This is a genomic window from Acinetobacter sp. CY79 (assembly GCF_059515845.1).
The window spans coordinates 1-57671 of record NZ_JCAKMY010000014.1 but is presented as its reverse complement, the minus strand read 5'-3'; the positions used below and the strand labels follow the sequence as shown (position 1 = coordinate 57671).

Sequence of the window (57671 nt, the reverse complement as noted above, 5' to 3'; positions counted from 1 at the left end):
TCTGACTCGATTTTTCATTTTCAAATTGTAATCTAGAAGCGAGACGTCGAGTGTTTGGTATTACTGATATTGTTACATTTATCATTGGCACAGTATTGATCATCGTACTACCAGGACCAAACTCGCTATATGTGATGTCTATAGCAACCCGTTATGGCATTCGAACAGGGTATATCGGAGCGCTTGGGGTCTTTTTTGGCGACTGCATTCTGATTTTGGCTACGGTTTTAGGTGCAGCAACCTTGCTTCATACTTTTCCTTGGCTGTTTATTTTACTGAAAGCCATTGGGGCAATTTATTTATCTTACTTAGGCATAAGGCTCTTTATCGCTGCTTTTCATACATGGACTCGAAAAGCTCAATCTCTTGATTTTAGCTCAAACTCAAAACCAGAAAAATTTCACCCTTTTCGAACTGCACTCACCATTAGCGTGCTGAATCCAAAAGCGATTATGTTTTATTTATCGTTTTTTATTCAGTTTGTCGATCCAAGCTATGCTTACCCAGCATTAAGTTTTACGGTGCTCGCAACTATTCTACAAATCATGAGTATGGCGTATTTGAGCCTATTAATTTTCTCAGGAGTCAGGATCGCTTCTTACTTCAATAGTCGCTATAAACTCTCTGCTCTAGCGGTGGCATCTATTGGACTACTGTTCTGTGGATTCGGAATTAAACTTGCATTCTCAACCCTCTAAAATCCTAATGTTTCTATTCATCTTGAGTAGATTGAATAGGACTAAATCAGATTAGCTTTGATGGATCATTAGCTTTGTAAGGATTCACCTTCACGTCACCATCGAATAACCGTATGATGATGCACATCAGATCGAATTAAAAATACGCTGAATTATTATGCCAAGCTCTTTATCACAATCTTTATTGCAATCTTTATCCAAACTAATTCAAGACTTTTCTATTACCGCTGTCTTTGCGGGATTTATTACTTTTCTCATTGGCATCAGTGTTTCTTCTGTATTGGTCATTCAAGCCGCTCAAATGTTGGGAGCAAACACAGCCCAAATCAGCTCATGGTTTTGGGCATTGGGTTTAAGTATCGGCTTGTCGGGATTAATTCTCTCTTGGAAATTTAAGTATCCAGTTGCAACTTCTTGGTCAACTGCTGGACTGGCACTCATTATTGCAACAGGAAGTGGTTATTCGCTGAATGAGGCAATCGCTGCATTTATCATTAGCGGCATCATCACTGCTATTCTTGGATTCCTTGGCGCGTTTGAGCGCATTCTCAACGTCATACCAAAGAGCTTAACCAGTGTAATGCTAGCAGGGGTTTTACTCAAATTTGGAATCGAAGTATTCGGAACATTACAAACCCATTGGGGATTTATTTTAATTTTATTAGCATCCTATGTTGTATTGAAAAAAGCATTACCACGTTATTGCATTGTCATTACAGTAATCATCGGTTTCGTAATTTGTCCTTGGTTTATGCAATTTCAAATTCCAGATTTAGATTTCTCACTCACTCAACCTGTTTGGATCAACCCAAACTTTACCCTACAAAGCTTGCTTGGATTAGCTATTCCCTTGTTTATTATTAACATGGCTTCGCAATACTTGCCTGGTATCGCAATGATCAAAAGTTATGGTTACCAACCCCATGTTCGCCAGCTTGTAGGATGGACAGGCCTTGCTCAAACTCTATTTGCTCCTTTTGGAGCATTTTCATCGAATATTGCAGCCATCAGTGCCGCGGCAAGCCTCGATGAACAAGCCCATCCTGACCCTCAAAAAAGATATATTGCGGGAATCAGCTGCGGATTCTTCTACATTATGATGGGGTTATTCGCGTCTACTTTGACGACTTTATTGATTTCATTTCCATCTGTCTTCATTGTCGCTTTAGCAGGCATAGCGCTTTTTGCAACGATCGGACATAACATCAGCATTGCTTTTCAGCAAATTGATGAACGTGAAGCAGCATTGATGACCTTCTTATTTTCAGCATCAGGCGTACAGTTTTTTGGAATTGGATCTGCTTTTTGGGGCTTAGTCTTTGGTTATGTGGTTTATCGAATCTTTAAACTCAAGATTTAGACCATTCATTATTAGTGCTGATTTAGAGTCACTATTCCCATAATCCTATGAAACAAATCCTAAGAAACATAAGTTCTAGCGTTAAAAAAAGCTTATTAGTTTTAATAAGCTTTTTGGTCAGTCACAGCATTTTCAAAAATCAGAAATGTCTAGATAGCAGGATATGATCCTGTACCTTCTGGCCAAGGTGTCAGCAATTCAAAACCGTCATCGGTAACAGCAACCATATGTTCCCACTGCGCCGAAAGCGACTTGTCAGCAGTCACGACTGTCCAACCATCTTTCAGCTCTTTGACCTTGGCCTTACCTGCATTGATCATTGGCTCGATGGTGAATACCATGCCCGTTTTCAGCACGATACCCTGACCCGCCTGACCATAGTGCATCACATTGGGTTGTTCGTGATAAACCTTACCAATCCCATGTCCACAATATTCACGGACAATGCTATAGCCCTCACGCTGAGCTACAGATTGAATAGCGAAACCAATATCCCCTAGAGTCGCCCCTAGTTTAACCGCATGGATACCCGCAACCATCGCCTCATACGTTGTATCCACTAATTTTTTTGCTTCAGGCTTGATACCACCGACATAGTACATACGACTGGTATCACCGTAGTAACCATCTTTGATAATTGCCACATCAATATTAATAATGTCACCATCTTCTAATATCGTTTTAGCGGATGGAATACCATGACACACCACTTCATTGGGTGAAATACACGTCGTTTTGGTATAACCGTAATAACCGATATTTGCAGGAATGACCTTTAAGGTTTTAACGATGTATTCATTACAAATATCATCGAGATATTCAGTCGTTACACCAGGCTTCACATACTCACCAATCATCGCCAAAACTTCTGCAGCCAAACGCCCTGAAATACGCAGTTTGGCAATATCTTCTTGAGTTTTGATTGTGATTTTTGATGCTTTCATGTGAGTCACCTCTAAGAACGTTGGACATAGTATATGCCTTTTACTTAAATTTCACAGATTGTTATATTTCTAAAAAAAACCAATCAAGCCTCTCATTGAACAAACTTTAACCAAACAAAAAATATTCACAAATATTCTAAAATCCATAATTCAATATTGTTTCTATTTTTTATTTAACTCATTAATAAATAATTTGTATATTATCAATCAATTAATTTTATTAATTATTAAGTTTAGACCTAAGCCCTTACATGACATACCATTTAACGAACTGAAGCTTCTAAAATACACCCTACAAAAAAAATTCTTTTGCTCTAAAATCGCTTCCTTTTGTTCAAACCACCTCCCATTATGACGAATTTAAGTACTCGGGATATTATTGCTTTAGGTTTTATGACCTTTGCACTTTTTATTGGTGCGGGCAATATTATTTTCCCTCCTATTGTGGCTCAACAAGCAGGTGAACATGTTTGGCTTGCAGCATTTGGTTTCTTAATCACTGCTGTGGGCTTACCTGTGATGACCATTATTGCTTTGTCACGTGTTGAAGGCTCGATTCAAGCGTTGAGTTCTCCGCTTGGAAAAGTTGCAAGTTTAATCTTAACCATTTCATGCTACCTTGCTGTCGGTCCATTATTTGCGACTCCACGTACTGCAACAGTTTCTTATGAAATTGGGTTCTCTTCATATTTTGGAACGTCCGCTTCAAGTTTATTGATCTATAGTGCGATTTATTTTGCATTCGTTACGCTTGTATCGCTCTATCCAAATAAGATTTTAGACACTGTCGGTTATGTCCTGTCACCTTTAAAAATCTTAGCCTTAATTATTCTTGGTGGTTCTGCATTTTTAATTCCTACAGGAATGATTCCAGCCCCTATCGATAACTATGTAGCCAGTCCAATCTCTGAAGGTTTCGTAAATGGTTATTTAACCATGGACACGTTAGGAGCATTGGTATTTGGTATTGTGATTATTAATGCCATTCGTTCACGCGGGGTGACCGATAAAGCACTGATTACCAAATATGCAGTGTACGCAGGTTTGATTTCAGGGATCGGTTTAACCCTTGTCTATCTCAGCTTATTCAAATTAGGCTTAGGAAGTCATGATATAGCGCCGAATGCTGCAAATGGTGCAATCATTCTGCATGCTTATGTGCAACATGCCTTTGGTGATTACGGTTCATTATTCCTCGGTGCAATGATTTTTATTGCGTGTATGGTAACTGCAATTGGACTGACCTGTGCATGTGCTGAGTATTTCTCGCAAATCACAAAACTCAGTTATCAAAAATGGGTTTTAATTCTCGTTGGTTTTGCATTTGTTATTTCAAACTTAGGTTTGACTAAATTAATTGCATTCTCAGTTCCGGTATTAAGTGCAATTTACCCACCTGCAATTACTGTGATTTTACTTGGTTTCTGCTGGAACTTTTTCAATCAACCTTCTCGAGTGATTGCACCCGTGACGGCGGTCGCTTTTGCGTTCGGAATCATTGATGGTTTAAAAGTGGCAGGATTTGAAAATGTTCTACCTCAATGGATTACGCATCTACCACTCAGTGCACAAAACCTCGCATGGCTTATTCCATCATTGATCGTTTTAGTTCTTTGCATTGCTATCGACAAGTTGAAGAAATAACAGATTAAATTGAATGGCGCTTCATAGTTTTACCCAAACCTTGAGCTGCTGGTGAGCAATAATCGTCTCGTTTATCCCACGGACTTTTATTGATTACACTTTAGATTTAATTTTTCCAGATGAACGATTAACAATAAAAATTAAATTTTCTTAAAAATATGATGACAAATTTTTTTTCATCCTTGTAAGTCTTTTGTTACAAGTACTCACTAAAGATGACCCATAACTATTTACGATTCTTCATAAACTCATTCACAAAGTACTCTTCATAAACATTGTATTTTCCTATTTAATTCTGATAGTTAATCCTTATCATGTGATTTAATCCACAATAAATTAAATTTAATCCGAAATTTTTGGTCTTTGTATTTTTATAAAATAAATAAGAATTTTATCAATGGTGTCATATTACTGTCACATTTATATTTCATAATAATGAGTTAAATCTTGCTTTATCTAAAAATATAAGTTAAAACTATAAATACAAATCCGACTAATTTCATTTGAATTGGTCTTCATTTCAACAGGAGGGATGGAGATGTTATCATTACATTTCAATAAGCAAGTCTTCATTAACACCCTGAAGGCAAATAATAATGCTGTAGTTTTTCTAAGTACGACAATAGCTTTAATGCTGACTTTATTGCTTCAAGGTACGATCCAAGGCAACTTAAAACCTGAATTTTTCGCTTATGCATTGGTTGTATCCCTTGCATTCTATACTTGGGCTTTTATTGATTTAAAATTCCGTACTGTCTCAGTAAACGAACAAAATAATACAACTGATTGACAGGTGGATGACCTCGTCATCCATCTTCAATCAGACATTGAATGATCTCAATATAATAAAAACCATAGCAAAAATATCCTTAGTGAACTCTTCATTCTAATCTTTTTACACTCATCCCGAATTACACTCATCCCGAATTAAGTATGATGGATTTCTCACAATTTTTAGATGCTTCTAAGCTACAAATCAAAAAAACTTCTTAAACAAAATTTCGTATGACATCAATAATCAGAATAGTCGTCGTTACCACCTCCCCCAATATTAAAGCAATCATTGCACTGCGCATTTACCATGCTTGAAGCGTAAATTTTCCGAGTTGATGTGGTTGTTTGAATTGATTCGTTGTGTCCTTAAGTAACCCATGCATGGCATAGCTGATAATCGCAAAACTAAAAAACAATAAATTGGTCAATACACAGATCAAATTTACACATTCACTCCAGCTCGAGTAATAAGCCATGACTCCAATAATCAAAGTCGCTGGCGCATATAACAGGCTACGTCTATGCGCAATATCTACATAATAATGCGCTCTAGCAACATCTGAATTTAAGATTTTTACATATTTCCATACACCTGTTACCATGCCTACCCAAAGAAAAACACCACTGAATATAATCGAAATTTTGACTGACCATTCCAATGGTTCTGGATTGAACATACTTCATTCCTCGGTTTATTTTTATTTCCTAAACCTTAAAACAGGATTAAAACGAAGATCTGATGACTTTTAAGTCAATCATTCACCTCTTTAAACGCAGTAAAACGGTATAAATTAAATTTAATTATCACCATTTATACTAGCGCATGACCACACCCTATGAAAAATTAAATATACCCTGTGCAGATCATTATCTCCTGGCTGCACGGTTCTACCCTGTTCAAGCAGATATAAAATTAAAACCGATCCTCATCAGCCCTGCCACTGGCATTACTATGAATTTTTACAATGCCTTTGCAATCTGGTTAGCTGAACAAGGTCACCCTGTCATGAGTTTTGACTTTAGAGGGATTGGTGAGTCCTTATATGGAAAATTAAAAGACTCAAAAGCCAGTATTCAAGATTGGGGACAACTTGATCTACCCGCCATGATCGATGCGTTATGTGAAAAAACAGGTGTAAACCATATTCTAATGATTGGACATAGTGCAGGTGGTCAACTTTTAGGTATCGCTCCAAATCATTGTAAAGTTGAAAAATTAGTTGCGATTGCAGGCTCTACAGGTCATGTTAAAAACTTAACAGGTCGCACCAAACTACTTGCCCCTTTAATGTTTAAGGTGGTTTTCCCAATCGCGCGAATAACCATCGGCTACGGTCCAACTCAAAAGATTGGTATGGGTGAAAACCTACCTAAAGATGTTGCTAAACAGTGGGCAGAATTTTGCAGTCAGCCCGGCTATGTGATCAATGCAATTGGTAAAACCATTTTTGAAGATTACCATGATCAAGTACGGACGCCGATTACAGCTTTATGGGCAACCGATGATGAAATTGCCACGAAAGCAAATGTAAAAGATTTATTAAGACTTTACCCCAATGTAGAGACTCAAATGATTGAAATTGAACCAAAATCATTTAATCAGCATTCAATTGGGCATATGCAGATGTTTAAAAGATCTCATCAGAATATTTGGCCAACAATTTTAGAAAATATTCGAGTTGCATGAATTCTTTAAATATAACTCATCTGAAAAAGTCAACTTAAACAATTTGACCAATAAAAGAAGCCTCACATGTGTGAGGCTTCTTTTATTGCGAAATCTTCATAATCAAAGGACTATTAAGCCAGAGTTGTAATTTTCACTGTCTTAATTCGTGTTTCATCCATTTCAAGAATTTCAAATTTCACTGATTCATGATCAATGATCGTACCCACTTTTACATCACCATTGGTTTTATCTAAGATAAGGCCAGCAACGCTGAAATAACCAGAATCTTCTTGAACCAGATCTAAGTCTAGAATATCAAGCGCCAATTCTAATTGATACAAGTCCAACATACCTGAAGCTTTCCAAGTCGTCTCATCCAACTTCACCAAATCAAGTTGTTCATCCGCATCTGGGAATTCACCCGCGATTGCTTCGAAAACATCTAGCGGAGAAATTAAACCTTGTATGTTGCCATACTCATTGGTCGCGAGAACCAAAGAACCCTTAGAGGTACGTAATGTATTAATGGCATCAATCACCTTCATTTTTTCATAAATGAAGATAGGACGAACTCGTTTAAGTAATTGTTTTAACTGCTCTGGATCATCTAAAGCATCAATCAATTCTTTCGCACGTACAATCGTAATCACTTTATCCAGTTGACCACGACATACTGGAAACAAGCTGTGCGGTACCGAAAGTACTTGCTCACGAATGGCTTCAACATCATCTTCAATATTGACCCAAGAAATTTGATTTCGAGGTGTCATAATCGAAGCAACTGGACGCTCAGCAAGTGAGAGTACCCCACCCACCATATATCGTTCTTCATCACCAAACGCTGCATTTGAATCATCAGCATTGTCATCACCTACGCTTGCATCAAGCTTGCTGCCCATCAACTTTAAAATTGAATCCGCAGTGCGATGACGAAGTGGGATTTTTGCTTCGTTCTTCTCTTGATTACGACTAGAGAATTGGTTAAATGCTTCAATAACAATCGCAACACCAATACCTGAATAGATATACGCTTTAGGGATATGAAAACCAAATCCTTCTGCGATTAAACTTACACCAATTAATAATAAGAAACTTAGGCACAAAATCACAACCGTTGGATGACGATTTACAAATTTGGTCAACGGCTTAGATGCGATTAACATCACGACCATTGCAACCACCATCGCAACCATCATCACGTAGATGTTATCTACCATACCAATTGCAGTGATCACAGAATCTAGTGAAAATACAGCATCAAGAATCACGATTTGCGCGACAACAACTGTAAATCCAGCATATACGACATTTGAAGTTGCTTTGATCTCAGGCTTACCTTCCATGATTTCATGTAGCTCAGTAACGGCTTTATATACAAGAAATAAACCACCAAACAACAGAATCAAATCTCGCCCTGAAAATGTTAAATCAAATACGGTAATCAATGGTTCGGTCAACGTGACCAACCATGAGATTGCAAACAGCAAACCCAGACGCATGAATAATGCGAGTGATAAACCAATGACACGTGCTTTATCACGTTGTTCAGGAGGGAGTTTTTCAGAAAGAATTGCGATAAATACGAGGTTATCAATACCTAGAACAATCTCTAGGATAATTAAAGTAATTAATCCAACCCAAATACCCGGATCTAATAGAAACTCCATATCAGATCTCCGTCTTCTTATTATTTAAATATGATGCAAAAAAATTTAACCAACACGGCGATGGATCCACAACAGATACCTTTTCAACTATAGATCTTGCTATTATGCATAAGAATTGTGATTTGTAATCAACAGATCATAAAAAAAATTATTTTTTTACATTTGATTGATCTAAGTCGAAAATTTAGATCTACCTTCAAACTTAAATTTGCATCTATAAAAGAATGATTATAATAAAAATTTCTTAATTGTTTAGAACCTAGATTAGCATTGGATTTGCCATAAAATCAGAGTTAATCTCAAGTTCAGACGGCTCCTTTCTATGCTAGCTAGCTTAATCATCAGCAAAATATAGATATCACATACCTTCCTTAGTCGCGTAAAATGCCATTTACAAAAAATATTTTTAATCTCAATTGCATATATGATTATCTTTACAATTTTATGAATACTTGATAATTACTATCCATAGTTAGCGACTTTTTATATATATTTTATCTATTTTACCCATAAGCTATTGAAGATATATTGATTTGTGTAAGAATTATCTATTAATATAGCTACACGCAAATAAAACGATTTATCAATAAAAACAATATTAAGGACACAACAATGTCAAAAAAATATGCTAAGTTTTTACCGACTTACGATTCATTTAATTTGGAGAATTTTCCATTTTATTGGGTATCTCAGGTTCATTCACAGTACGTCCTTAACGTCGATCACGTTCTTAAAAAGTATGGTGTTGATAATTCTCGACGCAGATTACTGCTCGCTCTTTCGACTAAACCGAATGCAAGTGTGTCAGAGCTGTCAGAAATGATCGTTTCTAAAATGTCGACCACCACTAAAATTGTGTATCGCTTAAAAGACGAAGGCTTTGTAGACACTTATTCTTGTCAAAATGATGCACGGATTACACGTGTCATACTCACCGAAAAAGGTACTGAAATGACGATCAAAATATCTGATCTGATGAGTGTGGTACTCGAACAATCTTTTGATGGCTTAACACCATTACAAATAGAAAAAATGATCGATAGTTTGAAGCATATATTTAAAAATTTATCTCATTAATGACAATACAATAAGTGGCGCATAAATTTAAAAGTTCGAAGCATATATAGCAACTGGCATAGATTAAAAGAAACCTAATTGATTAGGGCTTACGGTTTTTGAAGGCTTAGGACAGTAAAAACATTCAAACTCATCCACTGGAAATCCTTGGATGAATGTTTGAATATCTGTCGTTTTAAGACTTAACCACTCTTCCAATCTGTCGTGTGGAATAATCACAACTGAACGCTTCACATCTCCCGGCTCATGAAATTCTTTCATCATCGCATGATCAATCGCATCCATCGTAATCATGGTTGCTGAACGTATGATCTGATCTCCAATGCTGACAATCTCATATAACGCAGCAATAAAAAAAGCTTTTCCATCTTTACGACGTACACCCCACCGTTGTGCACGCCCATTGACGTATTTCATTTCATAGAATTCTGTAATGGGTATCACCCCGAAATTATGCTTGAGAAATGACCCTTGAAAACTACTTTTCTCTGCTAAGGTTTCATTTCTGGCATTGTAAGTAAACTTGATATCAGTTTTTTCATTTGCCCATTTAGGAATTAATCCAAAATTAACCAACCGCCATTCCAAGCCTTGTTCGGATTTAAACAGTAATGGAGTCTCGTAATTTGGATATATTTCAAGTTCATAATTAAAATTTATTTCAGGTAATTGTAGTTCTGGTATTTGTTGGAGTGTGATCGGCTTGAAGTTTGCGCACATGTAAAGGATCAACTCTTAATTCATTTAGCTTAAGTGAATGTTAACTCAAATTTAAAGCCAAACAATCTATCAAAAATGAAACAATTTTAATCTTTAGAAACTTTCAATAAAAAAGCCTCCGAAGAGGCTTTTTTACTAGACAGGATTAATCACCTGTATAACCTTTTAGCTTTAAACGTGCAGCATGTAGCAATGGCTCTGTATAACCTGCAGGTTGCTCTCCACCTTTAAAGATTAAATCAGATGCCGCTTGGAATGCATAACCATCAAAGTTAGGTGCCATTGGCGTATAAAGCGGATCATTGGCATTTTGCTGATCTACAATGACAGCCATACGTTTAAGTACTTCTTCAACTTGCGCTTTAGTCACAACACCATGACGCAACCAGTTTGCAACGTGTTGAGACGAAATACGTAAAGTCGCACGATCCTCCATTAATCCAACATCATTGATGTCTGGCACTTTAGAACAACCTACACCTAAATCGACCCAACGAACCACATAACCCAAGATCCCTTGGCAGTTATTTTCAAGTTCTTTGATTTTTTCTTCTTCAGTCCAGTTGGTGTCTGTCGCTAAAGGAGGCGTTAAAAGATCATCTAAAGACAATGCTTCAGTTTCTTTTAACTCTTTTTGACGTTGCGCTACACTGATTTGGTGGTAATGCATTGCGTGGATGGTTGCACCTGTTGGTGATGGAACCCATGCACAGCTTGCACCTGCTTCAGGATGCTCAGTTTTAGATTTGTACATGTCAAGCAACATATCTGGTTTTGGCCACATGCCTTTACCAATTTGCGCTTTACCACATAAACCCGTTTGTAAACCGATCATCACGTTACGGTTCTCATACGCTGGGAACCATGTTTGCGCTTTCACTTCGCCTTTACGAACGAATGGACCTGCTTCCATAAATGTATGGATTTCATCACCTGTACGGTCCATGAAACCTGTATTAATAAAGATGGTACGGTCTTTCGCTTGTGCGATACAGTTCTTCAGGTTTACAGATGTACGACGCTCTTCATCCATAATACCAATTTTCAGCGTCTTCGCAGGTAAACCTAGTGCTTGCTCAGCACGTTCAAATAGTTCAACTGCAAATGCAACTTCTTCAGGGCCATGCATTTTTGGTTTAACGATGTACATAGAACCTTTACGCGAGTTCTTGATTTCGTTTTCACCTTTGATATCTGCAAAAGACAATAATGGCGTGATTAACGCATCCATAATACCTTCGTAGATCTCAGCGCCATCTACAAGAATCGCTGGGTTTGTCATTAAGTGACCTACGTTACGCAGTAACATCAATGAACGACCGTGCAGTTTAGTTTCACCACCGATTAAGTTCTTGCATGTACGGTCTGGGTTTAATGCACGAGTAACCGTTTTACCGTTTTTCTCGATAGATTCTGTTAAATCGCCACGCATTAAGCCTAACCAGTTACGGTAGCCTTCAACTTTTTCTTCAGCATCAACAGCCGCAACAGAATCTTCCAAATCCTGAATGGTGGTGACAGCAGATTCTAAGATTAGATCTTTAACGCCAGCCGCATCAGTTTGACCAATTGGGCTTGTTGCATCAACAGCAATAATGACGTGCAAACCGTTGTTTAAAAGAACGATTTCGTTGGGCGCAGCTTCTTCGCCGTTATAACCAACAAATTGTGCTTCATGCGCAAGTGTAGTTTGTGAACCATCTTTCAAGGTTACAACCAATTGGTTGTTTTGGACTGCATACTTCGTTGCATCTGCATGCGAACCATTTGCAAGCGCAAAGTTTTCATTTAAGAAGTTTTTAGCAAACTCGATAACTTTAGCACCACGTATAGGGTTATAACCTTTACCTTTTTCTGCGCCACCCTCTTCTGGGATCACATCAAAGCCGTAAAGCGCGTCATATAAAGAACCCCAACGTGCGTTAGCTGCGTTTAAGCAGTAACGTGCGTTACGTACAGGTACCACCAATTGTGGACCTGCCAATAATGCAATTTCTTCATCTACATTTTCAGTGGTAATTTGAAAATCTTCTACTTCTGGTAGCAAGTAGCCAATTTCAGTTAGGAACGCTTTGTAAGCACCTAATTCAAATTTATTATTGCGATGCCATTCATCAATTTTGGCTTGAAGGTCATCACGCTTAGCAAGTAATGCTTTATTTTTTGGACTAAGATCAACAACAACTTGTTCAAAGTTTTTCCAGAATGTTTCACTGTTTAAACCTGAACCTGGTAAAGCTTCATTTTCGATAAAATCGTAGAGTTCTTTAGCAATCGCTAACTTGCCTTTTTGAATACGTGCAGTCATTGTCTTTCCTGATATTGCTACTTTTTATACAAGAGATTCTTAGTATACCCATTTATACTGAGCTGAATAGTAATATCACATTCCTAAATAGCGAGCATTTTAAAATCAACACATGATATGTTTGAGCGACTAAAAAGCTCTGGAAATATGATTTAAATCAACAATTCGAATCTTTATTTACACTATATAGTTTTTCTTAAAATCAACATTAGACTAAAGTGCCGATTTCAATCGATATCTAGCGTACATCAGCTTCTTTGTTGAATTTGCGACCAATCTGATTAAGCCATGAATCTTTGAATTTGTCGATAACTGCTCAGTAACTCATCCATAGATCTAAGCGATCATACGCTGATATGCCGATAAAAAAAGCAACAATGTATCAGCTCATGATTTTGTTAAAAATTAAATAGAAGCTCTTAGACACTATTAAAACTTTAAAGAATCAGGTGCATTATTTCTATCTGGTTCTTCAAGCTGAGATTTGGAAGAAAGGATTAAAATTCGCAACCAAATAAAATCGACTAAATTATTCCCACTATATAGATTCAAATTTAGTTAATATCCATTAAAAAGGAGACATAAAGTCTCCTTTTTTTAAACAAAACTTAAGCTTAAAACTGCTCTACTGCACTTTTTTCAGTCGATGTGATTTGCTTATGTTCAGATTGTAGGTATTCGTCTGATTGCATTTCTAACAAGCGTGAACGTGTACGCTCAATCTCAAAAGCTAAACGCTCACCACTATAAATATCAATAATATTGGCATGGGAAGTCAAAATCAGCTTCACGCCACGGTCATAAAACTCATCAACCAAGTAAATAAAACGGCGTGTTCCTTCAGATAATACATCATTCAAATCAGGAACATTACTCACCAAAATTGTATTATAAATATTGGCAATTTCAATGAAGTCCGCAGGACTACGCGGCTTCATACAGAGTTCTCTAAACTCACACCAAAGTACATCTTCAGTATGCCCAATCGTTTCAATTAAACGATTATTAATGGTGATCGGCTCACGACTCACCGTTTGAGTCTGAGTCAAAGCCGCGAATCGCTCTGAAATCCAAACTTGATGTTCTTCGGTCAGCGGTGACTTAAACAATTGTGCTTGTTTTAGAACTCGTAGACGATAATCCACACCCGCATCAACATTCAAAATTTTACAATTCTTCTTCACCATTTCAATGGTAGGAATAAAACGGTCACGGTGAATGCCATTTTTATATAAACCGTCTGGTGCAATATTTGATGTTGCCACTAAGGTAATGCCGCGATTAAATAATTTTTGGAACAAATCACTAATGATCATCGCATCGGTCACGTTAGAGACAAAAAACTCATCAAAACAAATGACAACAGCTTCTTTATAGATTTGATCGGCGACGATATCGAGGGGATTCTGCTTGCCCGAATTTTTATTCAACTCTTTGTGTACATGTTGCATAAAGTGATGAAAATGCATACGCATCTTACGGCGGAATGGAATGGAATCATAAAACTGATCCATTAGCCATGTTTTACCACGTCCTACACCACCCCACATGTACACACCTTTAGGTGGGGTTTGACGACGAAAACGGCGAAATGCCTTTTTAGAGGCTTTGTAGCGGTTGATCAACTCTTCCCATACACGATTCAACTCATGTACTGCTTCCGCTTGAGCATCATCAGGCATAAATTGCCCTGAAGATATCGCTTGCGCATATCGTTCAGACGGTGAATAAATGGTGCTATTACTCGTGTTTGGTACTGAATTTTGATCTAACATAACATTTATATACTATTTTTTGGGCTAGTGAAATTATATAGAAATAATTAAAAAGTTAAATAAAACTTTGGGCTTAGCAAAAAAGCCAATAATATTTTAAATGATCTATATTGCGCTATTTTCTATATTGGCGTGGACTGTGACCAAACCAACGTTTAAATGCATGATTAAAAGCCGAAGGCTCCGAATAGCCAAGCATTTCCGCTATACGCTCAATCGACACACTATGATCATCAATCAACTTAAGCGCTTTATGTCGAATCAATTGTTCACGTATATCTTTATAACTGGTGTTATGTTGCTTTAATTGATGACGTAAAGTGCGCTCTGGAATATTCAAGGCTTGAGCTGTCTCAGCCATACTCGGGATATATCCACGTTGAATATCTAAAAAATCACGCACACTTTCAATCAAATGAGTTTGCAGTATGTCATCAGTTTGAAATCGAATGATTTCATTCTGACACTTATCTTCGTACAATCGAAAAGTGATTGCATCTGAAGATGGTATCCCAACCTCCAAAATGGATGGTTGAAAAACAAACCGCGCATAATCACAGTCGAAATATAACTCTTTTCCATAGTATTGCTGGAACTTAGACAGCATATCTGCATCTTGAGGCGGGGAAAATGGCAATTCCACTCTAATTTCAGGAAAACCTAAACCCGCCATCATGTGAATTTCTTGTAGAAACTTAAGCGTTCCTGAAATTTCGCAATGTGCTCTAAATAATCCAAGTGACTGATCTAAAAGCTGAGATTGATATTCTAAAGCAACATAGTCAGATTTTTTTTTCAATAATAAATGCCCTGACAAATGTGTCAAAGACTGATATTGAATGGCATTTTTTAATGCTGTCTCTACAGTTGAGCTGGTCAGTAATAGCATTAACAGTGACCCATATCCTGCTAGCGCATAATGTTGACCAATGTCTAATCCTAATTCAGGTGCAATATCTTTCGCGATAGCACGCAATATATCCCATTCTAAATCTGGATGAATCACAGCAGCGGGATCGAATGAATCTGCTTTTAAACCAATTTGCTTTAATCGTTGATCCACAGGTATTCCTGCTTGACGCATTCCCTGTATCAAATACATTAAACCTAAAATTGATCGTTTCATGTTGCATGAATTAAATAGGACATGACTCGTTTTAACTTAAATCGAGACCAAACGATATTGCCGAAAATATCAATTTTAACTGTCTTGAATATCATGTTGTTTTGAGCTGAGTTTGTTTAAGATACTTTAAAAGAAAAATATGGAATAAGTTTAATGCAAGCAAGCCATGACCAAAATCAATCCGTTCAAGCTCTACAAAGTACATTAACTTCACCAGAAAAATTTAAGGTGGCCATTATAGGCTCTGGTTTTGGTGGGCTGGCAGCCGCTATCAGACTTCTACAAAGTGGTATAAATGATTTTATCATTTTAGAAAAAGCGGATGATGTCGGTGGAACTTGGCGTGAAAACCAATATCCTGGTGCTGCTTGTGATGTTCAGTCGCATATGTATTCCCTGTCCTATGCACCCAAAACGGATTGGTCGAAGCGCTATGCGGAAGCCCCTGAAATTTTCCAATACATTCAGAGTTTGATCAAAGACTTTCAACTCAAACAATATATTCGCTTCAATCACGAGGTGACATCAACACGTTATGATGAAAATCTATGCCAGTGGAGTATTGAGACGAAACAAGGTTCAAACATTCAAGCTCAATTTTTAATTTTTGCTTCTGGCCCTTTGCATGTTGCACAAATTCCTAAAATTAAAGGCATTGAAAAATTTAAGGGCAAGGTTTTCCATTCTTCACATTGGCAACATGATTATGATTTAACAGGTAAAAATGTTGCTTCGATTGGTACAGGTGGAAGTGCGATTCAATATATCCCTGAAATCGCCCCACAAACCAATCAACTCTATGTATTCCAACGCACAGCAGCATGGGTGATCCCCCGTGATGAACGTGCTTACAATCCTCTCGATAAAAAATTATTTGCAAAATTTGATTGGTTCCGTAAATTACATCGTGCTCGCCTTTATTGGTCAAATGAATCCCGCGTTGTTCCGATTGTAAAACCAAAAATGATGAAGGCAGGACAAAAGCTTGCTGAACTCTTTATCAAATACCAAGTGAAAGATGAAGCCATCGCGGCAAAACTTACCCCTGACTACACCATGGGCTGTAAACGAATTTTAGTTTCTAATAAGTATTTTCCTACCTTTAATCGCCCAAATGTTGAACTCATCACAGACGCCATTCAAGAGCTGACCGAAGACAGCATCATTACCAAAGATGGTCAAGAACGAAAGATTGATTGTCTCATTTATGGAACTGGCTTTATTACCGATCCTAGAATTTACCTAAAATCTTTTGAATGCATCGGCGAAAATGGACTTGAACTCAAAGATGCATGGAAAGAAGGTGCGGAAAGCTTTTATGGCATAGCAACCAAAGGTTTCCCGAATTTATTTCAATTGTTAGGGCCCAATACCGTTCTAGGTCATAATTCTGTAATTTTCATGATTGAATCCCAAGTCAATTATATTGTTCAACTGATTCAATCTGTTGAAAAATATCGTACGCAAGCTGTTGTGGTGAAAGACAAAGTTCAAGATGATTTTAATGCACATATTCAGAAACAATTTACTGGCACCGTATGGCAGTCAGGTTGCGTGAGCTGGTATCAACAAGAGGGTGGTAAAAACTTCTCATTATGGCCCTCTTATACTTGGAAATATTGGTTAAACACTAAGAAACCTAATTTAGCGGATTATCGTTATTTGAATCCTAAAGCCTAAATTTTTAAGCCATACCAAAGCTCAATATATGCATATAAATCGCATTATTATGAATAAAAAGTCATTTTAACTTAAGCATTAGTGGTCATAATAAACAGGAATAAACTTCCTGCTTAATGATATGCAATCTCTGTGGCTTATTTTCCAACTTTTATTTTGTTTATTTTTAGGGTTCGTTTTCGCAAGACGCTTGCCGAAATGGTTTGAAGCCCTGTGCTTTAAAGTTCTACCTTATTTTACATACTTATTATTGATCGCTATTGCGATCGAGTTTTCGCACACATTAAATAATATTGCGAGCCCTGGATTGATCTTAACTAATGCCATAACCATTGCATTATTGACATCGATCGGCGCGTTTGGTTGTTGTTATCTGCTTTACAAAATGATTGGCGTACAACCCACTCAAGGCAAGGTTTCAACGGATTTACTTTTTAAGTCTTTAATTAACATCAGTTATGCATTTATTGCATTGGGCATTGGTTATGGCATTGCAGAGATTGGCTTAAGATTTGATTATCAAATCCTATTCAGCTCGTGGAACTTACTACTCGTTTTCATGTTCTTAATTGGTCTAGACCTCGCCTACTCTCCACTGGATCGTTCATGGCTCAATTGGAAAATTTTACTGGTGCCATTCGGCTGTATCTTGGGATCACTGCTTGGCGCATTTGCATCCATGTTACTTATTCAAAATATTAGCCTCAAAGATTTGATCATGCTGTCACAAGGTTATGGCTTTTACTCTATGACAGGCATCGTCGTCACTGAATTAAGAAATGCTGAACTAGGCAGTATCGCGTTGATGAATGATCTGTTTAGAGAAATATTTGCCATTTTATTTATGTATTTGATTGGCTGGCGCTATCCACGCTCGGCAATTTCTTCAGCAGGTGCAACTGCGATGGACGTGACTTTACCCATGGTGAAACAGTCATGTGGAAATGAGTTTATACCACATGCGATGGTCAGTGGGTTTATCCTTTCAGTACTCGCACCGATTATTGTGAGTTTATTGGCTGCATTTTAAAATCAATATGTCTTGCAAAATATCATTCAACAAAAAATCAGCTCATTGAGCTGATTTTTTAAATTTAAATTAATGCTTATTACTTCGACAAAGCTTTTTCTATATCTTCTTCTAAAGCTTCAGGCTTGGTGGTCGGTGCGTATCGATTGAGCACTTTACCATCTTTGCCAATGAGAAATTTAGTGAAGTTCCATTTGATCCCGCTCCCCAAAACCCCTTTACTGTTATTGGTCAGGTAACGAAAAATCACATGCGCATTGGCACCCTTCACATCTACTTTGGCGAACATCGGGAAAGAAACACCATAATTTTTCTGACAAAAACTGCCGATTTGGTCATTCGATCCTGGATCTTGCCCCCCAAACTGATTACATGGGAAGCCCAAAACTTCAAACCCTTGGTCTTTATACTTCTGATACAGCTTTTCTAAACCAGCAAACTGGGGTGTAAAACCACACTTGCTTGCGGTATTTACAATCAACAACACTTTCCCAGCGTAGTCAGAAAATTGTTTATTTTGTTCATTTAACAACTCAGCTTCGAACTGATAGATGTCTGTCATGGATAGGTTTCCTCATCATTTTTTTCTTGTGTCTTGAGTTCTAATGACGCTGAATTTACACAATAACGAAGCCCTGTAGGCTCTGGACCATCTTCGAACACATGCCCCAAATGCGCATCGCAGTTATGGCAAATGATTTCAGTACGGTACATGCCTTGTGTAAAATCATCTTGTTCTTCAACCACTGTCGGTGTGATTGGTCTAAAAAAGCTTGGCCAACCGCAACCACTGTCATATTTGGTTTCAGATGAAAATAACTGTTCTCCACAGCAACGGCAAGTGTAAATTCCCGATTGTTTGGTATTCCAATATTTACCTGTAAAAGCTTGTTCCGTCCCCTTCTGACGGGTAATACGGAACTCTTCAGGTGATAACTCTCTTTGCCATTCACGGTCTGATTTATTGATCTTACCCATGATTACGTCCCTTTATATCGTGCATTAAAATAGGATAATCCTATATTTACGTCATTCATTTTCAAATTTCTAGTATTAATTTTACAAATTACAAAACATATAAAAGGATTTTAAAAGCAAAAAGGAAGCAAATTAATCTCAACAAAGTAAGCAATTCTTAGTTTGCATGCTTTTTTGTGAGCAAAATAAGTGTTAATCTAGAGTAATTCTTGCTCAGGATTAAAAAATGTCGCAGAAAAAAAGCGTAATTTTTAAAAATCTGCTTCCTGTGATTAAACAATATCAACAGGCAGGATTTACGCATGAAAAAATCGTTGGTTTACTCAGAGATGAGCATCAACTCGATTTGGTCACCACAGAGACTTTTAAAAGCTATTTATACCGTTATGCAAAAGTGACCTCCACTCAATCAGAGAACATTAAAATGCCGAACACATTTCAATCTCCACGCAAAATAAAAAAATCGTCTAAGCTCGAGCATGTATGCTACGACATCCGTGGACCTGTGTTACGTGCCGCCAATGAGATGGAAGAAGCGGGTCATAAAATTATTAAACTGAACATTGGCAACCCTGCTCCATTTGGTTTTGAAGCACCGCAAGAAATTATTAACGATGTGGCACTCAACCTTCCAAATGCGATTGGTTACACCGATTCAAAAGGGATTTTTCCTGCACGTAAAGCCGTATGCCAGTATTATCAACAAAAAGGCATCTTTGATATGCATGTCAATGACGTGTATATCGGTAATGGCGTCTCTGAGTTGATTGTGATGGCAATGCAAGGGTTACTAGACGATGGCGATGAAATGCTCGTTCCAATGCCTGATTATCCTTTATGGACTGCTGCGGTAAATCTTTCGGGTGGTACGGCGATTCACTATAAATGTGATGAAGAAGATCACTGGTATCCAGATATCGCGGACATGGAAAGTAAAATCACACCCAATACTCGCGGTATCGTAATTATTAACCCGAATAACCCAACCGGTGCAGTCTATCCACGCCATGTCTTAGAAAAAATTGTGGCACTTGCAAAGAAATATGATCTGATTTTATTTGCAGATGAAATTTACGACAAAATCATTTATGACGGTATAGAACACGTGTCTGTCGCTGCGCTTGCAGGTGATCAACTCTGTGTATCATTCAATGGTTTATCCAAATCATACCGAATTGCAGGTTTCCGTTCAGGTTGGATGGCGATTACAGGTGATAAAAAGCGTGCTTCAGACTACATCGAAGGTCTAGACATGCTTGCTTCTATGCGTTTATGTGCAAACCATCAAGCACAGTATGCCATTCAAACCGCATTAGGCGGTTATCAGTCGATTAATGACTTGATTCGTCCGGGTGGCCGCTTATACGAACAGCGAAATATCGCTTGGCAAATGCTCAATGAAATCCCAGGTGTCAGCTGTGTGAAACCTGAAGGGGCAATGTATTGCTTTCCAAAACTCGATCCAAATATTTATCCTGTTGAAGATGATGAACAATTGATGTTGGATCTGCTGCGTGCTGAAAAAGTATTATTGGTTCAAGGTACAGGATTTAACTGGCCAACGCCTGATCATTTCCGTGTGGTGTTCTTACCTGCTGAAAATGAGCTTCGCGAAGCGATTAATCGTTTAGGACGTTTCTTATCGAAGATGCGTTAATTCTATTGATTAATCTCTGGAAATGATTAAGTTCTAAAAACATAAAAGCCCTGATGATCAAAATCAGGGCTTTTTTTGCTTTATCATTTTTAATGATCAATATTTTTTTTATATTTTCATTTTGATATATCACTTCACTGTTAATATCGTTTATGGTCGAAGTGGTACAAAAAATGCTCGGAAAGTATAGAATTTAATAAGGATAGATCATGAAAAAAACGTTAACAGCATTAACCCTCAGCTTGGGTTTACTTTTACCCATTACAAGTTTTGCTAAAAATAATGTCGTGGTGGTTGCCACTGGTGGCACGATTGCAGGTGCAGGCGCAAGCTCAACCAATAGTGCGACCTACACAGCCGCAAAAGTTCCTGTCGATCAACTTCTGACTGCAGTCCCACAAATCCAAAATCTTGCGAATGTGAGTGGCGTTCAAGCCATGCAAGTGGCTTCTGAAAGTATTACAGATAAAGAACTTTTGTCTTTAGCCCGTCAAGTCAATGATCTCGTCAAAAAATCAGATGTTAATGGTGTCGTGATTACACATGGTACAGATACTTTAGAAGAAACAGCCTTCTTTTTAAATTTGGTGGTGCATACAGATAAACCGATTGTTCTTGTAGGCTCAATGCGTCCTTCTACTGCACTTTCAGCAGATGGCCCTTTGAATCTTTATAGTGCAGTTGCTTTAGCGGCGGACGATACAGCTAAAGGAAAAGGTGTCTTCATCCTGATGAATGACAGCATTTTTGCTGCTCGCGATGTGACAAAATCAATTAACTTACATACCGATGCTTTCGAGAGTCAATGGGGAGCTTTAGGCACACTTATCGAAGGAAAATCATATTGGTTTAGACAGTCGACTAAACGCTTTAATAACAAATCAGAATTTAATATCGAAAATATCAAAGGTGATGGATTACCCCTTGTTCAAATCGTTTACGGTTCTGGCAACATGGTTCCAGATGCCTATCAAGCTTATGCCAAGGCAGGTGCAAAAGCGATTATCCATGCGGGTACGGGTAACGGCTCAGTCGCAAAAAATATTGTGCCCACTTTGACTGAGCTACAAAATCAAGGAGTTCAAATCATCCGCTCTTCACGAGTTCCGAAAGGTTTCGTACTACGCAATGCTGAACAACCTGATGACAAATACGGATGGGTGGTTGCACATGACTTAAACCCTCAGAAAGCCAAACTCTTGGCGGCATTGGCTTTAACCAAGACTAAGGATGCAAAAGAGATTCAGCGAATGTTTTGGGAATATTAAAAGATAATTTTGCCCATCAATGAAATAAAAAAGCACTTTAAGGTGCTTTTTTATTTGGATAGTTTTTGATTAGTCTTCTTGAAGTTCTTGTACTTTATTTAAATCTTTTTTCAATCCAAAACCACCAACACTATATATTTCTGACAATTTATCTTTAGCTTCTTTATGACACAGCCTAGCAGCTTTTTCATAGAACTCGGCTGCTTTCGTATAATTTTTACTAACACCCTCACCTTCAGCATACATATTCCCTAGATTATAGTAAGCATGTCCAATATCTTGACTAGCAGACAATGTAAATAGTCGTTTAGCCTCACTATAGCTTTGTTGGACACCTTCACCATACTGATAAAGTAGACCCAAATTATTTTGTGCGTCAGCATTATTTTGTGCAACAGCTAATTTATAATATTTAACTGCTTTGACAATATCTTTCGGAACATCTTCTCCCTCATCAAATAAAACACCTAGTTCAAATTGGGCAAGATCTAAACCTTGGTCTGCAGCTTTAGTCAGTAAGAAAATAGCTTTTTCAGGGTTACTCTCAACGCCATCCTCTCCCTCTATCAATATTTGTGCTAACTCATAATGTGAAAGCAAATGTCCTTTACTGATTGCTTTTGAATACCATTGAACTGCTTCCACATTATTTTCTTCTACACCCTCGCCATAATCTAATAAGTATGCGGTTGAATATTCAGCTTTAACATGACCTTTTTCTGCTGCCTTCTTAAACCATTTAAAAGCTTCTTCTAGGTTTTCTTCAACACTAACTCCATTATAATAGGCTTCACCTAAATCATACTCAGCTTGGGCTTGACCTTCTTTTGTATTTTTTAATAAATTCTCACTAAAATCTTTTTGTGCACAAGCAGTAAGTGTAAACGTCATACCAATAAAAATACTGATCAATATTTTTTTCATTTAATTTAAGTGCTCATAAATTTTATTTTTGTTGACGAAGTTTAGTCTTTACTTAATACGCATTCAAGCATTTCATTTTATGAACAGATAATTGATCTTTTTACTTTTGTTCATTACCTCAGACTAAGAGCGTGTTAAAATATTTTTTGATCTAGCGAAGGATTCATTTATGCAGTTTGTTCATCTTGGTATTCATACAGAATTTTCGATTACTGAATCGATCGTACGTATACCTGATCTCATGAAATCTGCAGTAGATGATCAAATGCCTGCTTTGGCAATGACTGATCTTTCAAACTTACACGCGGCTGTAAAGTTTTACACCTCTTGCCTAAAAAAAGGCATTAAACCTATTTTAGGTGGTGTAATTCGACTCAATGATGAGTCCCATCGTGTCACTTTACTGGCGATGAATAATACAGGCTGGCGTAGTCTGACCGAAATTATTTCCCGTGGTTTTATCGAAGGTCAGCAACTCGGTATTCCTTGCGTTAAAAAAGAATGGGTACTTGAACAGTCAAATGACATCATTGCCTTACTGGGTATGCAAAGTGATGTCGGAGAAATGCTCTGCTCGGGCAACCCACAAAAAGCCGAACCTCTGCTTGAAGAATGGATCGCAAAATTTGGGAATCGAGTTTATCTTGCGCTGACACGTACAGACCGCCCGAATGAAGAAGCATTTATACAAGAAGCTGTAAAATTAGCAGCCAAATATCAAATTGGTGTGGTCGCACATAATGACGTACATTTTATCAATGCTGAAGACTTTGAAGCCCATGAAGCACGTGTCTGTATCGCAGATGGTTACGTTCTAGGTGACAATCGTCGCCCACGCACCTACAGCCCTGAACAATATTTCAAAACCTCTGAGCAAATGGTTGATCTATTCTCAGACCTACCAAGTGCCATTGAAAACACAGTTCAAATCGCAAAACGCTGTAACGTCTCTTTGCAATTGGGTAAATACTTTTTACCCGACTATCCAATTCCAGAAGGTCATACCATTGACACCTTCTTTGCTCATTTATCTGAGCAAGGTTTGGAAGAACGTCTTGCTCATCTTTACCCTGTTGATCAACGGGATGAAGATTGGCCTGAGATTCGCAAGCCCTATGATGAACGTCTAGCATTTGAAATTAAAATCATTAACTCCATGGGATTCCCGGGCTACTTCCTCATTGTCATGGACTTCATTCAATGGTCTAAAAATAATGGTGTTCCCGTTGGTCCAGGTCGTGGTTCAGGTGCAGGTTCTTTGGTTGCATATAGCTTAAAAATTACCGACCTAGACCCGCTTCCATATGGACTCCTGTTCGAACGATTCTTAAACCCAGAACGTGTATCAATGCCCGATTTCGACGTCGATTTCTGTATTGCTGGTCGTGACCGTGTCATTGACTATGTCGCACGGACCTATGGTCGTGATGCCGTTTCGCAAATTGCAACTTTCGGTACCATGGCTGCCAAAGGGGCGATTCGAGATGTCGCACGCGTACTGGGCAAATCTTATGGTTTAGCCGATCGTATTTCGAAGATGATTCCAACCAAACCCCTCGGTTTGAACTTGCTAGAGTCGATTGAAGCAGAACCCCAACTGAAAGACATTGTGACCAATCCATCGAATCCAGATCATGAAGATGCTGCAGAGATTTGGGAAATGGCGCTCAAACTTGAAGGCATTACTCGAAATACAGGTAAACATGCCGGCGGTGTGGTCATTGCACCGACCAAGATCACAGACTTCTCCGCGGTCATGTGTGAAGAAGATGGTACAGGTCGTGTCGCTCAATTTGATAAGGATGATGTCGAATCTGCAGGTCTGGTCAAGTTTGACTTTTTGGGGCTTCGAAATTTAACGGTCATTGAAGATGCGATTCAGCATATCAATCAACGCGTAAAATTTGATACGCCTCTCAAAATTGAAAATATTCCACTCAACGATAAAGCAGCCTATTCCATCTTCGCGGATGCCAACACCACAGCAGTGTTCCAGTTTGAATCCGTGGGCATGAAAAAGATGCTGAAAGAAGCACGCCCTTCAAAGTTTGAAGAAATTATCGCATTCGTGTCGTTATATCGTCCCGGTCCGATGGATCTGATTCCTGACTTTATCCATCGTATGCATGGCGGTGAGTTCGAATATCTTCATCCATTGCTAGAAGGGGTTCTTGAGCCAACTTATGGGATTATGGTGTATCAAGAACAAGTGATGCAGGCAGCGCAGTATTGTGCAGGTTATAGCCTGGGTGGTGCGGATTTACTTCGCCGTGCCATGGGTAAGAAAAAGCCTGAAGAAATGGTGAAACAACGCCAAATCTTCATCGAGGGTGCTGCTCAGAAAGACATTGATGAACAAACGGCAAACCATATCTTTGACTATATGGAAAAGTTCGCAGGTTATGGTTTCAACAAATCACATGCCGCTGCCTACGCCCTCGTCGCCTATCAAACAGCATGGTTGAAAGCACATTATCCTTCAGAGTTTATGGCTGCTGTTCTAACATCTGAAATGCAAAATACGGACAGCATTGTATTTTTGATTGACGATTGTCGAAATAATGGACTCGACGTATTACCACCTTCAGTCAATATGTCGATTTACCAATTCCATGCGACAGATGAAAATACGATTGTTTATGGTTTAGGCGCGATCAAAGGTGTCGGCGAAGCCGCAATGCAATCAGTGATTGATTCACGCAAACAACTGGGTCCATTTAAAGATCTTTTTGATTTCTGCCATCGTATCGACCTAAAGAAAATCAACAAACGGACGCTTGAAGCTTTAATTCGCTCAGGCGCTTTGGATTGTTTAGGCATTGAACGCTCAAGCCTGATGGCTCAACTGCCAGAGGCCGTACAAGCAGCGGATCAAGCACGTTCAAACCGTGAATCAGGTATCATGGATTTGTTTGGTGAAGTCGAAGAAGTTCAGCGTAAGCCTGCCAAACCTGTTAAACCTTGGTCAGATGAAGTCCGTTTAAAAGGGGAAAAAGATACACTTGGATTGTATCTAACAGGTCATCCAATTGATGTTTATCGCCCTGAACTCAAATCATTTATTTCACAAAAAATTAATGAATTGACACCTACACGTCGTGGCGTGACTACGGTATTTGCTGGATTGGTAGTCGATGTTGCTAACTTCCCGAACCGTATGATGATCACGTTAGATGATGGTACGGCACGGATTGAAGTGTCAGCCAATCATGAACGCTTCCAACGTTTCAAAGAGATCATTGTCACTGAACAAGTGGTGGTGATTGAAGGCGAAATCTATGAGCGTGAAGGTTTTGACCGCCCAATGGGTCGACTCACCAAAGCTTTTACCTTAAATGAAATTCGTCAGAAACGTGCCAATTGCATTCAGATCAAGCTTGATGCTGAGCACATGAGTAAAACACTCAGCTCAGACTTACAAAAAATTATTCTCCCTTATTGTAATGTCGATATGTGTAATCACATTCCACTACACATTCTTCTCGATTATCCATATGCGACTGCAGAACTCCATTTAGGGGTCAATTGGAAAGTTGCACCTTTAGATGCTTTGCTTTCTCAACTGCGTGATTATTTCGGCAAAGAAGCACTTCATGTGGAATATCAAGTCAAATCAAAAGCGGCGAAGAGTAAAGCTGCCGATCCAAATCAGACTTATCCGCTTGCACCACCTCCCAATGATGTAAGCATGGATGAAGCGATGGATCTGTATCAAGCTGAAGCCAGCCAATACTCTTAAACCGTCGCTAAACTACTGCTCAAATTTGGAATAATTATGGATATTATTGATAATGCAGCTGTTGCAGCGCATTTAAGCCATGTACGTATTGTCATGGTCAACACCACGCTTCCTGCCAATATTGGTAGCGCTTTACGCGCAATGAAAACCATGGGGCTGTGTAAGTTAGTACTCGTTTCACCGAAAACGTATCCACATCCTGATATAGATGCATTGGCTGCGGGTGCGACAGATCTGATCGATCAAATTGAAATTGTAGAAACATTAGAAGACGCGATTAAAGATTGTCATATTGTGTTTGGAACCAGTGCACGTAGTCGTACTATTCCTTGGCCGCTACTCGATGCGCGTCCTGCCGCACAGAAATCCATGAAAGCTGTGCTGCAAGAACAACAAGAAATTGCAGTGATCTTTGGTCGTGAAGACCGCGGATTAACCAACGAAGAACTGGCTTTAGCAAATTTTCATGTCACCATTCCTGTCAATACCGATTACGGCGTATTGAATGTTGCTCAAGCCATTCAAATTATTTGCTATGAAATGCGCATGGCGACGACTGAGCTGATGGAACATGAAGTGGATGATAAAGCCACCATGAAAGTCACTGAAGATGATGCGATGGAGTGGGATGAGCCATTGGTTACGCATGAACAAATGGAACAGTTCTATCCGCATATTCAAAAAATGCTGGAAGAAATTGAATTTTTAGATCCTAAAAACCCACGATTATTACCATTACGCTTGCGTCGTTTGTTCGGACGTATACAATTAGATCGTATGGAATACCATCTACTTAGAGGTATTTTCAGTCGTGTTCAAGCTTTGAACAAAGGGACATGGAAAAAATCTACTTTAGATCAAACAAAAACTGAGGATCAAACAAATGCTTAAACAGCTCAGAGAAGATGTCAAAGCTGTATTCGCGCGCGATCCTGCTGCTCGAAATACATTTGAAGTTTTGGCGACCTATCCAGGCATTCATGCACTGATCATGCATCGAGTTGCCCATAAATTATGGGTCAAAGACTGTAAAACTTCAGCGCGTATGCTTTCTTCTTTTAGCCGTTTTGCCACAGGTATTGAAATACATCCAGGCGCAAAAATTGGTAAACGTTTTTTTATCGATCACGGTATGGGCATTGTGATTGGAGAAACCGCAGAAATTGGTGATGATGTTACGCTTTATCATGGTGTCACCTTAGGTGGAACAACCTGGAATAAAGGCAAACGTCATCCAACCCTTGAGGACGGCGTTATTGTCGGTGCGGGGGCCAAAATTTTAGGGCCATTTACTGTTCATAAAAATGCTAAAGTCGGTTCAAATGCCGTTGTGACTAAGGAAGTTCCTGAAGGTGCCACTGCAGTCGGCAACCCTGCCCGATTTATTTTAAAGAATAAACCACTAGAAAATGAGCAAGAATCACGCCGTCGCGATTATGCTGAGCAAATTGGTTTCCAACCTTATGCGATGACACAAGATCAATCTGACCCAATGATCGATGGCATGCGTGTTTTATTGGATCGTATTCAACAAAATGAAATTCGCATGAACACACTTTGTCAGCGTTTATCTTTGCTTGATCCCACTTTTGATAAGTCACAACCTGTTCAACGCCCATTTAGCGAAGAAGAGTTAAAGATTATTGAAGAAGTTCGTCGTGAATGCGAAACCCAAACATTTCAATCTAAAGCTTAATGTATAAATTTTAATAACAACACTGAATTATGGTTGCATGTTGTTCTGGCATTTTTTAGACTGAGCAACATGCATTTATCAACACTTACAACAATATATCGGAAATCATTATGACCATTAAGCCTCTGGTATGTGCGATTATCGCATCAACTTTCATTGTCGGATGTAGTACATCTTCTATTAAAACGAGCAAAATAAACAATGATCCGATCTACTACACTGAACCTGATCTAAGTGCCCCTTTTTACGCACTGAATCCTTTTGACTACACCAAGCCTCCTGTATTTGAACTTGAGTTAAAAAAAGCAGCTGCTGCACCTTTAAACAAACTTGAAGTGACCGATCCTAAAACACAGAAAAAGCTGATTTTAGATACCAATAAACTCATTATTCCAACGATTAATAGCAAAACACGTGCAATGAAATATGCAGTGCTTGCCGGTCAAAATGAAATAGACATTACTGAAATTGATGATTTCTTACAAATGGTAGAAGGTAAAGCGCGTCATTATCCACCACGTTTTACAGACCGCCAAGAACGTTACGGTTTTGAAGCAAAGTTAAAACAAGTCTCTGCACAACTAGATGAGCTTGCATCGAAAGATAATGCATCTTTTGATATTTTAGTCCGTGCTTTTAAAGCGAGTGTGATGGGTCGTAATTTGGACTTAGGTTCAAGTTACACCACGAAATCTTTAAAATATGCTTCTCAAATTTTAAAATTAAATAAAGAAGATGCTGAAGCAAACTTCTGGTTTGGTTTCTCATTGTCTGAAGGTGGTGGTCAAAAAGAAGCAACCCCTTATATTGATAAAGCGATTAAAGCTGGTGTTCAAGAGGCCTATCTCGTTGCCGCAAATAACTACATTTATTTAGGTCAAAAGAAGAATGCTGTACAAACTCTAAAAAACTACAAAGTGAAATATCCTGAAGAAGGCGAAATTGCAGATCGCCTCATCAGTGAGATTGAGAAACAAGGGCGATACAATGTTTGGCAAATTCTAAACAATCCTGCTCAATCATAATTTTAAAAATTAATTTTTAGAATCCTAAAATAGACTGATTTTTCAGTCTATTTTTTTTGAATGGTCACTTTCAATTTCTAAAATTTAACGTATGATTTTAAATGACTCATTCATTGTACAAATACGATGCCAATCAAAATCATAATAAATAGCACAATCTATCAGAAAAAATTAATTGTCCTGATTGCCAGCATCCCACTTTTCATCAGTGGCTGCCAAGTTGTCAGCGTGAAAAATCAAGCACTGAATGTCTCCATTGCCAATGAACGTGACAGTATTTTAACGCGTAAAAAAATGAGTGAAGCAAGCCTCAACGTATTGTCCATGACAGGTGGTGAAGCAGATGTTTGTACCGATGATCCTGAAAAATGTACAACAGAACTTAAAAAAATTCCGCAAATTCAAGATGAACAACTTCTTTCAACAGCAAGTGAAGCCTACCTCACCAAAGCATTAGCATTGAGTCAAAAATCCGAATGCTCCATAGGTTTAATCAATAAATATCAATCTGAAGAGAAAAAGGCTGCCCATCAGAAAACCTATAATGCCTGTCTAGATGAACAACTTGCATTATTAGATCAAAGTATTCGCTACAGTTATGCTTATTTGTTTAAAACCAAACGCCACCCGAGTGAACGTCTGTTTGATAACCGACAAGTACAAATCCGAGATTTTTATAACCAAGCTTTGGCCAAACTGATCACCAACTATGGTCTAAGATATACCCAAGAACGTGTACCCAAAGAGATTAAAGTCGGTAAAAGCATTTATAAAGTCAATTACAGCGACTATCCACAAATTGCCAATACCAAACTCGATAGCTTAATGTCGAGTTATAATCTGAACTTTTCAGGATTAAGATCAACCAACCGTCGTGATGGTTTCGGTTCTGAGTTTGTTGCCACACTTCCTGCACCGAATAATGACGATGTAGGTAAATATATTGTTGATCCGATGAATCACCAATATAAAAATGGGGTCAATCCAAATATCCATGAACCTCGTTATTTATCCGTCACGATCACAGCTCAACCACAAGTCAGCAACACCATTGATGACATCTTATACAATCCAAATTTTCAGCTGAATATCTTTGACCCCTATAGTATTGAGCAACTAAAAATTGGGAATAATACCTACCCTCTGGCGGCGAATTTCTCTGCGCCTTATGGATTATGGCTTGCTGAAAATAAGCTCGGCGCAGCCGCTTATTTGAGTTTGATTGACCGTGACAACAGCATTACCATGCCGCAATTGTTTAAACTCGAACCTTATAATCCGAACAAAAAAATTATTGTTTTAGTCCATGGATTGGCGAGTAGTCCTGAAGCATGGATTCGCTTGACCAACGATATCATGGGCGATCAAATCCTTCGTGAACATTATCAAGTGTGGCAAGTCTTTTATTCGACCAATATGCCTATTTTAGAAAGCCATTTTCAAATTGATGCTTTAATTCGACAATCTTTCGCGACTTTAGATCAAGATTCTCCTTCTACCAAAGATGCAGTTTTAATTGGTCATAGTATGGGCGGGATTATCTCAAGATTATTGGTGAGTCAAGCCGATTTGACTCAACCTGCTTTAGCCTTGTTCAAATCTCAACAAATCCAAAAGTTCAAAAATGAACCTTTGTTTAAAGCACGCCTTACGATTGATCCCATTCCAAACTTTGATCGTGCCATTTTCATTGCAGCCCCACATAAGGGAACAGCTTTTGCTGACCGCTGGTTTACCAAAGCAGCACGTAGAATTATCAAGCTTCCAGGTGCATTCCTTGGCGCATTTGCCGATACCTTGACTGATCGCAATGTGAATGTAAAAGACTTTGTGAAAGATTTAGGTCATGGCTTAATTCAAAATGGTCCCAGCGATTTAAGTCATAATTCTAAATTTACTGAACTGACTGAAGATGTTGTTCCGACGAACAGGATCATTTTCCACAGTGTGATGGGTAATATCACAGAGAGTAAAGATCCGAAAATCATGAATGATGGAATTGTCCCTTACGAGAGTGCACATTTAAAAGGTGCAGCGTCAGAATTGGTTATTAAAGGTGGTCATTCTATTCAAGAAACGCCTGAAGCCGTTTTAGAACTACGACGTATCTTAAGACTGCATTTAACAGAACATGGTCTTTATAAACCTTGATTTTAATAAGCCTCTAGTAGAGGCTTTTTTATCGCATTCAACAATTCATGATCTTTTCCTACGAAATCTTGTAATTCAAGAAATCGAATCATGACTTTCTAAAGCACGTACTCATTAAAAGCACAGCATGCTTATATTCTAATTAATATTAAATTTGATAGTGTGATCTCAGCATAAATTAGGAGCACTCAAGATGTTAAAAACAGAACATAAATTATTTGAATGTGATGGTGTGGTGGTTATTCTTTGTTTGTTTAAAGACTGAATTCATCCGTTTGAAAATGGGGTAAAGGAAGATCAGCAGAAGCCATGAAAATAGTTTCGTGCTTAGACCCAGAAAACTCTGCAGCCAAAGTGTATAAACCACCTGCTAGATTTAGAATCATTTTACATTCCAGCATGACTTTTTTACCAATCTCTGTTACAGATAATCCTTTTGCGTGTTGACGGATAAAAAGTTGAACTTGTAATTCTGACTCTATATGTGCAATGGCTGCTGAAATTGATGGCGAAGAAACATGAATTTTTTCCGAAGCAATACTAATGCTACCGCTTTCTGCGGTGGCGACGAAATATTGCATTTGACGTAGTGAAATTCTGTTTAACACGATTAAATCCTAGTTAGGCACTCAGTGCAGTTTTATTCACACCTGATTACACCGTAACTGAAAAGCATAATGAATTCATTGCACACAGATTGACCCGCAACTTTCGATTCATATCTCCTACAACGCTGGTTTAATTACTCATCGGTAATCAGCTCTCCAAGTAATGATAGGTTGTTCAAGTTTCTCGGAAACTTAAGATCCTATGTAACGAACCAATCCAGCATCTCTGTCTATTACTCAATCTGCTTATAATGAAAATCTTCACTTATAAGATTTCTTGCACCAATAACATGCCTGAATGCACTATAAGTGAACATCTAATCTGAACTTTCTAGTGAACACATTTGGTGTTACATCCAAATTAAGAACTATAAATTTTCTATAATCTAGAAACATAGTGTTTTGCACCAATTCAGCGAATGACTAATGGGCTAGACTATATTTGCACATGTATAAAGCAAAAAGTTTGCCAAGTATGGATTGTTTAGGCTTTTAAAAGCACAAGCTTTAAACATATTCCTGAATGAATGCATTGTGTTACAACGGCTAGAAATGAAAACCTTAGTGCTCGATCGAATTGCACTGTTTGGTAACAGTGTACAAGATTCACTAGATTTAATAATTCAAGTCAGCCTGCCATACATTTACGCTCCACATCCTTTTAACTATGGCATTAGGATACTGCTATGAGTCGATTTCATTCATCAAAATAATCATTTTTTTAGACAAAGATCAAAAACTTCTCGATCAAAATTTTTAAATATTTTAAATGCGTTGTTTTTGGTAAGATCTAATACTGAAAATAGTCTAAATCGCTTAGGCTATTTAAGTATTATCACTTTTTTAATTTTTTGGATCTTAACTCTATGAGCTTTATGGAAAACATGACTGATTTCTCTACGCTAACACCCATGATGCAGCAGTACATGTCCGTAAAAGTTCAACATCCTCATTCGCTCATGTTCTATCGCATGGGAGATTTTTATGAGTTATTTTTTGATGATGCGCATAAAGCAGCCAAATTACTCGGCATTACTTTAACCCACCGTGGTAAAGCCAATGGAAATCCAATCCCAATGGCAGGCGTGCCCTACCATGCAGCTGAAGGATATTTAGCTCGCTTGGTCAAAAAAGGTGAAACCGTTGTAATCTGTGAACAGCTTGGAGAAGTCACAGGTAAAGGTCCTGTTGAACGTGGTGTCGTACGGATCATCACGCCAGGTACACTGACCGATGATGCTTTGCTCAATGCACACCAAAGCTCGAATTTAGTCTCCATTGCCATCCATCAAAATCAAATTGGTATTGCATTACTTGATTTAAGTGCAGGGATCTTTAAAGTACAACAACAAGAATATAAAGCTGAACATTTACCACTTGAACTTGCGCGTCTTATGCCAAGTGAATTGGTGATCAATGAAGATATCCAAGATCAAGCTTTAATTGAACAAATTAAGTCACTGATTGAATGCCCGATAACCAAAAGACCAAATGTTGATTTTAATTTAAACAATGCCCAAAAAACGCTCTGTGATCAGCTTGGGGTGTCAACACTTTCAGGCTTTGGAATAGATGAACTTCCCCTTGCAAAAGTGGCTGCAGCAGCACTGATTCACTATGCAAAAGAAACTCAGAAAACGGCACTTCCGCATATTCGCTCGATTAAGTTAGAACAAAGTAGTGACTTTATCGCACTTGATCCTGTTACACGTCGTAATTTGGAAATCATTGATCCTTTATTTGAACATGGCACTTCACTTTTCAACTTAGTCAACGATTGTCAAACAGCAATGGGTGGACGTTTATTAGCGCGTACCTTGATGCAACCGCTACGTGATACAGCATTATTAGATCAACGTCTAGATGCGATTGAGGTCCTACTCAAAGGGTACCATGAAGCGCCTATCCGATTAATTCTGAAAGAAATTAGTGATATTGAACGTGTATTGAGTCGTATTGCTTTAGGCAGTGCTCGCCCGAGAGATCTGGTTCAACTCCGTCAAGCTTGTGCACAAATTCCTTTTTTACGTCATGCATTACAGCCCATTGTCTCTCAGAATCAATCAACCCTTATTGAACAATTGAATGCTGAACTCGGTGATTTTAATGGGCTGCATTTCAGATTAATGAATGCCATTGTAGAAAATCCACCGGTTCTACTTCGCGATGGCAATGTCATTGCTGAAGGTTTTGACAGTGAATTGGATGAGCTTCGTCAAATCCGAGATCATGCAGGGCAATTCCTGATTGATCTTGAAAAGAGAGAACGTGAAAATACAGGGATTAACACGCTCAAAATCGGCTACAACCGTGTCAGTGGGTATTATATTGAGTTAACCCGTGCTCAAGCTGAGCAAGCACCTGATTCCTATATCCGCAGGCAAACCCTTAAAAATGCCGAGCGCTATATCACCCCTGAGCTGAAATCATTCGAAGATAAGGTTTTATCCAGTGAATCACGTGCATTGGCGCGAGAAAAAGCATTATTTGAAATGCTACTCGAGGAACTTCGACAAGATATTGCCAATTTGCAAATGATGAGTGCTGCGATTGCACAAATCGATTTAATCAGTAATTTTGCACATCAAGCACGTTTGTACAATTGGAATCGTCCTGAGTTTAGCCCTGAAATTGGCATTCAAATCAAAGCTGGTCGACATCCAGTTGTAGAGTCATTAATTAAGACACCTTATACACCAAACGATACACAACTTGATTTCAATCATCGTATGTCAATTATTACTGGCCCCAATATGGGCGGTAAATCGACGTTTATGCGCCAAACTGCCTTGATCAGTTTACTCGCTTACTGCGGCAGTTATGTGCCTGCTCAAGCAGCCAAACTCGGTCCAATTGATCGTATTTTTACTCGTATCGGTTCTGCAGACGATCTTTCTTCTGGAAAATCAACCTTTATGGTAGAAATGACTGAAACTTCGCAAATTTTACATCACGCAACCAATCAGTCATTGGTACTGATGGATGAAGTCGGTCGTGGCACCAGTACTTATGATGGGCTTTCACTGGCTTGGGCGTGTGTCTTAGACCTCACCAAACGTATTAAATGCCTATGTCTTTTTGCAACGCATTATTTTGAATTGACGGAATTGAGTCACGAACCATGTATTGAAAATTACCACGTCACCGCTAAAGAAATTAATGGTCAGTTGATCTTGTTACACAAAGTACAGCATGGTCCAGCCAGTCAGAGTCATGGTTTACAAGTGGCTAAACTGGCCGGTATTCCTGAAAGTGTGATTAAAGATGCACAACATCGTTTACGTATTTTAGAGAAACAACAGCATCAACCTGTGATACAGAAAGATTTATTTGAGCAAGATACTTTTTCTGAAATTGAAACTGTAGGACAGGTCGTTGAGAAAATCGTTGAAGTTGAAAAATCATCCCCTGCACTTGATGCTTTGAAAAATTTAGACGTCGACGATTTAACTCCTCGCCAAGCACTTGAACAGCTTTATCAACTGAAGCAATTATTGAAAGCATAATGCGCTTATTTATAAAATTCGTGAAATTTAAGTTCTATCCGAATGCTTGACTCGCCCAAGGATTTTGTTCGATTGCTTGATTCTTGAACTTAAGATTAGTGATAATGTTCAGAGTGGATCATTCTTTTTATACCGAATATCACACGATACATTTGATCTATTTGGATTATTTAATAACTTGCATTATCAATTTCATTAGCTCATTGGTCAATTTGTATAAATAAAATTGATTTAGTAGGTTCTTCTATATTAATTATCAATAAAAGGAATTGTTAGTTTGCTTCATTTTCCCTAAAATACAGCATTCGATATTAGAACCATATTTTTTAGGTAGCTGACGCCATGACCTTCGTTGTCACTGAAAATTGTATTAAATGTAAGTACCAAGACTGTGTGGAAGTATGTCCAGTTGACTGTTTCTATGAAGGTCCTAACTTTCTAGTCATCAATCCAGATGAATGTATTGACTGTGCTTTGTGTGAACCAGAGTGCCCTGCAAATGCAATTTTCTCCGAAGATGAGCTTCCAGAAGGCCAAGAAGTCTTCATTGAACTCAATGCTGAACTTGCTGAAAAATGGCCGAACATTACTCAAATTGGCGATCAACCAGCAGATCGTGAAGAATGGAATGGTAAGCCGAACAAATTAGAGCTTTTAGAAAAATAAGTGTGAAGAAGATCAGCTTTAGCTGGTCTTTTTTTATACCGAAATGGTACATTTTTTTGCAATTTATGCCAAATTCGTCCTTAAATTTAGACTAAACTAGATGCTTAGTTAAACTCAGTAAATACATATAATGAAACAAATTTTGAAGGGATTTGTAAGCCTCAGTATGATTTCACTGATGCTCATCGGATGTACATCTTCTCCTAAAAAAGGTCCAACCATACTTACGCAAAATGGTCAGCGTATTTATATTCCACAAGAAAAAATATTTTTAGATCGACCAGTAAAACCTAAAGTGATGCCTCAATCTTATAGTTCTTGGCTCATACAAGGTAACAATCAATCACGTGTGCGCGAATATGAAAGATTCCTAGAAAGTCATGATGTTGGTAACATTGTGCCAAGTTTTGAGTTGCTTAAATCTGCACGAGATTGGCAGAAATGTGGTAAATCAGAATATATGGTTCCTAGCCGTGAAATATGGGCCAATCAATTACCTACTTTAAAAGTATTTAAATACTTGGTAGCTGCAAAAGTCTTAACAGAATTTGAAGTAACCTCTGTTTATCGTGACCTTCCTTTAAATCAATGTGCTGGAGGTGCGAGTTCGTCTCGCCATCTCTATAATTCAGCCATTGATTTTAGAATTGGTCCTGAATTCCCACAGCCCGGCGATTATGCTTTTATTGAAAACTCCAAATTCAAGCTCTGTCAATTTTGGCAAAATCATGGTCAAAGTTTAAATATGGGGCTAGGCTTATATTCTTCAGGTCAGATTCATATAGACACTCAAGGTTATCGTACTTGGGGGCCTGATCTGACACGTAATACTTCACTCTGTCATTTCTAATGTCTAATTAAAAAAATGAGGTCTTCTGACCTCTTTTTTTATTTTGAACTATATTTTAATGATTTCAGAATTTATATTTTAATAAAAACGCATTGATCAAAGTTCAATAATCATTCATTAAGTTCTACAAAAATTGCACTCAGAATTTAATCGACTACAATGCACATATCGCAAATCAGGTAATCAACAATGCAACAACAATGGTCAGATATTGATGCTTATATCGAATCACACTTAATTCCAGAAGATCCCATTTTAATGCAGACTTTAAAGAATACTGCGGATAAAGGCTTCCCTGACCATTTGGCTGTAGCTGCGAATCAAGGTATGTTGTTACAGATGCTGATTCAAATGAATAAATGTAAGCGTGTTCTTGAACTTGGTACTTTTGCTGCTTACAGCACGATGTGGCTTGCCCGTGCACTACCTGAAGATGGTTATATTTTAACAATCGAAGGTCGTGATACCCATGCTGCACTTGGACAAGAAAACATAGATAATGCTCAATTACCCCAAACAGTTGAACTCAAGGTGGGTCGTGCAGCAGATGTTTTACGTTCACTTCCAAAAGATTTTGAACCATTTGACTTTGTTTTTATCGATGCAGATAAACAGAGTTATCCTGAGTATCTCGAACTCAGTTTACAATTTTCACATTCGGGTACAATCATTGTCCTTGATAATGTCATTCGTGCAGGCGATATTTTAGATCCAAATAATGTAAAACCGAGTATTGAAGGTATTCGTGAGATGTATCGTTTAATGCAAAATCATCCACGTTTGTTATCAAGCACTGCACTACAAACGATTGGTAGTAAAGGTCATGATGGTTTTGCGATTGCGATTGTGAAATAAAAAATTTTCGCTTTATTGACACCCTATTTTTTAAAAAAAAGCCACTTTCATCAGTGGCTTTTTTTACTTCTTAAATTAACTGATATATTCTCATCAAGTTATCCACGAATACTGTGAGCATACTTGTGGATAAGATCAAAAAAAACTCATAACACAATGTTTTAACTAATTTAATTTAAATAGAACATAAAATAATCTAAGCGATTAGCTACATATTTTTTGATAAGTATGAAGCTTTTATCTCGATCAAAAATATAGACTATTCAAGTAATATGACCTTTCAAATGATCTCAATAATCCATTCTTATCTTGCTACTCTATTTTGCGACTCTATTTTGCAACTAATAATGGAACAGGTGAATTCCGGAAAATATTTGTGGTGATGCTTCCTAAGAAAAACTGTCGAACTTTACTACGGCTATAAGCCCCTAATACAATCAATTGAATCTGATGCTCATTTTGATAATCTAAAATATTTTCTGCTACATCACCATAACGATATTCAACCACGACATTCAAACCAGCATTGAGTAAAAATTCGGTTGGGATTTCGAGTACCTCTGGATGATCCCCCACATAGAGTAAGTGACATTGTAATTGTCTCAGCAAATCACTTTTAGCAACACGTTTCATCATATCTTTGCATGTCGGTGAATCTTCATAGGCGAAAATAAAACGCGTTGGTGGCTTAAAGGTTTCTCCAACAGTCATTACAGTGCATCTTGCCCCTCGGATAAAGTTTTCAACATTGCTGCCTATACTTTTATTTTTTTCTGCGGAACGTTCACCGACTCGACCAATCAAAACGATATCTTGTTCATTCAACACATTGAAGCTTTGTTCTAAAAAATCGCCTTTTTCTTGAATTTGAGTGGCTTTAAGTCCGTAATTTTCCTCAATACGTTCTGAAATATGCCCTAATAAATTGTTGCTATAATCCAAGGCGAGTTCACTTTGTTTTTGCTCAAGTTCAGCCAACTCCTTAAGTAACATTGCATTACTTTCAAAACCAATCACGCCACTAATTTCGCCGAGGTGATAACTTGCAGGATAATAATCGAGCACTTGTAGGAGCACTAACTCTCTTTGGGTTTGTTGTGCGATCCATGCTGCTGCATCTGCGACAGCATTAATACATGGGGATGAGTCAATACAAGCAATGACACGATTCATAATGCCTCCCTACAAGCTCAGGTGTTTTTTTATATTAATTTTAACTTAACATAAGTTCTCAAAGAATTAAGCTGTTTTGTGTAATTCTTTTTTAAATCATTTAATTAGATAGATATTTTTTTAAAATCATTCTCTTAATCGAATAAACTTTGCAGGGTTACCTGCGACTATTTCATGGTGATTGACGTCTTTGGTTACCATGCTATTCATTCCTACCACAGCATGATCACCGATTCTAATACCGTCTTTAACCCCTACATGCGCACCTAGCCAAACGTCTTGACCGATTTCGATACCTTGCGATCGAACAGCTTGCTTATAAATGGGTTGATCCGCTTGCATACCATGGTCAAAAGCATATAGATGACAATAGGCAGCCAATCTCGCTTGATCATGAATTTTAATCCCTACTCGACCACCATCTAAAATACAGTGATGATTGATGGCGACTTCATTTCCAATTTCTAGGGGCCCATGTAAAGTACAATCTGCTGCGATGAAAGTGTTATCCCCAATAATAATTTTTCGACCTGGTTCAGCAAAAATATGTGCTAAAGGCGAGATAAAACTATTTTGACCAATCTCAACTGTTTCCATATCCATCAAATAGGCTTGATACTCTTTTTGCCATTGCTCAGCCCAAACTCGATTCTTGGGTTTCAAACTCCAATACAGCCATGGCATATAATTCAGTCGATGCTTATGCTGTTCACGGTATTTAAGTAATCGAGATTCCTCAGCTTGAATGTTCGTTTCATCCATTTTCTGCCTCCTCGATTTTTAATTGTTCGCGTCCGCGTGTGACATCTTGTATTTTTAATTCTAAGACTGGAATCTGATGAATTTGTAACTTGGCCATCACTTCAACGCCTTCACCCGTATAAGCTTCTTGAAATTCAATATTCTGTTGCCTAAGCTCATATTGGAAAATTGACCATTCATTAAATAGACATTTGAAACGTACTATTTTTTTTTCAATCAGCTCAACTTTTTCGGCCTGCATCAGACATTGTCCTGCACAGCCACCATACGCTCGAACTAATCCACCTGTCCCCAGCTTGATACCACCATACCATCGATTAACCAGCACAATCACATTGGTTAATTCGTTGCCCTCAATCACGGCAAGTATAGGTCTACCTGCTGTTCCTGACGGCTCACCATCATCATTAAACCGAACTGTATGTCCTATTTTCCACGCCCAACATTGATGAGTTGTCGAAATATCTTTATGTCGCTCTAAAAAATCTTTTATTGCCTGCTCATTTTCAACGGGTGCTGCAATGGCTTGAAACCGACTTTTTTTGATCTCTTCTTCAAAATAAATTTCATTTTCAAGGGTAAAAGGCATTTATATAAGGCTAAATAATGGAACATATTTACATTATAAACTCTATTCTTACTATGAAAAAAAATCTCCTATAAATAGGAGATTTTTTTATAAAAATTAGAGTTTAATAAATAATTTGATTGTTTTGTAGCAACTGCTCAAGAGAAATATCTTTCCCTTGTAAGATGATGAGCTGAGTCGAATCGAACTGGTTAGCAATTTCGACTTGTTGGCTATTAAAAGCTTTTGCATCACGATCGATTGAAATTACCGTGTTACCATTTTCAGTCTCAACTGAAATATAATCGGTCAAGTGACCTTGATGATTTGAAATCAACAATTCAGAAATATCAATACGATCATTTTGATCAAAGTCCACCCATGTATCTGTTCCGTTTCCACCTGTTGCATCACTTGTATTCAGTAGATCAAAGATAATCGTATCCGCCCCCTCTGACATAAAATAGACATCATTTGAGGCACTGCTATGTACGATATCATCTACGTAAGAGCCTTGAATGTGTTGAGCGACTTCAATTTCTAGAGTTGATTTATCACGATCACCTGTTGGTGAAATTAACTCATACACAAAGATTTCTTTACCTGCACCATGACCATTGGCTTGATAAGTATAATGTCCATCTGTTTTCAAGGTGAGCACGCCATATTGACCTGTCACTTTAATTTCAGTTTGAGTCAGATTCGGATCTAAAGTAATGGTCTTGTTATTGATCTTAAGTACAGTATGTGGCAACAAATCCTGATTGAGTTGATCATTAGCCAATAGGTTACCTTCAATCACAGGATTGTCCTGTTCAGGATCTTGAGCCCATTGATCATTAAACTGATTGAATACTTTGACATCATAACCATAATAACGTAACGAACCCGCCTTGCCCGGCATATTCAACTCAAGGGTATACTCACCGACGGCCATATCATGTAATTCTAGATTCAGCTTAGCTTGTGTCGTTTGAGATATTGAGTCGCTGTGCATTACTTGATTCACGGTTTTGCCCGTATGATCCTTGACCATAATTAATTGGTAAGATAAATCAATCTTGGCTGATGAAATATCCGCCAGCCCCTCGAAACTCAATTTAAGACCTTTAGACTGTCCGTCATCCAAAATATTAAAGTGAATTTTCTTAGAAAATTTATCCAGTGCTGTTGCCTGAACACGATTCGATTTTGATAAAAGTGATGTTGAATCGAAAACAGCAATTGATTCATCGAATTTATTGGTCATGGCAGAAAAAACAGCTAAGTCTTCACCCTGCGCATCAACCAAATCAGCTTGTGCATCAAGTGTTGCTAATTTGATATTTAAAATAGCAACTTCATTTTCACCTGTCACTGTGTTGGTTTTCACATAACTGAATGTGTCGACTTTGCCATACTGCGGTGGCTGAATAGCGTTATCTACTTCATAACGATATTGACCATTTGGCTGCATGGTCAACACACCATATTTACCTTGAATCACAAGATTCTGTTGTGTTATAGCTTGATCATTGAGAGCAGAAACAATTTGATCACTTTCCATTTCAACCGTCGCTTCAATAACGCCTGAATATTGCTCGACTTGGTTATAGTCATATACTGTCATATGATCGGCCGTGAGGGTGTTTCCACCAATCACGCTTACACCGTTGGTCGTCAAGTACGCAACATATTCTCCTTCAGGGAACATGACTTGTTCAGGTTTGTTGTAGATTCCCCCTAAAGGAATGCCTAATAATGCAATCGGCACAATCAGGAAGCTTTCACTGCTGTGATAGAGCTCGTACTCTCCTGTGAGCGCATTTTTCTTATAAATGACTAGGTCGGAGACATTTCCAAGGCCGACCACAGAAGTTCCCGTTGCACTGAACTGCATCGAAACCAACTCACCTTGACCGACCTTAATGCTCAGACCAGGCTTACTTGAAATGACATCAGCCGATAAAACATCTCCAAGACCTATACCGACGACCCCAAAACCTGTAGTTGACTTCTTGCCTGAAGTGACTGAATTGCTTGCAGCTAGATTTGAGTAATACGTCTCGCTCGGGTCAATCTCTAGATTCACATTCACAGTATCCATGTCTGGATTAAAATCGTTTAAATCAAGCGTGATCGTCAGTTCAGCATGTTGTAGTTGATCTAATATTGGGTCATAAATGCTGTAAGTAAACGTTTCTTGATCACCATAATTAAAACGTTTCTCATCATAAGCTGTATAAACATAATGGCCATTCGCAAAAATTTCTAAGGTGCCATATTGACCCTCCACAGTCAGTCCATTATTAAGCTGATCCTGAACAAGGGTCTGACCATTGAGCGCAGTCAAATACAGCTTATCAAGGTTCGGGCTGTAGTCTTTACTGCCCAAATTTTGATTAATATCATGGATGACATTGCCTGTAGCTTGTCCATACACTGACAGTGGCTCACGATAATCAAGCAATAAATCTTGTGTGGTTTTAAGGGTATACCCATACAATGCATTAATACCACGATTTGGTTCAATCATCGCAATATATTGACCTGCATCTAGAGTGATGGTCAACTCGTCTGATACCCCACCCAATAAAGCTACACCAAACCAATCGGCATGCTGCTGATATAGTTCATATTGCTGGAATTCAGCATTCCATTTGTAAATAAACAAATCAAAATCTGTCAGCACTTGCACCCCACCCGATTCAGCTTTCAATTGAATCTGGCGCTGAGTATCGTGTGCGACATCAAACTGCAGCACATTATCAAATTGAATGGTATTGAGATCGAGGACACTGCCTAAACCAATATATGCTAAACCTCCTGCTGTAACACTTTTCAAATCTTGGCTGACGACTGTCGGATCAACCATTAAATTCAGATACTGTTCATCATTTACAGCCGATAAATGATATTGATCTTGACCATTAATTTTAATCTGGAATTCAGTAACTTGCTCAATATTGTTTTGACGCACCGTATACTCAAAGAACTCTACCGCATTGATATCTTTACTCGATGCACTCGCGAAATAGCTGTACTGACCATCGGCACCAATTATCAAAGTCCCATATTGCCCTTTAATCTCAGTTTTTTGATTAGGTTCTATATCAACGATTTGATATTGATAGCCATCAAATACACTGACTTGCGTTAAGATAATTGAAGGATCACCCGCAAAATCATTTTCTAATACGTTACCTTGGACTGGCGTCGTGGTCACATAACTTTCACTATAGCTAATATTAAATTCAATATTTCTCAGTAACTCTAAAGTGTTGGTAACCAAAGGAGCAACAACCGAATCTACCAATTTATCCAGCACACCCAGAATTTCTCGTAAAATCGGCAAATCAACCAAACGATCTAAAATATAAGAGATGGGTACGGTGACTGTGTTTAATGCTTTTAAAACTCCTTTAACAATGTTCATCAATTCAATTGTCGAAGGATTTTCTTCACCCAATGCTTTAGAAACCGCTTGAAGTAAAAAATCTTGGTTTTTCTGACCCAACAACGTGCCGTCGGAACCCAATTCTTTAAGTTCGATATCGGTCAGTAACTGGGTTAATTCACTCGGTACGATATAAGTCGATACTCGATAATCACCTGCATCTAATCCATCAAAGGTTAAAGTGCGATTCCCATTTTGATCGATTGCACCTAATGCATATTGGGTACCTAAAGATGCCACAACCCCGTCAGTGTTCAACGATGCAGCCATATGATGTTGCCACTGACCTTTCTCATCTAATTTTTGCAGTGCAATCCCATAAGACTTTGCTACAGAAAGTAGTGACATATCCTGGTAGCTCAGAACAATTGTTCCTTTTACATCGGAGTTGACTGTGTATTGAGTTGGCTCTGTTGAACTACGCCCCATACGTGACCCAGCATCTGGATTTTCTGCAATCGAAATAGAGGTTCCATTTTGAAGTTGAGTATTTAATTGATTCGAAACATTTAAAATGTTGAGAAACTGTGTTGAGCTCACAGTATCAAGGACATATTCATTTTGAACGGTTTCAAAATTGACCTCAGCCGCATCCGGTTGAGCGTAACTCAATGCAATTTCAAAAGGTTGTACACCCGTACTAAGCGTCGCTTGATTACCCGCCTGGTCTTGAATATATGCTTGGGCTGTGACCTGTGCTTGACCACTTATAAGTTCAAGCGTCTCTAAAGGAATTTGGGCTGTCCATGAACCATCCGTATTCAGCTCAGCTGCATCCAGTGTAATACTGATCGATTGACCTAAATGTTCAATGAATAATTCGACTTCGATGTGGGAGACATAATCGTCAGACGCTAGTCCGGTGATTTGCCCTTTCACTGTTAATAGTTGATCATCTATTTCTCGATTCGCAACTACAAAGTTTTCACCCTCGATTTGAGTGATCTGATGATCTCCCGATTCAAGTGATGCGATCCTAGTATCTACAGTAAATGAGAAATCTGGTGTAGGTAATGACTGCAAACCCGATGGACTTTGTTGCACAAATGAAAAATGATGCAACCCATCATCTAACCAAGGTGATTCAACTTCCCACGTTCCCTTTGCGTTTACCGTAGTGGTAGCTACAAGTGACCCATCTGCGTAAACCAGAATCGTATATCCAGCTTCACCTTGACCTTTTATGGTGGGTTCAGCATCATTGGTCACGCTTAAGTGTTCAATTTCTTCAATGCGTGGTAAACCATCTGCCTCCTGTCCATTCCCGACATCATCAAAAAAGACAATTTGTGAAGGTGTCGGTGTGATTTCAGGCTGCTGCTTTGAATAGTTATTTAGTGATGTGATATTAAAATCGACTGCATCATTACCACTTTCATCTTGGATGACATTAAAATCATTTTGAGCACTTGGATCGTTATAATCCAAACTTACAGATTGTCCCATATAAACGGGTTCATCGAGTTGAATTGTAATTTGACTATCTTCAACTTCAATTGTATCAATCGTGGCATTTGTTTGATCTACTACAATATTAAATAACTCAGGACTAATATAATTAATCTCATCTAGTTTTTCATTAAAAATGAGAACCAGTCGACCTTCACTATCAACATAATGATCAATTAAATAAGGCGGTATATTATCAACGACATTTTCTTTATGAATTGTTTCATTACCAGAGTAATCCTTTGCAATGATATAAATATATTCTGTAGGCCGATTAAATATAAGATTAAAATCAGTGGTACCATTAGCTTGAACTGAACCTTCAGCAATAACATTATCTTCATCATCTAATATTCTAACAACTACAGTTTCATTGCTTTGAATTGTAATTTTCTTATCTTGGAGTTTATATTCAATGATAGGTGCAATCGTATCAATTAAAAATGGTGATATCGTTTGCTTTACCGGATTCGATGGGATCGTCGATAAGGGCTGGATCTTATATTCTTCAGTACTAAACTCTATTTGCAATTCATTTGATTGTTCAATTTGATTAGATTCAACAACAGCGTAAGTATACGTCTCAAAATGGTTAATCACTTTGTCTTGCTCAAGAGCGGAAAACGCTACAATCGATTTTGTTTGATTTGAGTCTTGTATGACAAAGAATGTACTTGTCTCATTGTGGTAAAGGTGATTGACTGTGATCTTTTCATCATTTTGGGTATAAACAATAATTTGATCATCTTCTTTTTGAATTTTTTTAACTACTTCAGCATCGATTAGATAATCAGCTGAATTGTCCATATTATTAAAATATTCACGCACACGATGTAATTCATGTGCTGAATTATTTAACGGCAATTTATCCATTTTAAGAACCCAATCATGCTTAATAATTGGTGAAGATAATCAAATAAATCCATTTAAACAAGAAAAAATAGATAACAGAATTTTAGATAAATGAGAAATAAATTATAAAATATAGTCAATCTTAATAATTATTATAGCTTCACTAAAAACAACATGAACAAGGTCACACATTTTCAAAATTACATAAATAAATCCGTATTTTTTTTAAATCAAAAAATTATGTTTAAACTAAAACTTTATTATACATTTTTTTTGATATATAAATTAAATTTGATCAAAAAAAACCCGACTTAAAGAAATCGGGTTTTTAAAGATCGAAACTGTGACCGAAACCTATCGTTCTCTTAGAGCTTCTTTTGCTTTATTGAATGGTTTCAACAAGTATTCAATGATCGTTTTAGATCCTGTTTTAATATCAACAGATGACACCATACCTGGAGTAATCGCAAAAGCTTTACCAGCTTTGTTATACAGCTTGTCTGTATCAGTACGGATATATACACGATAGTAGAACTGATCTTGTTTGACTTCATCACGTAAAGTATCAGGAGAAATTACCGTTACCTTACCTTTTAATCCACCATAAATAGAATAGTCATACGCAGTAATCTTAACTAAAGCTTCTTGACCTGGATGGATAAAAGCAATATCTCGTGGAGAAATACGGGCTTCAATCAGTAATTGTTCGTCCAAAGGTACGATCGTCATCAATTTACCATTTTGTGGAATTACACCACCCAAGGTCATGACATCAATTTCTTTTACAATACCGCGGACAGGTGCTTTGAATATCGTACGATTTAAACTATCAGATTTACCAAGTATAACTTGTTGCTGTGTTTCAACATCAGTATTGGCTTTAGAGAGTTCTTCGCGTGCTTGTACATAATACTGATTACGCACGTCATTCATTTGATTTTGTAAATCATTTGCAGAACGTTTTAGACGTAAAACCTCTACCTCACTCGCAGCACCTTTTGCAACCAAAGGCTCGGTCATGCGAAGCTCTTGCTGAACCAGCGCCAATGCTTCTTTCAAACCTGAAATTGATTCTTCCATGTTCGCACGACGTGACTGATAAAGTTGAGTCTCTTCCTGAACCAATTTAGGATATTTCAAAACCGCTTCTGGAAAAGCTAAGGGCGTGCCATTCACCTCAGCACGTAAACGAGCTGCCGTAGCTTGCGATGACATTAAAAGTGAGGTTGACTCACCTACATTAGAGGCAAAACGCGTCGGATCTAATTGTGCTAAAGTTTGACCTTTTTGAACAATATCGCCTTCTTTAACTTCAAGCTTAGTTAAAATACCACCTTCAAGAGATTGGATCACTTGTTCTTTAGAGGTTGGAACAACTTTACCCGTCCCTTGAGAAACTTCCTCTAATTTGAATAAACTTGCCCAAATTAACAGTACAAGTAAACCTATGCCCACTATCCAAATGGTCACACTCACTTTCGGTAGTGGTGGTTCAAGCTGAGTAACTTTCAGTGAACGTTCATTTTTTAATTCTTCGCTCATGATCTAGCCCCCGAATTTGAACCTTGCGCTTGCATATTATTATTTAAAATTTGATCACGTGGCCCGTCCATTACCACACGACCTTCGTTAACCACAATGATACGATCAACCAATTCGAGAACTGCACGACGATGCGTTGCGACCACCATGGTACGATGACCCAGCCAAACCTTCATATGATCGATTAATTGTTTCTCTGAAACATCATCAATTGCAGCTGTCGGTTCATCAAGAAGTAAAATGTTAGGTTCACAAATCAATAGTCGAGAGAGTAATAATGCCTGACGTTGACCACCAGAGAATCCTACACCACCCTCAAGAATAATATGATCTAGACCTTCTTTCTTTTCTTGAATGAAGTTAATTGCACCGGTCACGGTTAATGCTTTGATTAAATCGTTATCTGTTGCTAATGGTGCACCCAGTGTTAAATTCTCGCGTACAGTTCCATAAAACAAATGTGCATTTTGGTTCAATAATCCTACATCACGACGTATATCAGAAGGATCAAGTAATGTGATATCGATATCATCTAACTTCACTTTACCTTGAGTGGCTGTTTGCATACCTGAAAGCAATTGAAGGATCGTCGATTTACCCGCACCATTCCGTCCAAGAATTGCAATTTTTTCACCTGGATTGATAACCAGTTTAGGAATAATCACACTTGGTTTAGGATCATCTTCACCGTATTTAAAGACCACACCGCTTAATTCGTATTGACCATTCAGAACTTGACGTTGAATCAGTTGCTGACGATCGGGATGGTCAACTGGTTTTTTCATCAACTCATCAAGACCTTCCTTCGCAGTTTTAGCTTGTTGATAGCGACCCAACACCCCTGTAATTTGTGCAATTGGCGCTAACATACGCGAGGATAAGATTGAACAAGCCACCAATGCACCTGTGGTCATATCACCTTTCATTACTGCAAAACAACCGACTAAAACAACAATAGCAAATGTCAGGCCTTGAAGCTTTTGAGTCCATAAACTCAACACGCCCACAATTTTGCGTTGTTTCATACTGACCGTAGCAGAAACGTCATTCATGTGGTTCCATTGATTCTGAAAACGAGATTCAGCACGTAACAGTTTGATGTCTTCAATACCTTGAACGGCTTCAACTAAAATAGCGTTACGTATCGAAGATTCACGCATACCTTCTTGTGCCAGCGCAGCAAGTTTTTTCTGAGCCAGCAATCCAGGAATGATCATTAATGGAACAACCACTAAAATGACCCAGAATAGGTTGCCACCAATCAGCCAGAAAATTCCTAAGAACAAGAAGAAAAATGGTAAATCAGCAAAAGCTGTAATAGTCGTCGATGTGACTAGTTCACGAACCCCCTCAAGCTCACGCACTTGAGAAATGAATGTACCTGTAGATTTTGATCGTTCACTATTTTTAATTCGTAGCGCGTGACCAAATACTTTGTCCGAAATACGTAAATCAGCACGTTTACCGATCATATCTGACAAAATTAAACGAGAATATTTAAGTGCAAATTCAAAAATTGCAGCGATTAAAACACCGCCCGCTAATACCCATAATGTAGGAATGGATTGCGCAGGAATTACACGGTCATACACGTTCATTGAGAATACAATCGTAGCTAACGCTAAAATATTTGCCAACATTGAAGCAAACATAATATCGATATACCGTTTCCAGTCTTTTAAAACAATTTCCCAGAACCAGCTTTTTTCATAAGGTTTAATGTATTCATCGATACGTGCATCTGGAACTGAAGTCTCAGGACGTAATACATAAACTCGGTCAATGATTTGGGACAACATTTCAGCACTGAATGTTTGTGCTAAACCTTCATCACCACTCAATTGAACACTGACTTTTCCAGTTGAATCAGCCTTGTCAATAACACCGACTTGACCATCTTTAAATCCCACTAAAACGGGCAAACGCCATGGATTTAAAAGATCTGAATTAAATTCGACTTTACGAAGATGCAGGCCGACTTGGCGAGTCATCAATGCTAAAACATCATCAATACTCTGATTTTGATTCCAATTAAGCTCTAAACGTATTCTTTCAGCAGAAGTTTCAATACGGTAATGCTTTGCTACAGTCAAAACACCCTGTAACCATGGTTGATAATTTATTCTTGTATTCATGGTTGTATCTCTACCCCTTGAATGGAAAGGTTATTAAGCTGATAGACATCTCGGGATTTACCTGCGGCAGAAACATACTGCACTAAATTGTCATAAATATCGTAACGTGCGGATTCTATTTGTGTATTTGCACTATGAATAGCTTGTTCAGCATTCAATAAATCGACTGCTGTACGGGTACTCAATTTATATTGTTCTTGGTACAACTCTTTGGTTCTCACTGACGTTGCCTGTTGGGCAACCAACGTTTTCATTTGTCTTTGTTTATTCTCAATTTGTTCTTGGGCTAATCGAATATTATCAATGGTTTCTAAATAAGTAGCATTGACACGTGCTTTTGCAGCTTCTTCGGCATAGCTTGCGGCTCGAATTTGAGATGCTACTGCACCACCTTGATAGAAATTACTGGTGGCCTCTAACATAATCGAACTATCCGTTCCATCATCTTTATTGTTATTAGGATTAACCCCATTAATTGCCTTATTTACCCCACCACGAACGCTAATCGTAGGATAACGCGTTAAATTGGTTTGTCTTTTTTCAGAAGCGGCTACATCAACTTGCGCTTTAGCCAGCATCATTGCTGGAATTTTATTAAACTCAGGATCACTGTAGATATTTGATCGAGAGATCAAGCTTTCAGGAATATCAAATTTAACCTCTGTAATATCTGAACCTAAAAGCGTTTTTAGACGTTGTCTATAAAGGTTTAATTGGGTTTCTTGAACAATTAGGTTAGATTGGGCTGCTTCTAAATAAGATTGCGCCTGAATCGGATCGGCTTGACTACTAATCCCTGCTCTAGCACGAAGATTGGCAATTTCAGCTATACGAGATATACCTCGAATCTGTTCCTGCGCAATTCGCGTGACTTCCTCATAACGTCTGATATTCACAATCGCATTTGCAACTTCAAGCGCAATTTGATCAATCGCAACCAACAATTCTGCTTGTGAAGCCATTAAACGAGCTTCTTGTATCGTTACAGCACTTTTAACTTTGCCAAAATCATAAAGCATTTGAGTTGCATTGAGATTGATTAATTGACGACCACGCTGATTACCACTGGTCATATCACCGGTTGAAATACCGGCACTCAATTGAGGGTAGTAACCCGCTTTAGCAACATCTATATTGGCATTTTGTGAAGCAAGTGCTGAAATACTTTGAGAAATTTCAGGATGTCTCGATACGGCAATTTGAACTGCATCAAAGAGTGATAATCTAGTCCCTGTAATTTTTTTAGAGGAATCAGCAACCCCTTGGGAATGACTTGAAATCAGCGGTAAATTTTGAACTTGATTTGGATCATATTCAAATTTACTCAACTCATTGAGTTGAACTTTCCGATAATCTTCTGAGGATTTTGGTGTAAAAAGATTTTGAACGTTATCTTTTACAGTTTGAAAATTAACCTTGGATTGCTCTGCATAAGCTTCTAACGAATGTAAACTTAACAAAACCACTGTCAAATGCAACATTCTATGCCGTTTTAAGCTGTTTTTTTCCACATTTTTTCTCATTTTAAATTATTTTGAGACTAGCACCATATAAGTTGGCTTATTCTACATACTATTATAATATTTCTAAACACATTATAGCTTTGAACACTTATTTTGGTAATTTACAGTGTAAACACTTATAAAACAAGATATTTTATAAGTGCTGAGTGGTTACTTTAAACGGTAAAATCTTCACCTAAATAAACTTTTCTCACTGTTTCATCCGCAAGAACTTCTTCCGGTGTTCCTTCTGCAATCACAGCACCTTCACTCACGATATAGGCATGTTCACAGATCGCTAGTGTTTCGCGAACATTATGATCTGTAATTAACACACCAATTCCACGATCTTTTAAATTGCGAATAATATCTTTAATATCACCAACAGAAATAGGATCAACCCCAGCAAAAGGTTCGTCTAAAAGCATAAATTTTGGATCAGCCGCCAATGCACGTGCAATTTCAGCACGACGTCGCTCACCGCCCGAAACACTCATACCCAATGAATCCTTGATATGGGTAATTTTAAAATCTTCTAATAACTCTTTTAGACGCTGTTGACGTTGTTGCTTGTTTAGATCTTTACGTGTTTCCAAGATCGCCATAATATTATCAGAAATGGTGAGTTTTCTAAAAATTGAGGCTTCTTGAGGCAAATATCCAATGCCTTGACGTGCACGTTCGTGCATTGCCAAATCAGAGATATCTAAATCATCCAAATGGATTTCACCTTTATCCATTTGAACAAGGCCAACCACCATATAGAAACTTGTTGTTTTACCAGCTCCATTGGGTCCCAACAAACCGACAATTTGTCCACTTTGCATTGCGAACGAAACATCTTTGACAACCCAACGTTTGCTATATACTTTTGCAAGATGTTTGATTTTAAGCGTTTGAATTTGATTTTCTGGGGTTTGCATTAATCACGCACTCCAGGTGTACCTTTTGAAGCTGATGGAGGAATGATAATTTGCACCCGACCTTTAGAACCTGTTGCACTAGACCCACCTGAAACCTCAATATCGCCTTTATTCATACTATATTTGAGGGTATTACCACGAATACTTGCACCATCTTGATACAAATAAGCGTTACCAGATAAATTTAAAATACCTGTTTCAGCGTTATAAACAATTTTTTGTGCTTCACCACGTGCAATGCCACGATTGGTTTCAAGTTGCTGTTGGAACTTTGCGGGAGTACCTGTTGCTGTAATGGTGCTAATCTGTTTATTCGAATTCAAATTCGCAACGATTGCAGCAGCATTCAATTTCATGGTGCCTTGCTCAATCACAACATTACCGGTATAGGTCGTAATTCCCGTTTTATCATTATAAGTCGCACGATCCGCCAACAATGAAATAGGTTGATTACGATCACTGGGCAATGCATAGGCAAAAACTGACAATGCACTTAATCCCACTCCAAGGACCGTGTTTTTAAAATTAGATAAAATCCAAGAGTGTTGTTTATTTTGGTGCATATGTTCCTCGAATATTAAAGAATTCGTATTGCCCTGTAGTTAAATCCGCTTGTAAACCCTGACTCATAAATTGACCATTCGGCGCATTAACCATCACTGGATGCTTGGTCTCAATCGTCCGTGAATCTGGATACGCAGTCAACTCATCCGTATTAAATACTATTGCACCCTGTGGGCCCAATTGAGTTGCTTTTACATCTTGCGAAAGCACAACTTTTTTATTGTCGTCATAGCCATGCACTTTTTTTGCATGAAAAGTAGAATCCACCTTTCCAGCATTATAAATAGATGCATTGAGGTTATTCAATTGCGAAGACTGAGTTTTCATGTCTTGCTGAAGATCATCTACAGTCGCTTTTACATAGAGATGACCTTGCTGATCGGTTTGCAATAAATGAACACCCTTCGCCGAATAAGTCATAGACTGCCCTGAAGCAACATCTAATTTATTGCCTTTACCACTGTAATAATAGTATCCGCCGCTGATTGCGGCAATCAATACTGCTGTGACATATAAGACTCGAGTATCCATAAATCATCTACTTTATTGAATATGTCACGCTAAGACATTATTAATGCGGTACTGCTGCATATTTTTCAAGGAGTTCTTGATAAACACCTTTCGATGTTAGAAGCATATCGCAAATTTCACGAACTGCACCACATCCACCATAGGCTTGAGTCACCAGATCCGCACGACGTCGAACTTCAACATGGCCATTTGGCACAGTAACTTTCATACCCGCAATGGCAAATGCTGATAAATCTGGCCAATCATCACCCATATACAAACAATCTTCAGGAGAAATACCAAACTGAGCGCAAGCTTCTTTTAAAGCAACACCTTTATCTTCACGTCCTTGATAAACAAGATCGACACCCAAATCAGACATTCGTTTTTCAACAATATGACTCTTACGACCCGTAATGATGATCACTTTGATACCCGCTTGCTGAACAAGCTTCATGCCTAAGCCATCTCGGATATCGAATGATTTAATTTCATCACCTGAATTTGTTAAAGTTACAAATCCATCACTCAAAATACCATCTACATCTAAAACCAAAGCTTCAACATGACGTGCTTGTTCTAACAAAACATATGATGCCATTACTTAATTTACTCCAGCCTGAATTAAATCATGCATACCAATAACACCGATCACTTGATTGATTTCATTGACGACAACAAATTGATTAATTTTTTTCTCATTCATTTGTTCAAGCGCCACAACTGCTCTAGCGTCTTGCGAAATGGTCATTGGACTACGAATCATCACATCCGATACAGCTAAAGCCACATCAAAACCTTGCTGTTTATCGATTAAACGTCGCAAGTCACCATCCGTAAAAATACCCAGTAGAACGTCATTATCATCGACAATTGTGGTCAAACCTAGACGTTTATTAGAGATTTCGTATAAAACTTTATTCATTGGTGTATCTGGAGATACTTTGGGTAACTCATCACCTGTATGCATTAAATGCTTCACATGAAGAAGTAAACGTTTTCCTAATGCACCTGCTGGATGAGACATGGCAAAATCATTTGCTGTAAATCCACGTGCTTCTAACAATGCCACCGCTAACGCATCACCTAATGCCAATGTTGCCGTTGTACTTGATGTCGGTGCTAAACCCAATGGACATGCTTCTTGGATATTCCCCAATGTTAAAGCCACATCAGCATTTTGTGGCATCGGACCTTTATCATCACCAGAGATTGTGATGAGTGGCACACCTAAATGCTTGATTAATGGCATCAGCATCATGATCTCATCACTCTTACCCGAGTTAGAAATTGCAATCAGTACATCCCCCCGAACAATCATGCCTAAGTCGCCATGGCCAGCTTCACCTGGATGCATAAAAAATGAAGGTGTGCCCGTTGAAGCAAAGGTAGCCGCCATCTTACGACCGATATGTCCTGATTTACCCATACCTGTAACAACAAGACGCCCGCTACATTGCAAAATAATTTGACATGCTTGAGTAAAGCGATCATCAATTTGCCCAGCAAGAATCTCCAATGCTTTTTGTTCAATGGCCAATGTTTCAATCGCAACTTGCTGGAAATCAATTGGATTGGGCATATTTTCTGAATTCAATTTCTCAACCTTTAGTCAGAACTGAACGATCTGATGCAAATAAATTTGTTGTGTAATTTTATCATATCTATAAAATATACATGATCAAAAACTTATATTTTTCACAAAACTACAGTCAAGATTATTATTGCCAAATATCTTAAACAACATCAGCAAAATCACGTTTATCCAATCCTAATAAAGACAACTTTATTTTATTCTGCATAAAAAAAGTCCTCATCTAATGATGAGGACTTTTTCGTATTCTGGAGCGGGAAAGGAGACTCGAACTCCCGACCCCAACCTTGGCAAGGTTATGCTCTACCAACTGAGCTATTCCCGCAATGAGGTGAATTATAGAGAATTATATGGTGATGTCAACTCTCTATAATTTTGTTTGATTAATTAATCAGCACGACGCCAAATTGTGCCTTGTCGCGTATCTTCAAGCACAACACCTTGGTCTAACAATGACTGACGAATTTCGTCAGCTTTGGCGAATTCTTTTACCTTCTTCGCATCTTTACGCTGTTGAATCAGATCTTCAATTTGTTCAGCACTTAAACCTAAAGCTTCTTGACCAATATCTGACTTTAGGAAGTCATCTACATTATGCTGAACCAAACCTAAAACATTGGTTAAATGACGTAAGGTTGCATAGTAAACAGCTGCTTGATCCACCTGCTCTTCTTTAACAGATGTATTTAATGCTTTGTTGATTTCAAACAATACTGCAATGGCTTCAGAGGTATTAAAATCATCGCGCATTGCAGTATTGAAACGCTCAACTAAAACTTCATCAGGTGTCGTTGTAGCGTCAACACCATAGCTTTGCTGATATGCTTTGAAAGAGTGATAGAAACGTGACAATGTATTTTTCGCTTCTTTTAAAGCAGCATCTGAAAAATTCACAGGGCTACGATAATGCGAAGATACAATGAAATAACGAATTACTTCTGGATGAAACTTATCCATCACATCACGAATAGTAAAGAAATTGCCGAGTGACTTCGACATTTTCTCACCATCAACATTGATAAAGCCAACGTGCATCCAATAGTTAACATATTGTTCGTCTGTTGCAGCTTCTGATTGTGCAATTTCATTTTCATGGTGTGGGAATGTTAAATCTGAACCACCGCCATGAATATCGAAATGATTTCCTAAGCAGCATGTCGACATTGCTGAGCATTCAATATGCCATCCCGGACGACCATTGCCCCATGGTGAAGCCCATGAGGGTTCATTTTCTTTCGCATGTTTCCACAGTACAAAATCGAATGGATGCTTTTTTTCAACTTCTACATCAACACGATCAGATGCGCCTGCTTGCATATCTTCAAGTTTACGTCCAGATAAACGACCATATTTTGCAAATTTTTCAACTTCAAAATAAACATCGCCATTTGCTGATGGGTAAGCTGTACCTTTGTTGACAAGCGTACCAATCATATTTTGCATTTGATCGATATAGTCTGTCGCACGCGGTGCTTCATCAGGATGTAAACAGCCTAAACTTTCAGCATCTTCATTCATAGCGTTAATGAAGCGGTCTGTTAAAGCGGTAATGCTTTCTCCATTTTCATTTGCGCGTTTGATAATTTTGTCGTCAATATCAGTAATATTGCGAACGTATTTAACACTCCAACCTTGACTACGTAAGAAACGAATAATGTAGTCAAATGCAACCATGACACGCGCATGACCAATATGACAATAATCATAGACTGTCATACCGCAGACATACATATCGATATGTCCTTCTTTGCGGGGAACGAATTCTACTTTTTTACGTTGCTCTGAGTTGTAAAGAACAAATGGTTGCATAGGTTTTCTAAATGCTAAATACAAAGATGGCTCATCTTAACCTAAGCACTATTTTTCATAAAGTTTTCAGGAAATTTTTTATCCATATAGCATAAGCTTTTAAATTAGTCTTTCGGTCGATATTGATATATCCAGCCAAAAATTCATACTTCTTAAAATCAGCCCCTTCATCATTTTTAAATATTTTAAACATGAAAACCAAATGTGATTAAAGTCACACAAATAAACAAATTCTAGAATTCTTATTAAGTTTGAATGAAAATTAAAAAACCATCAAAATATAAAAAATGTGATTCAGTTACCATTTTAAAATAAATTATTCTAAAATTTAGACTAAAGTATCATCAATATTAAAATATTTATAACAGAATCACCAAATACCAAAGAATTTAAAAAAACGTAGATCTAAAAACCACACCATTAAATAAAAATTAAAATAAAAATCATTAATATTTTT

41 protein-coding genes, 1 tRNA gene and 2 pseudogenes are annotated in these 57671 nt (G+C 38.0%); 19 read left to right on the top strand and 25 right to left on the bottom strand.

What is annotated here, in order from left to right:
* Positions 1-50 precede the first annotated feature (50 nt).
* Complete coding sequence (leuE, locus tag AC5YCE_RS07520) at positions 51-698, top strand: leucine efflux protein LeuE (protein WP_496171581.1); 648 nt, start codon at positions 51-53, stop codon at positions 696-698.
* A gap of 157 nt (positions 699-855) precedes the next feature.
* The gene (locus AC5YCE_RS07515; RefSeq protein ID WP_496171580.1) at positions 856-2058 is read left to right on the top strand and encodes a benzoate/H(+) symporter BenE family transporter; all 1203 of its coding nucleotides are present in this window, start codon (positions 856-858) and stop codon (positions 2056-2058) included.
* A gap of 149 nt (positions 2059-2207) precedes the next feature.
* Here the strand turns inward: AC5YCE_RS07515 and map are convergent, their stop codons facing one another.
* Entirely contained in the window at positions 2208-3002 is a 795-nt protein-coding gene (map, locus tag AC5YCE_RS07510) for a type I methionyl aminopeptidase (RefSeq protein WP_496171579.1), read from the bottom strand.
* A gap of 351 nt (positions 3003-3353) precedes the next feature.
* On the opposite strand from map, the gene brnQ reads away from it, so the two are divergent.
* Together brnQ and AC5YCE_RS07500 are read left to right on the top strand one after the other, a co-directional pair.
* Positions 3354-4646, top strand: coding sequence for a branched-chain amino acid transport system II carrier protein (brnQ, locus tag AC5YCE_RS07505; protein ID WP_496171578.1), 1293 nt, complete (start codon positions 3354-3356; stop codon positions 4644-4646).
* A gap of 538 nt (positions 4647-5184) precedes the next feature.
* A complete protein-coding gene (locus tag AC5YCE_RS07500; protein ID WP_496126845.1) occupies positions 5185-5436 on the top strand; it encodes a hypothetical protein in 252 nt (83 codons plus the stop codon).
* Between the two features lie 199 nt (positions 5437-5635).
* Here AC5YCE_RS07500 and AC5YCE_RS07495 read toward each other — a convergent pair.
* Positions 5636-6097 (bottom strand): annotated as a pseudogene (locus AC5YCE_RS07495) (hypothetical protein).
* 146 nt (positions 6098-6243) lie between these two features.
* Between AC5YCE_RS07495 and AC5YCE_RS07490 the strand changes: the two are divergent.
* The gene (locus AC5YCE_RS07490) at positions 6244-7107 is read left to right on the top strand and encodes an alpha/beta hydrolase family protein (protein WP_496171577.1); all 864 of its coding nucleotides are present in this window, start codon (positions 6244-6246) and stop codon (positions 7105-7107) included.
* A gap of 113 nt (positions 7108-7220) precedes the next feature.
* On the opposite strand, the gene AC5YCE_RS07485 is transcribed toward AC5YCE_RS07490, so the two are convergent.
* Positions 7221-8756 (bottom strand): TerC family protein, encoded by a 1536-nt coding sequence (locus tag AC5YCE_RS07485; protein WP_496126843.1) that lies wholly within the window; start codon positions 8754-8756, stop codon positions 7221-7223.
* Between the two features lie 612 nt (positions 8757-9368).
* On the opposite strand from AC5YCE_RS07485, the gene AC5YCE_RS07480 reads away from it, so the two are divergent.
* Positions 9369-9833 (top strand): MarR family winged helix-turn-helix transcriptional regulator, encoded by a 465-nt coding sequence (locus AC5YCE_RS07480; RefSeq protein ID WP_496171576.1) that lies wholly within the window; start codon positions 9369-9371, stop codon positions 9831-9833.
* Positions 9834-9896: 63 nt separating this feature from the next.
* On the opposite strand, the gene AC5YCE_RS07475 is transcribed toward AC5YCE_RS07480, so the two are convergent.
* From AC5YCE_RS07475 to AC5YCE_RS07460, 4 genes are all read right to left on the bottom strand, one after another.
* Positions 9897-10553 (bottom strand): SOS response-associated peptidase, encoded by a 657-nt coding sequence (locus AC5YCE_RS07475; RefSeq protein WP_496171575.1) that lies wholly within the window; start codon positions 10551-10553, stop codon positions 9897-9899.
* 145 nt (positions 10554-10698) lie between these two features.
* Positions 10699-12861: a malate synthase G gene (locus AC5YCE_RS07470; RefSeq protein WP_496171574.1), complete on the bottom strand. Its 2163-nt coding sequence runs from the start codon at positions 12859-12861 to the stop codon at positions 10699-10701.
* A 614-nt stretch (positions 12862-13475) separates the two neighbouring features.
* Complete coding sequence (zapE, locus tag AC5YCE_RS07465) at positions 13476-14636, bottom strand: cell division protein ZapE (RefSeq protein ID WP_496171573.1); 1161 nt, start codon at positions 14634-14636, stop codon at positions 13476-13478.
* A gap of 115 nt (positions 14637-14751) precedes the next feature.
* A complete protein-coding gene (locus AC5YCE_RS07460) occupies positions 14752-15762 on the bottom strand; it encodes a helix-turn-helix domain-containing protein (protein ID WP_496171572.1) in 1011 nt (336 codons plus the stop codon).
* A 153-nt stretch (positions 15763-15915) separates the two neighbouring features.
* Between AC5YCE_RS07460 and AC5YCE_RS07455 the strand changes: the two genes are divergently transcribed.
* Entirely contained in the window at positions 15916-17442 is a 1527-nt protein-coding gene (locus tag AC5YCE_RS07455; RefSeq protein WP_496171571.1) for a flavin-containing monooxygenase, read from the top strand.
* A 121-nt stretch (positions 17443-17563) separates the two neighbouring features.
* Positions 17564-18472, top strand: coding sequence for a LysO family transporter (locus AC5YCE_RS07450; protein ID WP_496126519.1), 909 nt, complete (start codon positions 17564-17566; stop codon positions 18470-18472).
* A 79-nt stretch (positions 18473-18551) separates the two neighbouring features.
* On the opposite strand, the gene AC5YCE_RS07445 is transcribed toward AC5YCE_RS07450, so the two are convergent.
* On the bottom strand, positions 18552-19034 hold the full coding sequence (locus AC5YCE_RS07445) for a glutathione peroxidase (RefSeq protein ID WP_496126518.1): 483 nt from the start codon (positions 19032-19034) through the stop codon (positions 18552-18554).
* Positions 19031-19450: a peptide-methionine (R)-S-oxide reductase MsrB gene (gene msrB / locus AC5YCE_RS07440; protein WP_496126517.1), complete on the bottom strand. Its 420-nt coding sequence runs from the start codon at positions 19448-19450 to the stop codon at positions 19031-19033. Before msrB ends, AC5YCE_RS07445 begins: the two co-directional genes overlap by 4 nt.
* A gap of 226 nt (positions 19451-19676) precedes the next feature.
* On the opposite strand from msrB, the gene AC5YCE_RS07435 reads away from it, so the two are divergent.
* Both AC5YCE_RS07435 and AC5YCE_RS07430 read left to right on the top strand, forming a co-directional pair.
* Positions 19677-21107, top strand: a complete 1431-nt coding sequence (locus AC5YCE_RS07435) for a pyridoxal phosphate-dependent aminotransferase (protein ID WP_496126516.1) — start codon at positions 19677-19679, stop codon at positions 21105-21107.
* Positions 21108-21316: 209 nt separating this feature from the next.
* Complete coding sequence (locus AC5YCE_RS07430) at positions 21317-22375, top strand: asparaginase (RefSeq protein WP_496171570.1); 1059 nt, start codon at positions 21317-21319, stop codon at positions 22373-22375.
* A 69-nt stretch (positions 22376-22444) separates the two neighbouring features.
* Here AC5YCE_RS07430 and AC5YCE_RS07425 read toward each other — a convergent pair whose 3' ends face one another.
* Positions 22445-23299 carry a tetratricopeptide repeat protein gene (locus AC5YCE_RS07425; RefSeq protein ID WP_496126514.1) on the bottom strand — a complete coding sequence of 285 codons (855 nt, stop codon included), beginning with the start codon at positions 23297-23299 and terminating at the stop codon, positions 22445-22447.
* 169 nt (positions 23300-23468) lie between these two features.
* Here AC5YCE_RS07425 and dnaE point away from each other — a divergent pair, with 169 nt between their 5' ends.
* The 5 genes from dnaE (at position 23469) to AC5YCE_RS07400 (ending at position 31910) form a co-directional block, all read left to right on the top strand.
* Entirely contained in the window at positions 23469-27038 is a 3570-nt protein-coding gene (gene dnaE, locus AC5YCE_RS07420; RefSeq protein ID WP_496126513.1) for a DNA polymerase III subunit alpha, read from the top strand.
* 36 nt (positions 27039-27074) lie between these two features.
* Positions 27075-27929, top strand: coding sequence for an RNA methyltransferase (locus tag AC5YCE_RS07415; RefSeq protein ID WP_496126512.1), 855 nt, complete (start codon positions 27075-27077; stop codon positions 27927-27929).
* Complete coding sequence (gene cysE, locus AC5YCE_RS07410; protein ID WP_496126511.1) at positions 27922-28734, top strand: serine O-acetyltransferase; 813 nt, start codon at positions 27922-27924, stop codon at positions 28732-28734. Before AC5YCE_RS07415 ends, cysE begins: the two co-directional genes overlap by 8 nt.
* 110 nt (positions 28735-28844) lie before the next feature.
* A complete protein-coding gene (locus tag AC5YCE_RS07405) occupies positions 28845-29759 on the top strand; it encodes an ABUW_2363 family tetratricopeptide repeat lipoprotein (protein WP_496126510.1) in 915 nt (304 codons plus the stop codon).
* A gap of 126 nt (positions 29760-29885) precedes the next feature.
* Positions 29886-31910: an esterase/lipase family protein gene (locus tag AC5YCE_RS07400; protein WP_496171569.1), complete on the top strand. Its 2025-nt coding sequence runs from the start codon at positions 29886-29888 to the stop codon at positions 31908-31910.
* A 329-nt stretch (positions 31911-32239) separates the two neighbouring features.
* Here AC5YCE_RS07400 and AC5YCE_RS07395 read toward each other — a convergent pair.
* Positions 32240-32518, bottom strand: a pseudogene (locus AC5YCE_RS07395) (LysR family transcriptional regulator); the annotation flags it as partial.
* 866 nt (positions 32519-33384) lie between these two features.
* Here AC5YCE_RS07395 and mutS point away from each other — a divergent pair.
* From mutS to AC5YCE_RS07375, 4 genes are all read left to right on the top strand, one after another.
* On the top strand, positions 33385-36024 hold the full coding sequence (mutS, locus tag AC5YCE_RS07390; RefSeq protein WP_496171568.1) for a DNA mismatch repair protein MutS: 2640 nt from the start codon (positions 33385-33387) through the stop codon (positions 36022-36024).
* Between the two features lie 342 nt (positions 36025-36366).
* The gene (gene fdxA / locus AC5YCE_RS07385; RefSeq protein ID WP_496126507.1) at positions 36367-36690 is read left to right on the top strand and encodes a ferredoxin FdxA; all 324 of its coding nucleotides are present in this window, start codon (positions 36367-36369) and stop codon (positions 36688-36690) included.
* A 130-nt stretch (positions 36691-36820) separates the two neighbouring features.
* Entirely contained in the window at positions 36821-37540 is a 720-nt protein-coding gene (locus AC5YCE_RS07380) for a D-Ala-D-Ala carboxypeptidase family metallohydrolase (protein WP_496171567.1), read from the top strand.
* A 189-nt stretch (positions 37541-37729) separates the two neighbouring features.
* Positions 37730-38395: an O-methyltransferase gene (locus AC5YCE_RS07375; RefSeq protein WP_496171566.1), complete on the top strand. Its 666-nt coding sequence runs from the start codon at positions 37730-37732 to the stop codon at positions 38393-38395.
* Positions 38396-38725: 330 nt separating this feature from the next.
* On the opposite strand, the gene AC5YCE_RS07370 is transcribed toward AC5YCE_RS07375, so the two are convergent.
* The 14 genes from AC5YCE_RS07370 to cysS form a co-directional block, all read right to left on the bottom strand.
* Positions 38726-39568 carry a universal stress protein gene (locus tag AC5YCE_RS07370; RefSeq protein ID WP_496171565.1) on the bottom strand — a complete coding sequence of 281 codons (843 nt, stop codon included), beginning with the start codon at positions 39566-39568 and terminating at the stop codon, positions 38726-38728.
* A 126-nt stretch (positions 39569-39694) separates the two neighbouring features.
* A complete protein-coding gene (locus tag AC5YCE_RS07365) occupies positions 39695-40330 on the bottom strand; it encodes an acyltransferase (RefSeq protein WP_496171564.1) in 636 nt (211 codons plus the stop codon).
* Positions 40323-40919: an IMPACT family protein gene (locus AC5YCE_RS07360; RefSeq protein ID WP_496126502.1), complete on the bottom strand. Its 597-nt coding sequence runs from the start codon at positions 40917-40919 to the stop codon at positions 40323-40325. The genes AC5YCE_RS07365 and AC5YCE_RS07360 overlap by 8 nt, the downstream gene beginning before the upstream one ends.
* A gap of 103 nt (positions 40920-41022) precedes the next feature.
* Complete coding sequence (locus tag AC5YCE_RS07355; RefSeq protein ID WP_496171563.1) at positions 41023-46656, bottom strand: type I secretion C-terminal target domain-containing protein; 5634 nt, start codon at positions 46654-46656, stop codon at positions 41023-41025.
* Positions 46657-46989: 333 nt separating this feature from the next.
* Entirely contained in the window at positions 46990-48177 is a 1188-nt protein-coding gene (locus AC5YCE_RS07350; protein ID WP_496126500.1) for a beta-barrel domain-containing protein, read from the bottom strand.
* A complete protein-coding gene (locus AC5YCE_RS07345; RefSeq protein WP_496126499.1) occupies positions 48174-50312 on the bottom strand; it encodes a type I secretion system permease/ATPase in 2139 nt (712 codons plus the stop codon). The genes AC5YCE_RS07350 and AC5YCE_RS07345 overlap by 4 nt, the downstream gene beginning before the upstream one ends.
* Positions 50309-51793 (bottom strand): TolC family protein, encoded by a 1485-nt coding sequence (locus AC5YCE_RS07340; RefSeq protein ID WP_496171562.1) that lies wholly within the window; start codon positions 51791-51793, stop codon positions 50309-50311. The genes AC5YCE_RS07345 and AC5YCE_RS07340 overlap by 4 nt, the downstream gene beginning before the upstream one ends.
* A 197-nt stretch (positions 51794-51990) precedes the next feature.
* Positions 51991-52737 (bottom strand): LPS export ABC transporter ATP-binding protein, encoded by a 747-nt coding sequence (gene lptB, locus AC5YCE_RS07335; protein ID WP_496126497.1) that lies wholly within the window; start codon positions 52735-52737, stop codon positions 51991-51993.
* On the bottom strand, positions 52737-53300 hold the full coding sequence (gene lptA, locus AC5YCE_RS07330; RefSeq protein ID WP_496126496.1) for a lipopolysaccharide transport periplasmic protein LptA: 564 nt from the start codon (positions 53298-53300) through the stop codon (positions 52737-52739). The genes lptB and lptA overlap by 1 nt, the downstream gene beginning before the upstream one ends.
* Entirely contained in the window at positions 53287-53832 is a 546-nt protein-coding gene (gene lptC, locus AC5YCE_RS07325) for an LPS export ABC transporter periplasmic protein LptC (RefSeq protein ID WP_496171561.1), read from the bottom strand. The genes lptA and lptC overlap by 14 nt, the downstream gene beginning before the upstream one ends.
* Positions 53833-53872: 40 nt before the next feature.
* Positions 53873-54412, bottom strand: coding sequence for a KdsC family phosphatase (locus AC5YCE_RS07320; RefSeq protein WP_496171560.1), 540 nt, complete (start codon positions 54410-54412; stop codon positions 53873-53875).
* A gap of 3 nt (positions 54413-54415) precedes the next feature.
* Positions 54416-55393 carry a KpsF/GutQ family sugar-phosphate isomerase gene (locus tag AC5YCE_RS07315; RefSeq protein WP_496171610.1) on the bottom strand — a complete coding sequence of 326 codons (978 nt, stop codon included), beginning with the start codon at positions 55391-55393 and terminating at the stop codon, positions 54416-54418.
* Positions 55394-55654: 261 nt separating this feature from the next.
* Positions 55655-55730: transfer RNA gene (locus AC5YCE_RS07310), tRNA-Gly, on the bottom strand.
* A gap of 62 nt (positions 55731-55792) precedes the next feature.
* On the bottom strand, positions 55793-57214 hold the full coding sequence (cysS, locus tag AC5YCE_RS07305) for a cysteine--tRNA ligase (protein WP_496171559.1): 1422 nt from the start codon (positions 57212-57214) through the stop codon (positions 55793-55795).
* Positions 57215-57671: the final 457 nt, after the last annotated feature.

Coding starts and splice junctions, on each gene's coding strand:
- AC5YCE_RS07515 (WP_496171580.1), top strand. CDS start 856: ATGCCAAGCTCTTTATCACAATCTTTATTGCAATCTTTATCCAAACTA.
- map (WP_496171579.1), bottom strand. CDS start 3,002: ATGAAAGCATCAAAAATCACAATCAAAACTCAAGAAGATATTGCCAAA.
- brnQ (WP_496171578.1), top strand. CDS start 3,354: ATGACGAATTTAAGTACTCGGGATATTATTGCTTTAGGTTTTATGACC.
- AC5YCE_RS07500 (WP_496126845.1), top strand. CDS start 5,185: ATGTTATCATTACATTTCAATAAGCAAGTCTTCATTAACACCCTGAAG.
- AC5YCE_RS07490 (WP_496171577.1), top strand. CDS start 6,244: ATGACCACACCCTATGAAAAATTAAATATACCCTGTGCAGATCATTAT.
- AC5YCE_RS07485 (WP_496126843.1), bottom strand. CDS start 8,756: ATGGAGTTTCTATTAGATCCGGGTATTTGGGTTGGATTAATTACTTTA.
- AC5YCE_RS07480 (WP_496171576.1), top strand. CDS start 9,369: ATGTCAAAAAAATATGCTAAGTTTTTACCGACTTACGATTCATTTAAT.
- AC5YCE_RS07475 (WP_496171575.1), bottom strand. CDS start 10,553: ATGTGCGCAAACTTCAAGCCGATCACACTCCAACAAATACCAGAACTA.
- AC5YCE_RS07470 (WP_496171574.1), bottom strand. CDS start 12,861: ATGACTGCACGTATTCAAAAAGGCAAGTTAGCGATTGCTAAAGAACTC.
- zapE (WP_496171573.1), bottom strand. CDS start 14,636: ATGTTAGATCAAAATTCAGTACCAAACACGAGTAATAGCACCATTTAT.
- AC5YCE_RS07460 (WP_496171572.1), bottom strand. CDS start 15,762: ATGAAACGATCAATTTTAGGTTTAATGTATTTGATACAGGGAATGCGT.
- AC5YCE_RS07455 (WP_496171571.1), top strand. CDS start 15,916: ATGCAAGCAAGCCATGACCAAAATCAATCCGTTCAAGCTCTACAAAGT.
- AC5YCE_RS07450 (WP_496126519.1), top strand. CDS start 17,564: ATGCAATCTCTGTGGCTTATTTTCCAACTTTTATTTTGTTTATTTTTA.
- AC5YCE_RS07445 (WP_496126518.1), bottom strand. CDS start 19,034: ATGACAGACATCTATCAGTTCGAAGCTGAGTTGTTAAATGAACAAAAT.
- msrB (WP_496126517.1), bottom strand. CDS start 19,450: ATGGGTAAGATCAATAAATCAGACCGTGAATGGCAAAGAGAGTTATCA.
- AC5YCE_RS07435 (WP_496126516.1), top strand. CDS start 19,677: ATGTCGCAGAAAAAAAGCGTAATTTTTAAAAATCTGCTTCCTGTGATT.
- AC5YCE_RS07430 (WP_496171570.1), top strand. CDS start 21,317: ATGAAAAAAACGTTAACAGCATTAACCCTCAGCTTGGGTTTACTTTTA.
- AC5YCE_RS07425 (WP_496126514.1), bottom strand. CDS start 23,299: ATGAAAAAAATATTGATCAGTATTTTTATTGGTATGACGTTTACACTT.
- dnaE (WP_496126513.1), top strand. CDS start 23,469: ATGCAGTTTGTTCATCTTGGTATTCATACAGAATTTTCGATTACTGAA.
- AC5YCE_RS07415 (WP_496126512.1), top strand. CDS start 27,075: ATGGATATTATTGATAATGCAGCTGTTGCAGCGCATTTAAGCCATGTA.
- cysE (WP_496126511.1), top strand. CDS start 27,922: ATGCTTAAACAGCTCAGAGAAGATGTCAAAGCTGTATTCGCGCGCGAT.
- AC5YCE_RS07405 (WP_496126510.1), top strand. CDS start 28,845: ATGACCATTAAGCCTCTGGTATGTGCGATTATCGCATCAACTTTCATT.
- AC5YCE_RS07400 (WP_496171569.1), top strand. CDS start 29,886: ATGCCAATCAAAATCATAATAAATAGCACAATCTATCAGAAAAAATTA.
- mutS (WP_496171568.1), top strand. CDS start 33,385: ATGAGCTTTATGGAAAACATGACTGATTTCTCTACGCTAACACCCATG.
- fdxA (WP_496126507.1), top strand. CDS start 36,367: ATGACCTTCGTTGTCACTGAAAATTGTATTAAATGTAAGTACCAAGAC.
- AC5YCE_RS07380 (WP_496171567.1), top strand. CDS start 36,821: ATGAAACAAATTTTGAAGGGATTTGTAAGCCTCAGTATGATTTCACTG.
- AC5YCE_RS07375 (WP_496171566.1), top strand. CDS start 37,730: ATGCAACAACAATGGTCAGATATTGATGCTTATATCGAATCACACTTA.
- AC5YCE_RS07370 (WP_496171565.1), bottom strand. CDS start 39,568: ATGAATCGTGTCATTGCTTGTATTGACTCATCCCCATGTATTAATGCT.
- AC5YCE_RS07365 (WP_496171564.1), bottom strand. CDS start 40,330: ATGGATGAAACGAACATTCAAGCTGAGGAATCTCGATTACTTAAATAC.
- AC5YCE_RS07360 (WP_496126502.1), bottom strand. CDS start 40,919: ATGCCTTTTACCCTTGAAAATGAAATTTATTTTGAAGAAGAGATCAAA.
- AC5YCE_RS07355 (WP_496171563.1), bottom strand. CDS start 46,656: ATGGATAAATTGCCGTTAAATAATTCAGCACATGAATTACATCGTGTG.
- AC5YCE_RS07350 (WP_496126500.1), bottom strand. CDS start 48,177: ATGAGCGAAGAATTAAAAAATGAACGTTCACTGAAAGTTACTCAGCTT.
- AC5YCE_RS07345 (WP_496126499.1), bottom strand. CDS start 50,312: ATGAATACAAGAATAAATTATCAACCATGGTTACAGGGTGTTTTGACT.
- AC5YCE_RS07340 (WP_496171562.1), bottom strand. CDS start 51,793: ATGTTGCATTTGACAGTGGTTTTGTTAAGTTTACATTCGTTAGAAGCT.
- lptB (WP_496126497.1), bottom strand. CDS start 52,737: ATGCAAACCCCAGAAAATCAAATTCAAACGCTTAAAATCAAACATCTT.
- lptA (WP_496126496.1), bottom strand. CDS start 53,300: ATGCACCAAAATAAACAACACTCTTGGATTTTATCTAATTTTAAAAAC.
- lptC (WP_496171561.1), bottom strand. CDS start 53,832: ATGGATACTCGAGTCTTATATGTCACAGCAGTATTGATTGCCGCAATC.
- AC5YCE_RS07320 (WP_496171560.1), bottom strand. CDS start 54,412: ATGGCATCATATGTTTTGTTAGAACAAGCACGTCATGTTGAAGCTTTG.
- AC5YCE_RS07315 (WP_496171610.1), bottom strand. CDS start 55,393: ATGCCCAATCCAATTGATTTCCAGCAAGTTGCGATTGAAACATTGGCC.
- cysS (WP_496171559.1), bottom strand. CDS start 57,214: ATGCAACCATTTGTTCTTTACAACTCAGAGCAACGTAAAAAAGTAGAA.